The sequence below is a fragment of the Streptomyces sp. NPDC059010 genome, from assembly GCF_042740355.1.
Lineage (GTDB): Bacteria > Actinomycetota > Actinomycetes > Streptomycetales > Streptomycetaceae > Streptomyces.
The window spans coordinates 1-40,763 of the sequence record NZ_JBHYJA010000069.1; the positions used below are offsets into that span (position 1 = coordinate 1).

41 protein-coding genes and 2 pseudogenes are annotated in these 40,763 nt (G+C 71.4%); 21 read left to right on the forward strand and 22 right to left on the reverse strand.

Annotated features, from left to right (window positions below; genetic code table 11):
- Together ACFWYS_RS43390 and ACFWYS_RS43395 are read right to left on the reverse strand one after the other, a co-directional pair.
- The coding region (locus tag ACFWYS_RS43390; protein ID WP_384781980.1) for a maltotransferase domain-containing protein at positions 1 to 659 on the reverse strand (659 nt) is incomplete at its 3' end.
- An 80-nt stretch (positions 660 to 739) separates the two neighbouring features.
- Positions 740 to 1,042: a DUF5133 domain-containing protein gene (locus ACFWYS_RS43395; protein ID WP_384781982.1), complete on the reverse strand. Its 303-nt coding sequence runs from the start codon at positions 1,040 to 1,042 to the stop codon at positions 740 to 742.
- 299 nt (positions 1,043 to 1,341) lie between these two features.
- Between ACFWYS_RS43395 and ACFWYS_RS43400 the strand changes: the two genes are divergently transcribed.
- Positions 1,342 to 1,854 (forward strand): pep a2, encoded by a 513-nt coding sequence (locus ACFWYS_RS43400; protein ID WP_384781984.1) that lies wholly within the window; start codon positions 1,342 to 1,344, stop codon positions 1,852 to 1,854.
- Positions 1,855 to 1,877: 23 nt separating this feature from the next.
- Entirely contained in the window at positions 1,878 to 4,007 is a 2,130-nt protein-coding gene (gene glgX / locus ACFWYS_RS43405; RefSeq protein WP_384782051.1) for a glycogen debranching protein GlgX, read from the forward strand.
- A gap of 52 nt (positions 4,008 to 4,059) precedes the next feature.
- On the opposite strand, the gene ACFWYS_RS43410 is transcribed toward glgX, so the two are convergent.
- On the reverse strand, positions 4,060 to 4,860 hold the full coding sequence (locus ACFWYS_RS43410) for a VOC family protein (RefSeq protein ID WP_384781986.1): 801 nt from the start codon (positions 4,858 to 4,860) through the stop codon (positions 4,060 to 4,062).
- A 181-nt stretch (positions 4,861 to 5,041) separates the two neighbouring features.
- Here ACFWYS_RS43410 and ACFWYS_RS43415 point away from each other — a divergent pair, with 181 nt between their 5' ends.
- Complete coding sequence (locus ACFWYS_RS43415; RefSeq protein ID WP_384781987.1) at positions 5,042 to 5,380, forward strand: ANTAR domain-containing protein; 339 nt, start codon at positions 5,042 to 5,044, stop codon at positions 5,378 to 5,380.
- Positions 5,381 to 5,398: 18 nt separating this feature from the next.
- Here the strand turns inward: ACFWYS_RS43415 and ACFWYS_RS43420 are convergent, their stop codons facing one another.
- Positions 5,399 to 6,190 (reverse strand): SigB/SigF/SigG family RNA polymerase sigma factor, encoded by a 792-nt coding sequence (locus ACFWYS_RS43420; protein WP_384781989.1) that lies wholly within the window; start codon positions 6,188 to 6,190, stop codon positions 5,399 to 5,401.
- A 433-nt stretch (positions 6,191 to 6,623) separates the two neighbouring features.
- Between ACFWYS_RS43420 and ACFWYS_RS43425 the strand changes: the two genes are divergently transcribed.
- A complete protein-coding gene (locus ACFWYS_RS43425) occupies positions 6,624 to 7,142 on the forward strand; it encodes a hypothetical protein (protein ID WP_384781991.1) in 519 nt (172 codons plus the stop codon).
- A gap of 73 nt (positions 7,143 to 7,215) precedes the next feature.
- Here ACFWYS_RS43425 and hemC read toward each other — a convergent pair whose 3' ends face one another.
- Together hemC and ACFWYS_RS43435 are read right to left on the reverse strand one after the other, a co-directional pair.
- On the reverse strand, positions 7,216 to 8,151 hold the full coding sequence (gene hemC / locus ACFWYS_RS43430) for a hydroxymethylbilane synthase (RefSeq protein WP_384781993.1): 936 nt from the start codon (positions 8,149 to 8,151) through the stop codon (positions 7,216 to 7,218).
- Between the two features lie 17 nt (positions 8,152 to 8,168).
- Positions 8,169 to 9,458, reverse strand: a complete 1,290-nt coding sequence (locus ACFWYS_RS43435) for an MFS transporter (RefSeq protein WP_384781995.1) — start codon at positions 9,456 to 9,458, stop codon at positions 8,169 to 8,171.
- 105 nt (positions 9,459 to 9,563) lie between these two features.
- Here ACFWYS_RS43435 and ACFWYS_RS43440 point away from each other — a divergent pair, with 105 nt between their 5' ends.
- Complete coding sequence (locus tag ACFWYS_RS43440) at positions 9,564 to 10,571, forward strand: DUF5937 family protein (protein WP_384781997.1); 1,008 nt, start codon at positions 9,564 to 9,566, stop codon at positions 10,569 to 10,571.
- Here the strand turns inward: ACFWYS_RS43440 and ACFWYS_RS43445 are convergent, their stop codons facing one another.
- The 4 genes from ACFWYS_RS43445 to ACFWYS_RS43460 all read right to left on the reverse strand — a co-directional run bounded on the left by ACFWYS_RS43445 (position 10,572) and on the right by ACFWYS_RS43460 (position 14,609).
- Positions 10,572 to 11,348 carry an NPP1 family protein gene (locus ACFWYS_RS43445; protein ID WP_384781999.1) on the reverse strand — a complete coding sequence of 259 codons (777 nt, stop codon included), beginning with the start codon at positions 11,346 to 11,348 and terminating at the stop codon, positions 10,572 to 10,574.
- Positions 11,349 to 11,505: 157 nt separating this feature from the next.
- Positions 11,506 to 12,486 carry a non-homologous end-joining DNA ligase gene (ligD, locus tag ACFWYS_RS43450; RefSeq protein WP_384782001.1) on the reverse strand — a complete coding sequence of 327 codons (981 nt, stop codon included), beginning with the start codon at positions 12,484 to 12,486 and terminating at the stop codon, positions 11,506 to 11,508.
- A gap of 134 nt (positions 12,487 to 12,620) precedes the next feature.
- Complete coding sequence (locus ACFWYS_RS43455; RefSeq protein WP_384782003.1) at positions 12,621 to 13,307, reverse strand: response regulator; 687 nt, start codon at positions 13,305 to 13,307, stop codon at positions 12,621 to 12,623.
- A 147-nt stretch (positions 13,308 to 13,454) separates the two neighbouring features.
- Positions 13,455 to 14,609, reverse strand: coding sequence for a histidine kinase (locus tag ACFWYS_RS43460; protein ID WP_384782005.1), 1,155 nt, complete (start codon positions 14,607 to 14,609; stop codon positions 13,455 to 13,457).
- A gap of 189 nt (positions 14,610 to 14,798) precedes the next feature.
- Here ACFWYS_RS43460 and ACFWYS_RS43465 point away from each other — a divergent pair, with 189 nt between their 5' ends.
- The 3 genes from ACFWYS_RS43465 (at position 14,799) to ACFWYS_RS43475 (ending at position 16,967) form a co-directional block, all read left to right on the forward strand.
- Positions 14,799 to 15,449: a TetR/AcrR family transcriptional regulator gene (locus ACFWYS_RS43465; RefSeq protein ID WP_384782006.1), complete on the forward strand. Its 651-nt coding sequence runs from the start codon at positions 14,799 to 14,801 to the stop codon at positions 15,447 to 15,449.
- Positions 15,450 to 15,524: 75 nt separating this feature from the next.
- On the forward strand, positions 15,525 to 16,292 hold the full coding sequence (locus ACFWYS_RS43470) for a response regulator transcription factor (RefSeq protein ID WP_384782008.1): 768 nt from the start codon (positions 15,525 to 15,527) through the stop codon (positions 16,290 to 16,292).
- A 144-nt stretch (positions 16,293 to 16,436) separates the two neighbouring features.
- Positions 16,437 to 16,967: a MarR family winged helix-turn-helix transcriptional regulator gene (locus ACFWYS_RS43475; RefSeq protein WP_384782010.1), complete on the forward strand. Its 531-nt coding sequence runs from the start codon at positions 16,437 to 16,439 to the stop codon at positions 16,965 to 16,967.
- A gap of 18 nt (positions 16,968 to 16,985) precedes the next feature.
- Here ACFWYS_RS43475 and ACFWYS_RS43480 read toward each other — a convergent pair whose 3' ends face one another.
- Positions 16,986 to 18,185: an MFS transporter gene (locus ACFWYS_RS43480; RefSeq protein WP_384782012.1), complete on the reverse strand. Its 1,200-nt coding sequence runs from the start codon at positions 18,183 to 18,185 to the stop codon at positions 16,986 to 16,988.
- 54 nt (positions 18,186 to 18,239) lie between these two features.
- Between ACFWYS_RS43480 and ACFWYS_RS43485 the strand changes: the two genes are divergently transcribed.
- The 3 genes from ACFWYS_RS43485 (at position 18,240) to ACFWYS_RS43495 (ending at position 20,002) form a co-directional block, all read left to right on the forward strand.
- Complete coding sequence (locus ACFWYS_RS43485; protein ID WP_384782014.1) at positions 18,240 to 19,070, forward strand: AraC family transcriptional regulator; 831 nt, start codon at positions 18,240 to 18,242, stop codon at positions 19,068 to 19,070.
- A gap of 96 nt (positions 19,071 to 19,166) precedes the next feature.
- Positions 19,167 to 19,547: a DoxX family protein gene (locus ACFWYS_RS43490; protein ID WP_384782016.1), complete on the forward strand. Its 381-nt coding sequence runs from the start codon at positions 19,167 to 19,169 to the stop codon at positions 19,545 to 19,547.
- Complete coding sequence (locus tag ACFWYS_RS43495; protein WP_384782018.1) at positions 19,544 to 20,002, forward strand: peroxiredoxin; 459 nt, start codon at positions 19,544 to 19,546, stop codon at positions 20,000 to 20,002. Before ACFWYS_RS43490 ends, ACFWYS_RS43495 begins: the two co-directional genes overlap by 4 nt.
- Before the next feature lie 11 nt (positions 20,003 to 20,013).
- Here ACFWYS_RS43495 and ACFWYS_RS43500 read toward each other — a convergent pair whose 3' ends face one another.
- The gene (locus tag ACFWYS_RS43500) at positions 20,014 to 20,622 is read right to left on the reverse strand and encodes a TetR/AcrR family transcriptional regulator (RefSeq protein WP_384782020.1); all 609 of its coding nucleotides are present in this window, start codon (positions 20,620 to 20,622) and stop codon (positions 20,014 to 20,016) included.
- Between the two features lie 147 nt (positions 20,623 to 20,769).
- Here ACFWYS_RS43500 and ACFWYS_RS43505 point away from each other — a divergent pair, with 147 nt between their 5' ends.
- The 3 genes from ACFWYS_RS43505 (at position 20,770) to ACFWYS_RS43515 (ending at position 24,942) form a co-directional block, all read left to right on the forward strand.
- Positions 20,770 to 21,735, forward strand: a complete 966-nt coding sequence (locus ACFWYS_RS43505; RefSeq protein ID WP_384782022.1) for a helix-turn-helix domain-containing protein — start codon at positions 20,770 to 20,772, stop codon at positions 21,733 to 21,735.
- Between the two features lie 282 nt (positions 21,736 to 22,017).
- Positions 22,018 to 22,410 (forward strand): hypothetical protein, encoded by a 393-nt coding sequence (locus ACFWYS_RS43510; protein WP_384782024.1) that lies wholly within the window; start codon positions 22,018 to 22,020, stop codon positions 22,408 to 22,410.
- Positions 22,411 to 22,584: 174 nt separating this feature from the next.
- The gene (locus tag ACFWYS_RS43515; RefSeq protein ID WP_384782054.1) at positions 22,585 to 24,942 is read left to right on the forward strand and encodes a SpoIIE family protein phosphatase; all 2,358 of its coding nucleotides are present in this window, start codon (positions 22,585 to 22,587) and stop codon (positions 24,940 to 24,942) included.
- A 16-nt stretch (positions 24,943 to 24,958) separates the two neighbouring features.
- On the opposite strand, the gene ACFWYS_RS43520 is transcribed toward ACFWYS_RS43515, so the two are convergent.
- From ACFWYS_RS43520 to ACFWYS_RS43530, 3 genes are all read right to left on the reverse strand, one after another.
- A complete protein-coding gene (locus ACFWYS_RS43520) occupies positions 24,959 to 25,393 on the reverse strand; it encodes a cupin domain-containing protein (protein ID WP_384782026.1) in 435 nt (144 codons plus the stop codon).
- A 123-nt stretch (positions 25,394 to 25,516) separates the two neighbouring features.
- Complete coding sequence (locus tag ACFWYS_RS43525; protein WP_384782028.1) at positions 25,517 to 26,128, reverse strand: DNA polymerase ligase N-terminal domain-containing protein; 612 nt, start codon at positions 26,126 to 26,128, stop codon at positions 25,517 to 25,519.
- Positions 26,129 to 26,171: 43 nt separating this feature from the next.
- The gene (locus ACFWYS_RS43530; RefSeq protein ID WP_384782030.1) at positions 26,172 to 27,002 is read right to left on the reverse strand and encodes an aldo/keto reductase; all 831 of its coding nucleotides are present in this window, start codon (positions 27,000 to 27,002) and stop codon (positions 26,172 to 26,174) included.
- 96 nt (positions 27,003 to 27,098) lie between these two features.
- On the opposite strand from ACFWYS_RS43530, the gene ACFWYS_RS43535 reads away from it, so the two are divergent.
- The gene (locus ACFWYS_RS43535) at positions 27,099 to 28,163 is read left to right on the forward strand and encodes a LacI family DNA-binding transcriptional regulator (protein ID WP_384782056.1); all 1,065 of its coding nucleotides are present in this window, start codon (positions 27,099 to 27,101) and stop codon (positions 28,161 to 28,163) included.
- On the opposite strand, the gene ACFWYS_RS43540 is transcribed toward ACFWYS_RS43535, so the two are convergent.
- The 4 genes from ACFWYS_RS43540 to ACFWYS_RS43555 are packed head-to-tail and all read right to left on the reverse strand — an operon-like array spanning position 28,126 to position 32,761.
- On the reverse strand, positions 28,126 to 29,526 hold the full coding sequence (locus ACFWYS_RS43540; protein ID WP_384782032.1) for a glycoside hydrolase family 32 protein: 1,401 nt from the start codon (positions 29,524 to 29,526) through the stop codon (positions 28,126 to 28,128). The two genes, ACFWYS_RS43535 and ACFWYS_RS43540, sit on opposite strands and share 38 nt — an antisense overlap.
- Entirely contained in the window at positions 29,523 to 30,377 is an 855-nt protein-coding gene (locus ACFWYS_RS43545; protein WP_384782033.1) for a carbohydrate ABC transporter permease, read from the reverse strand. The genes ACFWYS_RS43540 and ACFWYS_RS43545 overlap by 4 nt, the downstream gene beginning before the upstream one ends.
- 15 nt (positions 30,378 to 30,392) lie before the next feature.
- A complete protein-coding gene (locus ACFWYS_RS43550; RefSeq protein WP_384782035.1) occupies positions 30,393 to 31,355 on the reverse strand; it encodes a carbohydrate ABC transporter permease in 963 nt (320 codons plus the stop codon).
- On the reverse strand, positions 31,352 to 32,761 hold the full coding sequence (locus ACFWYS_RS43555) for an extracellular solute-binding protein (protein ID WP_384782037.1): 1,410 nt from the start codon (positions 32,759 to 32,761) through the stop codon (positions 31,352 to 31,354). Before ACFWYS_RS43555 ends, ACFWYS_RS43550 begins: the two co-directional genes overlap by 4 nt.
- Before the next feature lie 188 nt (positions 32,762 to 32,949).
- On the opposite strand from ACFWYS_RS43555, the gene ACFWYS_RS43560 reads away from it, so the two are divergent.
- The 3 genes from ACFWYS_RS43560 to ACFWYS_RS43570 all read left to right on the forward strand — a co-directional run bounded on the left by ACFWYS_RS43560 (position 32,950) and on the right by ACFWYS_RS43570 (position 35,717).
- Positions 32,950 to 34,506: a glycoside hydrolase family 32 protein gene (locus ACFWYS_RS43560; protein WP_384782058.1), complete on the forward strand. Its 1,557-nt coding sequence runs from the start codon at positions 32,950 to 32,952 to the stop codon at positions 34,504 to 34,506.
- Between the two features lie 24 nt (positions 34,507 to 34,530).
- Positions 34,531 to 35,139: an AAA family ATPase gene (locus ACFWYS_RS43565; protein WP_384782039.1), complete on the forward strand. Its 609-nt coding sequence runs from the start codon at positions 34,531 to 34,533 to the stop codon at positions 35,137 to 35,139.
- A 260-nt stretch (positions 35,140 to 35,399) separates the two neighbouring features.
- Complete coding sequence (locus tag ACFWYS_RS43570) at positions 35,400 to 35,717, forward strand: hypothetical protein (RefSeq protein WP_384782041.1); 318 nt, start codon at positions 35,400 to 35,402, stop codon at positions 35,715 to 35,717.
- 107 nt (positions 35,718 to 35,824) lie between these two features.
- Here the strand turns inward: ACFWYS_RS43570 and ACFWYS_RS43575 are convergent, their stop codons facing one another.
- Together ACFWYS_RS43575 and ACFWYS_RS43580 are read right to left on the reverse strand one after the other, a co-directional pair.
- On the reverse strand, positions 35,825 to 36,325 hold the full coding sequence (locus tag ACFWYS_RS43575) for a hypothetical protein (RefSeq protein WP_384782043.1): 501 nt from the start codon (positions 36,323 to 36,325) through the stop codon (positions 35,825 to 35,827).
- A 117-nt stretch (positions 36,326 to 36,442) separates the two neighbouring features.
- On the reverse strand, positions 36,443 to 36,871 hold the full coding sequence (locus ACFWYS_RS43580; RefSeq protein ID WP_384782045.1) for a PASTA domain-containing protein: 429 nt from the start codon (positions 36,869 to 36,871) through the stop codon (positions 36,443 to 36,445).
- An 850-nt stretch (positions 36,872 to 37,721) separates the two neighbouring features.
- Between ACFWYS_RS43580 and ACFWYS_RS43585 the strand changes: the two genes are divergently transcribed.
- Positions 37,722 to 38,228 (forward strand): hypothetical protein, encoded by a 507-nt coding sequence (locus ACFWYS_RS43585; RefSeq protein ID WP_384782047.1) that lies wholly within the window; start codon positions 37,722 to 37,724, stop codon positions 38,226 to 38,228.
- A gap of 586 nt (positions 38,229 to 38,814) precedes the next feature.
- The gene (locus ACFWYS_RS43590; protein ID WP_384782049.1) at positions 38,815 to 39,303 is read left to right on the forward strand and encodes a GNAT family N-acetyltransferase; all 489 of its coding nucleotides are present in this window, start codon (positions 38,815 to 38,817) and stop codon (positions 39,301 to 39,303) included.
- A gap of 383 nt (positions 39,304 to 39,686) precedes the next feature.
- Here the strand turns inward: ACFWYS_RS43590 and ACFWYS_RS43595 are convergent.
- Positions 39,687 to 40,149 (reverse strand): annotated as a pseudogene (locus ACFWYS_RS43595) (transcriptional regulator); the annotation flags it as partial.
- Between the two features lie 53 nt (positions 40,150 to 40,202).
- On the opposite strand from ACFWYS_RS43595, the pseudogene ACFWYS_RS43600 reads away from it, so the two are divergent.
- Positions 40,203 to 40,581: pseudogene (locus ACFWYS_RS43600) on the forward strand (RNA helicase); the annotation flags it as partial.
- Between the last annotated feature and the right edge of the window lie 182 nt (positions 40,582 to 40,763).

Sequence of the window (40,763 nt, forward strand, 5' to 3'; positions counted from 1 at the left end):
CCCTCGGAGCGGGGGAAGAACTCGTACCAGGAGCCGTACAGGGCGCGTTCGCGTTCCACCAGCAGCGGCAGCGGGTCGGAGGCGGTGACCAGGTCCCGCAGCGGATACCGCCCCAGCACCGCGTCCACGTTCGCCGCGAACGCCGCCGCCAGCCGCGACTCGGGCGGCAGCGAGTCGTCCCGCAACGCGTTCGCGGCGGCCAGCACCGTCGCCCGCCCCGCGTCGTCGGGCACTCCGGCGGCCGCACGCTCGTACAGGTCGCCGCCCTCCTCCAGGACCAGCCCGACGTCGATCCCGGCCGGGATCTTGATCCGGGCGTGGTGCCGCCAGGTCGTGACCGGATCGCTCCAGGCCTCCACATGGAACGTCCAGCGGCCCACCGACGGCGGCGTCACCTTGGCGCCCCAGCGGTCGGTGCCCGGGGCCAGTTCGTGCATCGGCGTCCACGGGCCGGGACGGCCGTCCGGATCGGTCAGCACGACATTGGCGGCCACGGCGTCATGGCCCTCGCGGAACACGGTGGCGGAGACCTCGAAGGTCTCTCCCGCGACCGCCTTCGCCGGATGCCGGCCGCACTCCACGGCCGGCCGCACATCCCGTACCGGGATGCGGCCGATGGTCCCGGTGCCGGCACCGGCCCTGCTCTTGGTCCTGCCCATGGTTCACCTCCACCGTGCTCAAGGCCGGGCACCAGGCCCGGCCGGGAATCCAACTGCGCCGGAAGGCGCCGATCCGCGCGCTATCTCCCCGCGAGGAAACGCCACCGCCGTGATCTCGGCGGGCCACGCCGCGCCGCCGGGCGCGTACGGGGCCGCTCGTCCTGCTCCCGGAGGTAGGCCGCCAGGGTGATGCGCAGATAGCGCTCCGCCGCGTCCACGGCCTCGCGCGCGCAGCGCTTCCCCATCAGCACGCACAGCGTGTAGCCGGCGTCCTCGAACGTGGCGCGCACCGCATGGTCGGCCGGGGCCGCGAGCATGGCGCGCTCCCAGGCCCGGTACCGCCGCAGTTGCCGGGCGACTTCGGCTTTGGCCGGTAGCAGCATGGCGCCGTTCACCTTCCGGGCTGCTCGATGACGCGTCTCCCGACCGTCGGGCGGAACCCGTGCGCGCACACGCACGGGTTCCGTTACGGGCATCGAGGTCTTCACACATGGTGCATGGTCGACGACGCAGCGTCCTGTTGGAGCTTCAACTACCCCAGGTGCGCGCTCCTGTTGCACGAATGGCGTACCGCACTCACCCTGGAGTGACTCAGAAGCGACCAGCGCTCACGCTCCGTGCTCGGGGCCCGTCCCGCAGGGGCGAGGAGAGCGGGAGCTTTCGCGGTGAGGAGGTAACGACGGTGAAGACCGCAGTGCCCTGCTACTACCACCTCGATGTGGAAGTCAGCCCCGAACGGGTGGGTCAGGTCAGCCGAATTCTGGCCGCCCACCTCCGGTACTGGGACCTGGAGACCCTTGTCGAGCCCGTCCGCCACGGCACGGAGATGCTGCTGCGGGCCATCGACGAGCATGCGAGGGACAAGAACACCTCGATCGAGATGTGGTGGAACGGCCAGCACCTCATCACCGCCATCGGCGACAACGACCGCGCCCTGCGCCCGGACCACGAACTGCGCGCCTGTCTGCAGCACCTCGCGGCGATGAGCGACGGCTGGGGCTGCTGTGCCACCGAGACCGGCAGCAAGGTCATCTGGTTCTCCCAGCGCGCCCGCACCGGCGACCGCGCCCCGCTCATGCCGGCGGCCCCCGCCCCCAGCCTGCGCGAGGCACGCGGAGTGCCCCGAGAGGTGCCCGTCACGGCTCTGGCCGACGCCGTGGGCACCCGGGACGAAGTCCTGGAGGAGGCCCGGTGACCGCAAGACGGCGCCGCAAGGAAATGAGCAAAGGGGTGCCCGCCTGGAGCGGGCACCCCTATCCGCTGGGAGCCGCCTTCGACGGACAGGGCACGAACTTCGCCCTGTTCAGCGAGGTCGCCGACCGCGTCGAACTCGTCCTCGTCGACGACAAGGGCCGGCACACCCCGGTGCCGCTCACCGAGGTCGACGGCTTCGTCTGGCACGGCTATCTGCCCGGCATCGGCCCGGGCCAGCGCTACGGCTACCGGGTCCACGGCCCCTGGGACCCGGACCTGGGCCACCGGTGCAACCCGGCCAAGCTGCTGCTCGACCCGTACAGCCGGGCCGTGGACGGCCAGGTCGACAACCACGCCTCCCTGTTCGAGCGCACTCCGGGCGCCCCGTCCCCGGCGGACAGCGCCGGGCACACCATGCTCGGCGTGGTCACCGACCCGCACTTCGACTGGGGAGAGGACCGTCCGCCCAGACGGCCGTACGCCGACACCGTCATCTACGAGGCGCATGTCCGCGGCCTCACCCGCACCCACCCCGACGTCCCGCGGGACCTGCGCGGCACCTACGCCGGACTCGCGCACCCCGCGATCGTCGAGCATCTGACGTCCCTCGGGGTGACCGCCGTCGAGCTGATGCCCGTCCACCAGTACGTCCAGGACGGCGTACTGCTCGACCGCGGTCTGTCCAACTACTGGGGCTACAACACGATCGGCTTCTTCGCACCGCACAACGCCTACGCCGCCCACGGCACCCGCGGCGGACAGGTCGACGAGTTCAAGGCGATGGTGAAGGCGCTGCACGCGGCCGGCCTCGAAGTGATCCTCGACGTCGTCTACAACCACACCGCCGAGGGCAACGAGCGCGGCCCGACCCTGTCCTTCCGCGGCATCGACAACGCCTCGTACTACCGCCTCGTGGACGGCGACTGGGCGCACTACTACGACACCACCGGCACCGGCAACAGCCTGCTGATGCGCCATCCGTACGTACTCCAGCTGATCATGGACTCGCTGCGCTACTGGGTCACCGAGATGCACGTCGACGGCTTCCGCTTCGACCTCGCGGCCACCCTCGCCCGCCAGTTCCACGAGGTGGACCGCCTCTCGGCGTTCTTCGACCTGATCCAGCAGGACCCGGTGATCAGCCGCGTCAAGCTGATCGCCGAGCCGTGGGACGTGGGGGAGGGCGGCTACCAGGTGGGCAACTTCCCGCCGCTGTGGTCGGAGTGGAACGGCAAGTACCGGGACGCCGTACGGGACTTCTGGCGCGCCGAACCCGGCTCGCTCGGCGAGTTCGCCTCCCGGCTGACCGGCTCCGCCGACCTCTACGCCCACAGCCGGCGCCGCCCGCGCGCCAGCGTCAACTTCGTCACCGCGCACGACGGGTTCACCCTGCGCGACCTCGTCGCCTACAACGACAAGCACAACGACGCCAACGGCGAGGGCAACCGCGACGGCGAGAGCCACAACCGGTCCTGGAACTGCGGCGCCGAGGGCGAGAGCCGCGACCCGGCCGTCCTGCGACTGCGCGCCCGGCAGCAGCGCAACTTCCTGGTGACGCTGCTGCTGTCCCAGGGCATCCCCATGCTCTGCCACGGCGACGAACTCGGCCGCACCCAGCGGGGCAACAACAACGCCTACTGCCAGGACAACGACCTCTCCTGGATCGACTGGCGCCTCACCGAGGACCAGCGCGCCCTCGCGGACTTCACCCGCTATGTCATCGCCCTGCGCGCCGCCCACCCCGTCCTGCGCCGCCGCCGCTTCTTCCGCGGCGAAACCCCCACCCACCCCGACCAGCCCCTGCCCGACCTGGTGTGGCTGCAGCCGGACGGCGACGAAGTGACCGACGACGACTGGCACCGCCCCGACGCCCACTCCCTCGCGGTCTTCCTCAACGGCGACGCCATCGCCGAGCCGGACTGGTGCGGCCGGCCGGTCGTGGACGACTCGTTCCTGCTGCTGCTCAACGCCTACTGGGAGCCGGTGGAGTTCCAGCTGCCGGACGTCGCGTACGGCGAACGCTGGACGACCCTGATCGACACGGCCGAGACCCAGGGCCCGCCCGACGAGCAGGAGCACAAGGCGGCAGCCCGGGTACTGGTCGAGCGCCGCAGCCTGGTCCTCCTGTCGAGACCGTCGCGCGCAACGTCCTGAAGGGGCGCGGGGCTGTGATCGACATGCGGCTGCGCCGCGTGGGCGCGACCAGCTACCGGTCGGCGCGCAGCGTCACCGTGAACTGCGCCCCGTCCGGATCCCGCAGCACAGCCTCGTCGACGACCTTCGACAACACGCTCCCGCCATGCAGCTCAGCCGCCCGCGCACACCCCTCCACGTCCCTGACGGCGAAGTGCACCTGCCAGTGCGGCCGGATCGTCGGATCGGGTGCGGCCTCCAGTGCCCCCGACTCGATCCGCGCCACCACGTCCCCGCCGCTGCGCAGCACGACCTCCCCGCCCTCGTAGCGGACCTCGCAGCAGCCCGGCCGGTCCGTCGCCCAGTCCAGGACCTCGCCGTAGAACATGGCGGCGTCGAAGGCGTCGCGGGTGTGCAGCCGGATGAACGTCGGCGCGGCACGGCGCCAGGTCTCCCAGTTGGAGATCAGCTCCCCCTCCCAGACGCCGAACGTCGCCCCGTCCCGGTCGGCGAGCAGCGCCGCCCGCCCCGGCGGCAGGGACAGCGGCCCTACGGCGCTGGTGCCGCCGCGCTCCTGCACCCGGGCCACGGCGTCGTCCGCGCTGGGCACGGCGAAGTACGGCGTCCAGGCCACGGCCATCTGCCACATCGAGGCGACCGCGGCGATCCCGGCCACCGGCACGCTCTCCGCCAGCGCGACCCGGAACCGGTCGCCGAGCTTGGCCGGCCGCCAGCGCCAGCCGAGGACGGCCGAGTAGAACTCCTGCGTGGCCTCCAGATCGCGGCTGGTCAGGCTCACCCAGCAGGGTGCGCCGAACACGGAGTGGGTGGACACGACCTCGGCCGTGCCTCTGGGGGTCTTCACATCGTTCATGTCAGTCGCGTCCTGGTCTCGCCCGGCCGGCGGCCACCGGTCCTCTCCCAGTGTCCGGCCGGACGCCCTCCGGGGCCTGTCGAGTAGGCCTGTCGAGTACCCCGGCCGGGGCAGGGAAACAGGTGAGGAACGGCCCTCCGCTTCTCTGGCATGCGACCGGCAAAAAGACGAGTATGGGGGCGTGGCACCGATACCGAACGAGCCCGCCGACGAGAACGAGACCGAACGGATCCTCGAACTTGAGGAGGAAGTCGGCCAGCTCAAGGAGGCGGTCGTTTCGCACGCCATCGTGGACCAGGCCATCGGTATGGTGGTCGCCCTCGGCCGGGTGGCGCCGGACCAGGGGTGGGCGGTGCTGAGGGACGTCTCCCAGCACACGAACATCAAGCTCCGCCAGGTCGCGGAACTGATTCTCCTCTGGGGCCGGGACGGTGAAATGCCCCCCGAGATCCGCGTCGAACTCCAAGAGGCTCTTGAACGCTACGGTCCGACGCAGATTCCGGGGTCACCCCAGGAGTAGACGCACACACCTGGGATTTCAGCGGGCTTCGGCGAGCAGTTCCTCTCGCAGCTGGGCGAAGCAGCCGCTCAGCAGCCGGGACACATGCATCTGCGAGATGCCGAGCTGCGTGGCGATACGACTCTGGGTCATACCTCCGAAGAAGCGCAGGTAGAGAATGGTCCGCTCGCGCTCCGGCAGCCGCTGCAGGCAGGGCTGGACGGACACGCGGTCCACGACCACCTCGTACGCCGGATCCGGACCGCCGATCGCGTCCCCCAGCGCGTAGCCGTCGGTGCCGGGCATCTCCGCCTCCAGTGACAGCGCGGAGAAGCACTCCAGGGCCTCCATTCCGGTGCGCACCTCTCCCTCGCTCAGATGCGCGTGGTCGGCTATCTCGGGCACGGTGGGCGCACGCCCCGGCGTCAGCTGTGACAGCTCCTTGGTGGAGCTCCGCACCCGGTTGCGCAGGTCCTGGACCCGGCGCGGCACGTGCAGCGTCCACATATGGTCACGGAAATGCCGCTTGATCTCGCCGGTGATGGTGGGCACCGCGTACGCCTCGAAGGCGTGGCCGCGTGCCGGGTCGTAGTGGTCGACGGCCTTCACGAGCCCCAGGGCGGCCACCTGGTACAGGTCCTCAAGGGACTCGCCGCGGCCCTTGAACCGGACGGCGATCCGCTCGGCCATGGGCAGCCACGCCTGAACCAGTTCGTCTCTGAGGGTCTTGCGCTCCGGACCGTCGGGCAGTCCCACGAGTCGTTCGAACGCCTCGCCGGTGTCGGGGGCGTCGTCGTGCGGGTGCTGCTTCGTTCTGGTGGTGGCACTCATCCGTGCGCACCTCCTCGGCAGGTGCCGGCTGGACGGACACCATGGGAGGCGCGGACTCGGACCACGTGGAGGACATCCAGGGGCCTGAAAGGGCCGGCTCCCACGGACGTGCCTCCTGTCCGAAGCACATAGTGGTGAATTCCCCCAGAAATGGAATCTGAAACGTAATTCGTGAATGCGACTACGTGTTACTGCCGAACAACGCGGTGTCGCACTGACCCGGAACCCTTGAGAAGGCTCGCCGATCTTGGCCCGGAACGTGATGTGCGGCACGTGGGTGAACGCGCCCGTCGGGCCAGAAAGCGGATTCCTCCTGCCCACGGCTTGATCGGTGATCAAGAGGGCGAATGGGCTGGCCACAGCGCATTCTGCTCATTTGACAGTGCCCTGAGCGCAAAGATAGGAAGCAGCTCTCTGGGTCGAGAGGTGGATTGTGTACGAGCCGAACGTGGTCGGGGACTGGCACGAGTACGACGAGCATGCCGGTCTGCGTCTGCGCGTCCACTGCCTGGAAGCCGCCGAGCCGCCGCGCGGACGGGACGACGCCGCCGAGGGGCTGACGTACTTCAGGGTCCGCGTCACCGTCGAGAACCGCGGCGAGCGGCACCTCGGCATCCACCTGGAGGACGGCCAGATCGACGTGCGGATCGGCCGCGACGGCGAGGCCGCGTTCATCGACTGGCGCAACTCGCAGTTCATCGAGGGCTTCGACGTCTACCCGTTGCGCCGGGCCACCGCCGTGCTCTACGCCGCGGGCCCTCAGACGAGCCTGAGCCAGGTCGACGTGCAGATCCAGCTGCGCGTCGAGGAGGAGTGGGCGGACCGCCGGCTGTGGACCGGCGGACTCGGCCTCCAGGAGCCGGCCGGCGTCCACGCCGCCACCCTGCGGGACGGCATCGCGCTCCAGGTCAGCAACTTCCTGCGCGAGCAGGCCGAAGAAGGCACCGCCTGACAGGTGAGCGTCCCGGCCGGGGGCACCGCCCGACCGCGCGGCGCCCGCACGGCCGGGGAGATGGCACGGGCTCTCAGTGCGGGATGCCGTCGATGATCTCGCGGGCGCCCTCACGCAGCAGCGCGACGGCGACCGACGTACCGAGTGTCTCCGGGTCCAGCCGGCCCGCCCACTCGTGGGCGTTCAGCCGTGTCTTGCCGTCCGGCGTGAACACACAGGCCCGCAGGGACAGCTCGCCGCCCCGGTCCACGCGCGCGTACCCGGCGATCGGGCTGTTGCAGTGCCCCTGCAGGACATGCAGGAACATGCGCTCGGCCGTGGCCTCCCGATAGGTGTCCGGGTCGCCGAGGCCGCTCACCGCGTCGATGAGCTCGGCGTCGCCCTCCCGGCACTGCAGCGCGAGGATGCCCGCGCCGATCGGCGGCATCATCACGTCGGCGGGGAGGATCTCGCTGATCACGTCGGCGCGGCCGATGCGCTCCAGGCCGGACACCGCCAGCAGCAGCGCGTCCGCCTCGCCGTCCGCCAGCTTCTGCAGCCGCCGGTTGGCGTTGCCGCGGAACGGCACGCACTCCAGCTGCGGGTGGGTGGCGGCCAGTTGGGCGACCCGGCGCACCGAGGAGGTGCCGATCCGGGTCCCGGCGGGCAACTCGTCCAGGGTGAGCCCGCCCGGGTGGATGAGGGCGTCGCGGATGTCGTCCCGCTTCAGGAACGCGGCGAACGTCGTCCCCGCGGGCAGCGGCCGGTCGGCGGGGATGTCCTTGAGGCAGTGCACGGCGAGATCGGCCTCGCCCGCCAGCAGGGCGGCGTCGACCTCCTTGGTGAACGCCCCCTTGCCCTCGACCTTGGACAGGTCGCCCATCCACTTGTCACCGGTCGTCTTCACGGGTACGACCTCGGTGCGCACACCGGGATGCAGGGCCGCCAACTCGGCGCGGACACGCTCCACTTGGGCGAGGGCCATCGGCGAGTCGCGGGAGACGATGCGAATCAGTTCAGGGACGGACATGCGGACACGATAGACCGTCACGACCCCGCGTCCGCACGGTACCGCCCCTTTGCGGCCCGCCCGTTCGCCACTCGGCCCGCTGCCGCCCCACGGCCCTCGCCGTCCGCCCGGCCCCCGTCCCCGCCGTCCGCCACACTCCCGTCCCCGACGCCCGCGTGCCCCGGCAGACCCAGCACCGCGAGCGCCCCCACCGTCAGCAGCCCCCCGACCAGGAACGCGCCGCGCACCCCGACCACGGGCAGCAGCGCGCCCCCGAGCAGCGCACCGGCGGTGACACCCGCGTTGAAGGCGGCCGAGTTGGCCGCGAGGGCGGTCTCGGTGCGGCCCGGCGCCACCCGGAGCACCTGGCTCTGCGTCGCCATGAAGACGGGCGCGACCGAGGCACCCAACAGCATCATCAGCGCGACGCCCGCCAGCGGGACGTGCCCCGCCGCCCAGAGGCCGAGCAGGGCCACCGCCTGGGTCGCCACCGGCACGGCCAAGGTGGCCCGCGGGAACCGGTCGAGCAGTGGCCCGGCCACGGTGACCCCGGCCAGCGCCGCCCCGCCGAACGCGAACAGCACGGCGCTCACCGCGTCCTCGCCGAGCCCGCTCACCTCGTCGAGGAAGGCGACGACATAGGTGAACCCGGCGAAGACACCCGTCACCGACAGGGCGGTCACGCCCAGCACGATGCGGAACCGGCGCCGGTCGGGCGCCGCACCGTAGGCGGAGTGGCCGTCCTCCGGACGGGACGTGGGCAGCAGGGCGCCGACGGCCACGAGGCAGAGCAGCGCGAGCGCGCCGAGCAGGGCGAAGGGCGTCCGCCAGTCGGTGTGCGCGCCCAGCCAGGTCCCGGCCGGAACCCCGGCCACCGTGGCCAGGGAACCCCCGACGGACAGCAGCCCGATGATCCGCCCCCGGCGCTCGGGCGGGAACAGCCCCACCGCGACCGGCCCCATCACCGCCCAGAACAACGCCTGCGCCGCCGCCGTCACCACCCGCGCCGCCAGCAGCAGCCCGTACGACACCCCGCCCAGCGCCGACACCCAGCTGGCCACGACGAGCAGCCCCAGCAGCCCCGCGAGCAGATACCGGCGCGGCACGGAACGGCTGACATGGGCGAGCGGCAGCGACACGACAGCCACCGTCAGGCCGTACCCGGTGACCAGCGCGCCCACGGCCGCGAGCGACACCCGCAGATCCTCCGCCATCAGCGCGAGCAGACCGACCGGCAGGTTCTCGGTGGTGTTGAAGGTGAACGCCGCCAGCATCAGCGCCGCGACGACGGCGGCCCGCCGCCAGGGTTGTGGACGTACGCTGCTCATCGAACCGCCTTTCCGACCGGGGGAGTCGGGGCAAGCGTGCTGGTCGGCCGCCGACGCCTCCACTCATTCGGCCCTGGACGAATCGACGCTCACGACGGGGGACGTATGCCGCTGGCCCTGCCGCTCGGTACCGACGACCTCACGCGCTGCCGGTTCGCGATCTCGCCGCTGTGCCAGACCCACGAGGCGCTGCGCATGTTCCGCCGTCCGTCCCGGCACGGCTACCACCGAAGCTGGCTGCGCCGCATGCGGCGTACGGTCACCGGCCTCGACCTGGCACCGCTGTGGCTGTTCATGCCGCCCCCCGGCGGCTACACCCCGGACTTCCTCGGGGCGCCCCCGCAGGAGCCGTACCCCTGCTTCGAGGACGAGCTGGCCCGGATGCGCGCCACCGACCCCGCTCTGGCGCACGCGGAGATGACCCGCTCGCTGGCCTGCACGCCGGGTCTCGCCGAGTCATCGCAAGCGCGTGCCGCGTTGGCAGACCCCGCCGCCACGGTCCAGCGCCTCGCCGATCTCACCGAGCGGGCCTGGCACGCGCTGCTCGCCCCGGACTGGCCGCGCCACCGTGCCGTGCTGGAGGCGGACATCGCGCACCGGTCGCGGCAGGCGGCGGACGGCGGTCTCGACGCGCTGCTGACCGGCCTGCACCCGACCGTCGACTGGGCCGGCCACACCCTCACCCTGCGCCGGTACGTCGATGTGCCGGACGCCCAACGTCCCGACGGCAGGGGCGTGTTGCTCATGCCGAGCGCGTTCGTGTGGCCGGACCTGGTCAGCGGCTTCGCCCGGCCCTGGCAGCCGACGGTCATCTATCCCGCCCGGGGCATGGGCCGGCTGCACACCGACCCGGTGCCGCGCCCGCCGGAGGCGCTCGCCCGGCTGCTCGGCCACCAGCGCGCGGCCGTCCTCGCGGGCCTCGCGACCCCGTCCTCGACGACGGACCTCGCCCGCCGCCATGGCCTGGCAACCTCGACCGTGTCGGCCCACCTCTCCGTCCTGCGGGAGGCGGGCCTGCTGGTGTCCCGGCGTCAGGGCCACTACGTGCTGTACGGACGAACGGCCCTGGGCGACGCCCTCCTGGACCGGGACGTCGGCCCGGAGGCCGTGTGATCAGGCGTTCGGGTCGAACGCGATACCGGACGGCTTCGCCGACGCCAGGTGGTTGGTGAAGTTGCCGTCCTTCAGGCCGAAGTTGGCGCTGCCGAAGTTGTACGCGACCAGCTTGTCCCGCACGCCCGACGGGTAGCCGTTCCAGCCGACCAGCGGCGGGTACTGCCAGGTCCCCTTGTGGTTCTCCGGCGGCTCGTCACCCGAGTTGGCCAGCCGGAAGCAGTGCGTGCTGATGCCGTCCTTGTGGTAGACGATCTTCGCGTGGGTGCCGTCGAAGCGCACCGAGGACGCCGGGCTGATCGTGAACGAGCCGTGGTTGGACGTCGACACGTACTGCACCGCGTTGTTCTGCACCCACACCACGACGTGCTCCCAGTCGTGCCGGTGCCCGCCGATGCTGCTGCCCGCCACCGCCTGGTCCTTCTCGAAGTACAGGCCGTACATGTAGGCGCACCAGCCGTTGTTGCACTTGTAGCGCGAGTAGCCGTTGGTGTTGTCCAGGTCCGAGGCGTCACGGCAGTTGCCGTTGAGCGCACCGGTCGGGTTCAGGCCCCCGTTGACGGTGCCGTCGGGGCCGATGGCGGGCGTGGAGTAGCAGCCGTCCGTGTCGTAGTCGAAGGCCGGCTGGTACGTCTGCTCGGCTGCCTCGGCGTTGGCGGGCAGCGCCGCGGGCGGGGCGGCGAAGGCGGTGCTGGGGAAGGCTATGACGAGCGCGGCGGCACCGGCCGCACCGGTGATCCAGCGCTTGCGGTGCGAACGGGACGTCTCTGAAGACACTGCGTCTCCTCGGGGGAAAGCGGGCGCAGCCCAACGGTTGTGGGGGGAAAGGCAGTTCAGGATCCTGGCTTTTCACTTCCGTGCCAAGAGCCCCGGAAGTACCGGCGGTAACGATCAGCGCAACAGTGGGGGGGAAGCCTGTGTGTCAGACGCTGTGTCAGGCGCTCTCGTCCGGGAGGTCGGCTGCCGACTCCTCCGGCGTGAGGTCGGGCCGCAGCCGCAGCCAGGACGGCTGGCGCAACAGCCCGGAGCGGGTGCGCACGCTGTAGCGGACCTCGCCGACCAGCCGGGGCAGCACCCAGTGCGCGCCCGTCACCCGGGGGGCGGGATCGAAGGGGCAGATGTCGGTCTCGGACGCCCGCAGCAGCTCCGCCAGTTGCGTCCGCTCCGCCTCGCTCCAGCCGGTGCCCACATTGCCGACGTACCGCAGCCGACCGCCCGCGCGCTGTCCGACCAGCACCGAACCCGGGAGACCGGTGAGCCGTCCCTTGCCGGGCAGCCAGCCCCCGACGACGACGTCCTCGGTGCGCATGTTTCGGATCTTGATCCAGGCGCGGGAGCGCACCCCGGGCTCGTACACCGAGTCCAGCCGCTTGCACACCAGCCCCTCCAGACCGTGCTCCCGGGTGGCTCGGAGGGCCTCGGCGCCGTGTCCGACCAGCGCGGCCGGCGTCGACCAGAACGGCCCGTCCAGGCCGAGCTCCTCAAGGCGCCCGCGGCGCCGGGTGTAGGGCAGCGTGACGAGGGAGCGGCCCGCCAGATGCATCACGTCGAACAGCACCAGATGCACGGGCGTGCGCGCCGCCAGCCGCGCGGCCCGCTCGGGCGCGTGCGCCAGCCCCATCCGGGACTGCAGCAACTGGAAGTCGGCGCGCCCGTGTTCGTCCAGCGCCAGGATCTCCCCGTCCAGGACGGCGGCGGTGGCGCCCAGCGCGCCGCCCAGCGGCCGCAGTTCGGGGTAGGCGGGGGTGATGTCCTCACCGGAACGGGCGCGCAGCCGCAGGCTGCCGTCCCCCTCCAGGTAGACGACCGCGCGCTGGCCGTCCTGCTTGGTCTCGTACGCCCAGCGGGCGTCCTGCGCGGCGGGCGGCAGGGTGCCGGGCGTGGCGAGCATGGGAGGGATCAGCGGCAGGCTCACGGGTCAGTTGTCGACGGCCCCGCCCGCCGCCACGCACCCTCGCCGCCGTTTTCCCCTGAACGGCGGCCGTGGCGTGCGTCCCCGAACGGCACCCGCCCCTTGGGTTCCGGTTCCCCCGCACGGCGGCGGTGCGGTCAGCCGTCCCCGTTCGGCGGTACGGCCCGCACCAGGCCGGACTGGTAGGCCATCACCACGAGTTGGGCGCGGTCCCGGGCGCCCAGCTTCGTCATGGCCCGGTGCACATGGGTGCGCACGGTCAGCGGGCTGACGAAGAGCTTCTCCGCGATCTCCTCGTTGGAGTGGCCCTCGGCGACCCAGGCCATGACCTCGCGTTCGCGGGCGGTGAGCGCGGCGAGGTCCTCGGGCGCGGCCGACTGCGAGCTCTCGGCGGGAGAGGCCAGGAACCGGGTGATCAGCGTGCGGGTCGCGGTGGGGGAGAGCAGGGACTCGCCGGCGGCCACGGTCCGGATGCCGTCCAGCAGCACGTCCGCGGTGACGTCCTTGCCGAGGAAGCCGCTCGCCCCGGCCCGCAGCGCCTGGGCGACGTACTCGTCGATCTCGAACGTGGTGAGGATCAGCACCCGCACCGCCGTGAGGTCCGGATCGGCGCAGATCGCGGAGGTGGCGGCCAGCCCGTCGGTGCCGGGCATGCGGATGTCCATCAGGACCAGGTCGGGGCGGTGCGCCCGGGCGAGGTCGACGGCCTCGGCGCCGTCGGTGGCCTCGCCGACCACCTCCATGTCCGGGCAGGAGTCGATCAGGATCCGGAACGTGGCCCGCAGCAGGGCCTGGTCGTCGGCGAGCAGTACGCGGATGGTCATGTGCGGGGTTCTTCCGGTTCCGGAGCGGTCGGGTACAGCCTCCAGGGAACAGCCAGGCATGTCGTCGTGCGTCCGCCGACATTCCCCGCTACTCGGTTCGCAGTACGCGCATCGGGCGAGGTCATCCCCTGGGGGGAGCCGGGGGTCTCACCACACGCACGGCAGCTCCGCCTCGATCACCGTCGGCCCGCCCACCGGGCTCGACATCCGCACCGTCCCGTCGAGCGCCGCGACCCGCCGCCCCATCCCCAGCAGGCCCGAACCCTCCGACTCCTCCGCCCCGCCGTGCCCCGCGTCGGCCACCTCGACCCGCAGTCCGCGCCGCATACGGGCGATCCGGACGGTGGCTTCGGAGGCGCCGCTGTGCTTGGCGACGTTGGTGAGCGCCTCGGCCACCACGAAGTAGGCGGCCGTCTCCACCGCCGCCGGAGCCCTCGGCCCGTCGTCCTCCAGCCCCGCCACGTCCACGGTCACCCGCAGCCCGCTCCCGGCGGCCAGCGCCCGCACGGCGCCCACCAGGCCGCGGTCGGTGAGGATCGGCGGATGGATGCCGCGCACCACCTGCCGCAGCTCCGACAGCGCCTGCTCGGCCTGCTCCTGGGCGTCGTCCAGCAGCCCCCGCGCGGCGTCCGGATCACGGTCGTAGGCGCGTTTGGCGAGCCCGATCCGCATGGACAGCGACACCAGCCGGGCCTGCGCGCCGTCGTGCAGGTCGCGTTCGATACGGCGCAGTTCGGCGCCGTGCGCGGCGATCGCGTCGGCCCGTGTCGCGCTCAGCTGCTCGACCCGCGCGGCGAGCAGCGCCTTCGGGGACGGCCTGAGCAGCGCGGTCGACCAGCCGGCCTCCAGGTCCGCCAGACGCACGATCCACGGCAGGACGACGGCCCGCCGGCGCAGCAGCCCGCACCCGACACCGTCGACGACGAGACCGACCGGCCACAGCGGCAGAGCGACGACGAGCATGGCGCCGTACACGTAGTAGGCGGCCATCCAGCGCAGATCGGTGAGGGTGCCGGGATCACGCACCGCCGTGCGCAGCCGCTCGGTCAGCGGCCCCTCGATGGCCCGGTACGCCTCGGGGATCTCCCGCCCCGTCCAGGCGGTGGTCAGCCGGCGCTTGGCCCCGGCGATCCGCCGCAGGAGCAGCACCGTCTCGGGCAGCAGCCAGGCGCCGATCACCACGACCGTCCCGACGGCGGTGATCAGCAGCACGGTGATGAAGAGATACATCCCGAAGGCCATCGCGGCGGCCACGAGCAGATGGCCCGTCGCACGCCCGGCCTGCCGCACCGTGGTCCGCATGCCTGTCACGTTAGGCGCCCCGGGCTGGGCGCGCGGGGGTGCGGACACCCGGGGCGCAGGTGTAGCCCGCTCCACCATGCTCACCTTTTCTTTCAATCAGGTGACTTAGATTGTAGGTGTGAGAAGCAGCGTCGGCTCGAAGGGACTGGCCGTCGCGGTGATCGGTGAAGTCCCGGTGCGGTGGTGATCATGGCAGGCAGGACTCTGCGGGCGGAGCAGGTCAGCGCGACCCGGGAGCTGCTCCTGACCGCGGCCGAGCGGCTCTTCGCCGAGCACGGCGTGTACGCGGTGTCCAACCGCCAGGTCAGCGAGGCCGCCGGACAGGGCAACAACACCGCGGTCGGCTACCACTTCGGCACCAAGGCCGACCTGGTCCGCGCCATCGTCCGGCGGCACGCCACGCGCATCGAGGAGATTCGCGCCCGCCTGGTCGCCGGCCTGGCGGACCCCGACGACGTGCGCGGCTGGGTGGACTGCCTGGTCCGCCCGGCTCTGGAACACCTCGCCGCACTCGGCAGCCCCACCTGGTACGCGCGGTTCTGTGCCCAGGTCGTGTCCGACCCGGCCCTGCACCGGATCATGGTCGAGGAGGCCCTCACCTCCCCCTCCCTCCAGGAGATCATCGAGGGCCTGAACCGGTGCCTGCCCGACCTTCCGGCCGAGGTCCGCGCCGAACGCGGCGAGATGGTCCGCCATCTCATCGTCCATGTGGCCGCCGAGCGCGAACGCGCCCTCGCCGAGCACGCCCCCACCCCACGGTCCACCTGGGACGACGCCGCGACAGGCCTCGCCGACGCCGTCGTCGGCATGTGGCTGGCACCCGTCACCCCGGGCCGCTGACGCCCCCCGCACAAGGAGTACGACCGTGAAACCGACCCCCGGTCAAGGCCGCGGCGGCGCCGGACGGGGCGCGTTATGAGCCCCCGGCACCCGGCCCCGCCCCCGGACGGCGCCACCCGTGACAGCCCCGCCCCCGAACGCGGCGCCCTCGCCCGCGGCGCCGGCCAGCACCTCCTGATCGTCGCCGGCGAACCCGACCTCGCCGAACTCCTCTCGACCACCCTGGAGTTGGCCGGCTACCGGATCAGCCTCAGCGACACGGGCGCCGACGCGCTGGCGCGGGTCGTGGACCAGCACTTCGACCTGGTCGTCCTCGACACCACCCTGCCGGACATGGCCGACTTCGGCCCCGAGCGCCGCCCCGCGCTCCCGCACCGCCCGCCCGTCCTCCTCCTCACCGAGTACGAGGCCCTGCACCGGCTCGTCCCCGAACTCGGCCTGGGGGAGCGGGACTACGTCACCAAGCCGTTCCGGGTGGCCGAGGTCCTCGCCAGGATCCAGGTGCTGCTCCGCGGCACCCGCCCCGGCCCGCCCCGGGGCAACCCCCTCCAGTACGGCGACCTCGCGCTGGACGACACCGTGTGCCGGGCCACGCGCGGGACGCGGGCGCTGGGCCTCACGCCCGCGGAGTACCGGCTGCTGCGCCATCTCCTGGTCAACGCGCACCGGGTGCTGTCCAAGGAGCAGATCGGCCGCTACGTCTGGGGCGACCACCGCGACGACAACGCGATCGAGCAACTCGTCTCCCGGCTGCGCCGCAAGGTCGACCGCGACGCCCCGACGCTGATCCACACACGCCGGGGCTTCGGCTACTGGCTGGGCCGCGCCGACGCCGACCCCTGACCCCCAGCACGGCAAACCAGGGCGCCACCGGGGTCTGCTCGGCGGCGCCCTTCGCCATGCGGACCCTCCGGGTGGCGGGAGGCGGTGAGGATCGGCACCCCGGCGAATTAGTTGAGTTACGCAATGAGATGGTAAAGTTGCAGCATGTCCACACCACCGCTCCCCGAACTGCCCGAGACGCCCGCGTCCCCGGAAGTGGTCGAGATAGAGCGTGCGCTCACCCGGATCACCTACCTGAGTACGCGGGCCCGGCAGCACGAGCGGCTGATGGCCCTGGCCGGGGTGCCGCTGGACCGGGCCGCCGTGGCGCTGCTGCGCCAGGTCGCCGACTCGGAGTCGCTGCGGCCCGGGGAACTGGCCAACCGGCTCGGTGTGGAGGCCTCGCACGTCACACGCACGGTGCAGCAGCTGCAGAAGGCGGGGTACGTCACCCGTGTCCCCGACCCGCAGGACCGCCGCGCCCAGCGCATCGAACTCACCGAGGCCGGCCGGCAGGCCATCGCCCGGGTCCGCGACGCCGGCGCCCGCGGTATGCAGCTCGCCCTGGCCGACTGGACTCCCGAGGAACTGGGGCAGCTGGCCGCCCTCTTCCACCGCATGGTCGACGACTTCCTCGCCCACGCCATCGACGAGGACACCGAACCGCAGCCGACGGCACCCGCCCCGACCGCGTGACGGATCCCCGCGCCCGACTCACGCCGACGCCGCGCGGGGCCGTCGCCCGGACGAGCCGGAAGCCGGGGCCGCCCGCCCGGGCACTTCCGGCTCCCGCAGCCCGCACAGCAGCAGCCGGCCCAGCGCCGGCAGCACGATCAGAGTGGCGAGCGCCGTCCGCAGCGAGGCGGCGTCCGCCAGCGCACCGATGACCGGGGCGGCCAGCCCGCCCACGCTCACGGTCAGCCCCAGCGTCACACCGCTCGCGGTCCCCACCCGCCGGGGCAGATAGTCCTGACCGAGGGTGACGTGCAGCGAGAACGGCACATACAGACCGGCCGACGTCAGGGCGACGAACAGATACACCGCCTGCCCGGGCACGAGGACCACGCCGGCCACCGCGAGCACCGTCAGCACATACGCATGGCGTACGACGGCCAGCCGCCCGTACCGGTCGGCGAGCCGCCCCCCGGCCACGGTGCCCACCGCGCCGCCCGCGTAGAGCACGCACAGCGCGACCGTGCCCGCCACGTCCGCGCCGCCGGTCCGCTGCCGGACGTACAGCGAGACGAACGCGCTCAGACCGACGAACACGATCGACCGGCAGACGATGGCACCGGACAGCCGCAGAAACGACGCCCAGTCGTCGGAGCCGACGCTCACGCCCCGGCCACCGCCTCCGTCGCGCCGGCCGGCCGAGCGCACCGCCGCCGCGCACAGGGCCGCCCCCACCACGGCAGGCACGACCAGCAGGGGAGACGCCCCCAGACCTCCGGTCGCGACCACCACCGCCACCAGCGGCGGCGCCAGGGCGAAACCGACGTTGCCGCCGAGCGAGAACCAGCCCATCGCCGTATGACTGCCGTGCGCGGCGTCGCGGGCCGCGCGGGCGGCCTCCGGATGGTAGGCGGCGACACCGATCCCGGACACGGCCACCACCGCCAGCGTGAGCGCGTAGGAATCCGTCACGCCGCTCAGCGCGACCCCGATGCCGCCCGTCAGCGCGCTGAGCGGCAGCAGCCAGGGCATCGCCCAGCGGTCGGTGAGCGCTCCGAACAGCGGCTGGACCACCGACGACAACAGGGATGCGGCGAGTACGACACCCGAGGCGGCGGCGTAGCTGTACGCGCGCTCGGCGACGAAGTAGGGGACGAGCGCGGCGACGGCGCCTTGGTACACGTCGACACAGGCATGACCCAGGGACAACAGCGTGATGGCTCGATGGCGTTTCTCGGACACCCTGCGATCGTCACGGCCCTCGCGTCTGGCCCGCTTCCGATAATCTGCCGAAGTGTGTCGAACATCCGCCACACCGCCATCCGTCACACCGCCATCCGCCACACCGCCATCCGTCACACCCCGACCGCACCGACCCGCGCCAAGGCCCTGGCCGCCGGGGAACGCATCGACGCACACCGGCACGACGACCACCAGATCGTCTACGCCGGCTCCGGCGTCCTCGCCGTCACCACCGACGCCGGCACCTGGTTCGCACCCGGCAACCGCGCCATCTGGGTCCCCGCCGGCACCGTCCACGCCCATCGCGCCCACGGCCACCTCGACCTGCACCTGGTCGGCCTGCCCGCCGGCGACAACCCTCCCCCAGACTCCGTCCGGGGGTACCCCCATCTCGCTTCGCTCGGTCTCGACGCCCCCACCGTCCTCGCCGTCAGCCCGCTGCTGCGCGAGCTGATCCTCGCCTACACCCGCGATCCCAGCGACGACAGCCCCGAGCGTGACCGGCTGCTCGCCGTCCTGCGCGACCAGCTGCGCGCCTCGCCCCAGCAGCCGCTGCGGCTGCCGACGCCCACGGATCCACGCCTGGCCGCGGTCTGCGCGCTCGTCCACGCCGACCCCGCGGACCCGCGCACCCTCGCCGTGCTCGGCACCGCGACCGGGGTGGGGGAGCGCACGCTCAGCAGGCTGTTCCGCAGCGAGTTCGGGATGACCTTCCCGCAGTGGCGCACCCAGTCCCGCCTTTACCACGCGCTGCGCCTGCTCGCCGAGGACACACCCGTCACGACCGTCGCCCATCGCTGCGGCTGGGCTTCCGCCAGCGCCTTCATCGACGTCTTCCGCCGCTCGTTCGGCTACACGCCCGGAACCCACAACCGCCGCCCCTAGCCGGGCCCGTGGCGGAACCCGTGGCGGCCGGGGCGGGTGACAGCCCGTGATCTACCCTCCGGTAGCATCCGGCGGCAGGCCATCCAAGGAGGATCCGTGCCCCGGTCCCAACGCTCACCCCTGATGCTCGCCGGCCTGCTGGCCACCGCGGGCGTCGCCCACTTCGCGGCCCCACACCGCTTCGACGAGACCGTGCCGCGCACCCTGCCGGGGACGCCCCGGAGCTGGACGTACGCCAGCGGTGCCGCCGAACTCGCGCTGGCGGCCGGACTGGCGCTGCCCCGCACCCGCAAGGCCGCCGCGCTGGCCACCGCGGCCTTCTTCGTCGGGGTCTTCCCCGCGAACGTCAAGATGGCCGTCGACTGGCGGCACCGCCCCACCCCGCAGAAGGCCGCCGCCATCGGCCGGCTGCCGCTGCAGATCCCGCTCGTGCTGTGGGCCCGCGGGGTCGCGAAGAACGCGGAGGGCCGGGCATGAGCGCACAGCTGAAGGTCGGTGACAAGGTCGAGGACTTCGCGCTGCCGGACGAGACCGGCACCGTCCGCAGCCTCACCGAACTGCTCACCGAGGGACCGGTGGTGCTCTTCTTCTACCCCGCCGCCCTCACTCCGGGCTGCACGGCGGAGGCCTGCCACTTCCGGGATCTCGCCGCCGAGTTCGCGGCGGTCGGTGCCCGGCCCGTGGGCATCAGCGGCGACGCGGTCGAACGCCAGCAGGAGTTCGCCGACCGCCACACCCTCGGCATGCCGCTGCTCTCCGACGCCGACGGCACGGTCCGGGAGCGGTTCGGCGTGACCCGCGGCTTCTCACTGGCCCCCACCAAGCGGGTCACCTTCGTCATAGGCCAGGACCGCACCGTCCTGGAGGTCGTCCGCAGCGAACTGCGGATGAACACCCACGCCGACCGGGCCCTCGCCGCGCTGAGCAAGTGAGCAGACCCGGGTCAGGCCGCTGAATCGAGCACGGCCCGGGCCGCCCGGCGGGCGTGCAGTGCGGCGTCGGTGTCCCCGGCGAGCGTGGCGATGGCCATGGCGCCGTCGAACAGCACCGCCAACTGCGCGCCCACCGCGGCCGCGTCCGCCACATCCGCCTTCGCCGCGAGCCCGGTCAGCAGCTCGCGCAGGGCGCGTTTGTGTCTCTGCACGGCGGTGACGACGATCGGTGCCGCGGCCCCCATCTCCCCGAACGCACCGGCGAACACACAGCCGTGGAAGCCCGGTTGGCGAAACCAGTCGTCGAGGAAGTCGAAGGGGCCGAGGACCTTCGCCAAGGGGTCCTCGATCGTGTCGACGCGCTGTTCGATCGCCGCGCGCGCCACCTGATCACGCCGTTCGAGACAGGCCGCCAGCAGCATGTCCTTGGACGGGAACATCCGGTAGAGCCGCCTCAGCGGCAGCCCCGCCTCGTCCCGGATCCGCTGCATCGTCACCGCGTGGACACCATGGGCGTAGAACAGCTCGTCCGCGACTGCCACCACGGCGGCGCGCAACTCGTCGGGCGCGAAAGGCTCGTCGGCCCGGCCGACCTCCGAGTCCGCAAGCGGCTCAGGCATCTGCGCGCCCCCCCGTGTCGCCTTGAGAATCGCCATTCTCACCACTACAGTCCCAGCATAGAACAGTCATGTTTCCGGCCCATCGGACTGCCCGGAACATGCGTACATCCAACACACCAACGCCGTGGCGGACTATCGGGGGAAGCCGTGCTGCGTATTCATTTCAGTGCCGGTGACCTGGCTCGCACCAGGGTCGCCGAGGAACCGGACCCCTTATGGGAAACCGTTCTGAGCCTGCATCAACTCCACGAGAACCGACGCGAACCACTCCTCGACGCCTGGCGGCGGCGCAAGCGCACCTGCGACTCCGGCGCGCTGCGGATGCTGGCGCCGCTGATGCCGTCGCGCGGCTATTTCCCGGACTTCCTCACACCCGCCGCCGCGTCGGGCGGCCTTGAGTGCGGGATCGACGCCGTACTGGCCACGCCGCGTCGCCAACTGCGCACCGAGCTCGGGCTGTTGTCGATCAGCACTCCACTGCCCGGCTGGACCCGGCAACTGGCCGACGGCGAAGCGAGCGCCGTGCACCGCCTGGGCCGGGCCCTGCGCGTCTACCACGCCTCCGTCCTCGCGCCCGGCTGGCCGGACATCGCCGCCCGGGTCGAGAGCGACCGGCGACACCGGACCGGGGCCCAGTGCCGGCTCGGCACCGAGGAGATGCTGCGCACCTTCGCGCCCGTACTGCGCTGGGAGCCGCCGGTCCTGACCGCCGACTACCCCGTCGTACGGGACATCCACCTTCAGGGGCGCGGACTGCTCCTCGTGCCCTCCTACTTCTGCCGCCGGACGCCGGTCGCCCTCATGGACGAGACCCTGTGGCCGGTCCTCGTCTATCCCGCCCGATCACCGAGCCCCGAGGAGCCGGCCGCCCCGGCATCCAGGCTGGCACCGCTGCTCGGCCACACCCGCGCGGCAGTCCTGCAGGCACTCCAAGAGCCGTGCACCACCACCGAGTTGGCGCGCTGCGCCGGCGTCTCCCTGTCCTCGGCGAGCGAGCACGCCGCCGTGCTGCGCCGCGCCGGACTCGTCGCCAGCACCAGGGAACGCCACCGTATGCACCACAGCCTCACCCCACTCGGCAGCCGTCTGCTCACCGGAGCGCCGGCGGGCTGAAGCGGAACGAGCGCGCCGTGTTTCGGACCCGTCCGAACCAGGGCGCGGCCGCGACCTCCCCCCGGACACCCTTTGGGCCGTAGGGCGATGCGCACCGCACGTCCTCAGGGGCGACCCAGGGGGAATCACGGGATGAGTACGGAGAAAAGGGGCGCGCCCCGGGCGCGGGACCCGCGATCACCGCGGGACCGGCGATCACCCCGGGAGCCGCGATCACGCCGGGAACCGCGGGAACCGCGTGCGAGTGGCAAACGCGGGGCGCTGGTCGCGGTGTGTGCCGCTGTGGCCCTGGGAGCCGCGGGGTGCGGCACGGCGAGCGGCACGGTGAGCGGTGGCCCCGGCCGGGCACAGCTCGCCGAGCTCAGCGACGCACAGCAGATCACGGTGGCCCGCGCCCAGGAACAGCTCACCAAGCAGTGCATGGCCGACCGGGGCTTCTGGTACCGGGTGGCGGTACAGCCGACCGGCGATGAGCTCCACGTCCCCGGCTATGTGCTCGACGATCCGCGGTGGGCGCGCGAGCACGGCTACGGCGGGCGGATCCAGCGCGCCCAGGAGAGGGCGCGGACGGCCGACCCCGATGTCGCCTACTACCGGACGCTCTCGCCCGAGCGGCGGCTGCGCTGGAGCGACGCGCTCTTCGGCGGGCAGTGCTGCGGCGCGTTCATGGACTGACCCGGCCGACCCGCCCCCGCACGGCCCGGCAGCATCCCGCTGCCGGGCCGTGCCGCGCGCAGCACGGTCGGTGTCCCATTCGTAACCTTCGGTGGTGTGCGTCCGACCTGGGGCGCGTCGGCGAGCCGGACGTCGCGGTTGATGCGGTGCGCCACAGGACTCATGCTGGACGACATGGAGCGCGTCTCCGCTGCCGCGATCATCGATGTCCGGGGTGTCGTGACGGGGTGGAGCGAGGGTGCCCGCAGACTGACGGGACTGACGGCCGAGGAGGCCGTGGGACGGCCGGTGCGGGACCTGCTCGCCGAGCAGCCGTCGCCCGACGCCGTGACGGCGCTGACCGGCACCGCCGTGCTGCGCCACCGGGACGGCTCGCCCGTCGCCCTGAACGTGACGGCGTGCGCCGTGCTGGGCGAGGACGGCGGTCCCGGCGGATACGTGATCACCGCCGTACCGTCCGACGCCCACGAGCCCGCACCCGACGGCCGCGAGCCCACGCTGGCGGAGCGGGCCTTCCAGCAGGCGTCCATGTCCATGTCCGTCTTCGACACCGAGCAGCGCTACCTGCGGCTCAACGAGGCGGCCTGCAAGGTCATGGGCGTGGCGGAGGAGGTGCTGCTCGGCCGCAGCTTCAAGGAGACCGTGGAGGACGAGGTGCACAGCCGGGGCTTCCTGTGGCACATGCGACAGGTCGCCGAGACCGGTATGCCGCTGCGCTACGAGAGCTACACCGGCGCCCCGGCCCTGAACCGGGAGCACGCCTGGACCACCGACATGTGGCCGGTGCGGGACTCCTCCGGCCGGCTGATCGGGACGGCCCTCGCCGCGTTCGACAGCTCCGAGCAGTACTGGGCGCGGGAGCGGCTGGCCCTGCTGAACGAGGCCGCCGCCACCATAGGCACCACCCTGGACGTGGTGCGCACCGCCGAGGAAGTCATCGGTGTCATGGTGCCCCGGTTCGCCGACTTCGCCAGTGTGGACCTCTTCGACTGGGTCCTGGGTGCCGAGGAACCACCGGCGCTGGCCGGCACGGACATCGCCCTGCGCCGGGTCGCCCACGGCTCCGGCACCGAGGGCACCCCGGAGGCCGCCGTGCACCTGGGTGAGGTGGACTACTACCCGCCGTTCTCGCCGCCGGCCCGGGCGATCCTGGAAGGCAGGGTGATCCAGAACCAGGCGGGCGAGCCGGCGTTCATGCAGTGGATCGCGGAACGCAACGCCCGGAGCCCGGCCGGCCGGCGCCACCGCGTGGGCGCGCACTCGATGATGGCGGTGCCGCTGCGCGCCCGCGGCACCACGCTCGGTGTTGCGGTGGCCGTACGCATCAGGCAGTCGGACGACTACGGCGCCGACGACGCCGTGTTCGCCGAGGAACTCGCCAGCCGGGCCGCGGTCTGCGTCGACAACGCCCGCCGCTTCGCCCGGGAACGCACCACCGCGCTGTCCCTGCAGCACAACCTGCTGCCCCGCGGCCTGTCCGGCCAGGCGGCCGTCGACGTGGCCCACCGCTACCGGCCCTCCGGTTCGCAGGCCGGCATCGGCGGCGACTGGTTCGACGTGATCCCGCTGTCCGGCAGCCGGGTCGCCCTGGTCGTCGGCGACGTCGTCGGACACGGCATCCCGTCGTCGGCCACCATGGGCCGCCTCTGCACGGCCGTGCGCACCCTCGCCGACGTGGACCTGCCGCCCGACGAACTCCTCACCCACCTCGACGACCTGGTCACCCATCTCGCCGGGGACGACTCCGAGGAGGTCGCCGAGCTGGGTGCCACCTGTCTCTACTCCGTCTACGACCCCGTGTCCCGTCACCTCACCCTGGCCGCCGCGGGCCATCCGCCGCCCGCCCTCGTCCTGCCCGACGGCACCACGCAGGTCCTGGAGATGAACACGGGCCCGCCGCTCGGTGTCGGCGGGCTGCCCTTCGAGGCGATGGAGGTGGAGCTGCCGGAGGGATCCCTGGTCGCCCTGTACACGGACGGTCTGATCGAGGACCGCGACCGCGACATCGACCACGCCACCGCTGAACTGTGCCGGGCCCTGACGGCGCCCGCCGAGTCCCTCGACGCCCTGTGCGACACCGTGCTCAAGGCCGTCCTGCCGGAGGACCCCAGCGACGACGTGGCCCTGCTGCTGGCCCGCACCCGGGCCCTCGGCGCGGACCGCATCGCGACCTGGGACGTACAGCCCGACCCCGAGCAGGTGGCGAGCACCCGACAGGCCGCCACCGACCAGCTGACCGCCTGGGGACTGGACGAGGCCGCCTTCGTCACCGAACTCGTCGTCAGCGAACTCGTCACCAACGCCATCCGGTACGGCGCCCCGCCCATCCAGCTCCGACTGATCCGCGACCGCACCCTCATATGCGAGGTCTCCGACGGCAGTTCCACCTCCCCGCATCTGCGCCGGGCGCACGCCTACGACGAGGGCGGCCGCGGACTGCTGCTGGTCGCCCAGCTCACCCGGCGCTGGGGCAGCCGGCAGACCGGCAGCGGCAAGACGATCTGGGCCGAACAGCCGCTGCCGCCGACGTGATCACCCCACACGGTGTTCACTGGAACGGGCAGCCCGGGTTCGGTGCGTCCTCGGAGAACGGCGCGCCGTGCGGCAGTACGTAGAGCACATCGAGGACGACCGGCGTGGCGCCCTCGTTCCGGCCTATGTGGACGTTGCCGGGCCCGGCCGGTTCGTTGATGAAGCTGCCCTTCGGGTAGACGCCGTCGGAGGCGCAGGCGGAGTTGTAGTGGCTGAGCGTGCCCTGCTGCGTGAAGGCGTACAGCGGGCCGTCGTGGTAGTGCCAGCCGGTGGCCTGACCGGGCGGGATCGTGACCTCCCGGAGTATGTAGTCGGTGTCGCCGACGGTCTTCTGACTGATGATCCGGCCGGTGACGCCCGGCCCGGGCGGGGTCGCCTGGGCGGGCCCGGCGACGAGGACGGTGGCGGCGGCCACGGCGCCGGTGACGGCGATGCGGAGCGCGGAGCGCATGACGAATTGCCTCCTGTGGCGAGAGCGGTATCGCCGTGAACATAGAGGCAGGGAAGGGTAGTTGAGGGCGGAACCACAACATCCGCCGAAATCACGATGGGCAGGACACCCTGTTGTCGCGCCTCACTCCGCGTCGCCGTCGGCGGCGACTTGGGCGAGCGTACGACCGGTCCGCGCCGAACGGGCCCGGCGTGGGTCAGGAGTGCCGTGCCCGCCCGCTCGCCGCTTGCCCGCCTTCACCAGCAGCCATGCCTCACGGTCACCGTCGCGCCCGGCGCGGATCCGGGTGAGCGCATACTCGCCGCGCAGCTTCGACCCGCGCAGCCGGAACGTGGCGTGCCCGCGTTCGAGGGACTCACCGAAGTCGACGGGCCGCCCCTTGCGGTCATGGCTCAGCGGCTCGTAGGTGCCGCCGTCCCAGACGATCACGGTGCCGCCCCCGTACTCGCCCCGCGCGATCACGCCCTCGAACTCCTCGTACTCCAGCGGATGGTCCTCGGTGGGCACCGCGAGCCGTTTGTCGTGCGGATCGTCGGACGGCCCTTTCGGCACCGACCAGGACTTGAGTACGTCGTCCACCTGGAGCCGGAAGTCGAAGTGCAGGGTGCTCGCGTCATGGATCTGCACCACGAACCGCGGCTCGTCACCGGCGGCCCGCGACCGCCCCTGCGGCTCACGGGTCCGCCCGAAGTCACGCTTGCCGCGGTACTCCCGCAGCCGGTCCTTCCCACCCACGCGAGCCTCCTTCCCGAGCGCCCCGGGTACCCCGCGACGGCGCTCAGAACTCCTCGTACAGCTCGGGATCCCCGTGGATGCGCCGATGGACCCGGTCGGCGACGACGGCCATCTGGGTGTCGTCCAGGGAGAAGCCGAAGATGTCGAAGTTGTCGAGCTGCCGCCGCCGGTTCGCCGACTTCGGGATGGGCAGCGCGCCCAGCTGGATGTGCCAGCGCAGGACGACCTGGGCGGCCGTCACCCCGAGGGGGTCGGCGACGCCCTTCAGGGCCGGGTCGTCCAGGAGGTCGCTGCCGCGGCCCAGCGGCGCCCAGCTCTCGGTGACGATGCCCTTGCCGGCGTGGAAGGCGCGCAGCTCGTCCTGCGGGAACAGCGGGTGCAGCTCGATCTGGTTGACCACCGGCAGCACACCGGTCTCCCGCTCCAGCCGCTCGATGTGCCCGGGCGCGAAGTTGCAGACCCCGATCGACCGGATGAGGCCGTCCTCGCGCAGCTTGATCATGGCCCGCCAGGAGTCGACGTACTGGTCGACCCGGGGGTTCGGCCAGTGGATCAGATACAGGTCGACGTACTCGACACCCAGACGGCGCCGGGACTCCTCGAACGAGACGAGCGTCTGCTCATAGCCGTGGTGCCGGCCCGGGAGCTTCGTCGCCACGACCACCTCCTCGCGCGGCACACCGCTGCGGACGACGCCCCGGCCGACCCCCGTCTCGTTGCAGTAGTTCATCGCCGAGTCGACGAGCCGGTAGCCCAGCTGAAGGGCGTCGCGAACCGCCTGTTCCGCCTGGTCGTCGGGCATGGGCCAGGTGCCCAGACCGAGGGCGGGGAGCGTCGTACCGTCGTTGAGCGTGTGCGCCGGAATGCTGATCACTGTCGCTCCTTTCCTCGACCGTGCCGTCCTTCCAGCGTCACGGATAGGGTGAGGATCGATCAACCGGACGGGTGGGGGATGAGGGCGGCGGACGGCATGGGCGGCACCGGGGAGAAGCGGGCCACGGGATCGGGACGTCCCACGTCACGGGATGTCGCCCGGCTCGCGGGCGTGTCGCACACCGCGGTCTCCTTCGTCTTCAACGGCCGCGCCGAGGGCAACCTCTCGCCCGCCACCCAGGAACGCATCCGCCGCGCCGCCGCCGAGCTCGGCTACCGCCCCGACCCCGTCGCCCGCGGCCTGCGCCGCCGCCGTACGGCCGTGATCGGCCTGGTCACCGACGAGATCGCCTCCTCGCCGTTCGCCGGGCGGCTGCTGCGCGGCGCCATGGAGACCGCCTGGGACAGCGAGCACCTCGTCCTGACCATCGACTCCGGCGGCGACCCGGCCAAGGAGGACGCGGCCGTCGCCGAGCTCCTCGACCGGCGCGTGGACGGCATCATCTACGCGGCCATGTCGCTGCGCCGCGTCCGCGTCCCCGAGGGCCTGCACCGCACCCACTCGGTCCTCGCCAACTGCCTCCCCGAGGACGACTCCCTGCCCGCCGTCATCCCCGCCGAGCGCGCGGGCGGCCGTACGGCGGCCCGGCTGCTGCTGGACGAGGGGCACCGCAGGGTCGCCATGGTCGGCGGGCAGGACGACATCGCCTCCGTCGACCGGCTGCGCGGCTTCCGGGACGCGCTGCGCGCCGAGGGGATCACCGTCCCCAAGGAGTGGGTCGTCAGGAGCGGCGGCGAGATCAACGGCGGCTACGAGGGCGCGCTGCGCGTCCTCGACGGCGTCCCCGCCGCCGAGCGCCCCACCGGGGTCTTCTGCTACAACGACCGGGTCGCGGCGGGCGTCCTGCACGCCGCGACCCGGCTCGGCATCACCGTCCCCGGTGACCTGTCGGTGGTCGGCTACGACGACCAGGAGCACATGGCCGCGTTCCTCACCCCGCCCCTGACCAGCGTCGCGCTGCCGCACCGGGCAATGGGCGACGCGGCTGCCCGGCTGCTCCTCGACACCATCGACACGGGCCGGACGCCGCCCGCGACGGTACGGCGCCTGGCCTGCCCGGTGATCAGTCGTGCGTCGGTGGGACCAGCTCCCAGCCCATGACGGCCGCGGCGGAACCGGTGACCGCCAGCTCGGGCACATCGTCCGGCCGCCGGTAGACCCGCTCGGTGACCGTCGCCCGGTCGCCGACGAACAGCTCCAGCAGCGAGCCGTCGACGAGGATCCGCACCTCACCGGCCGGCGCCCGTACGACGACCGGCGCCGCCCCCTCGGGCCCGGTCCGGGGCCAGTCACCCCGGTCGAGCGTCACCGTGCCCTCGTCCGGGTCCAGCACCACCGTCAGCTCCGCACCCGAGGCGGACCGCAGCAGACTCACTCTCGTGCGGCCGGACGCGGTGACCGTCAGGTCGTACGCCTCCGGCAGCACGGCCCGACGGCCCGCCTCCGTGACGAACGGCTCGGCCGCCCGCAGCAGTTCGAGCTCCGGAGCCGGTACGACCCGCAGGGCGCCGTCGGCATGGACGTCCACCACCCGCGGCGCGGTCAGGACCCCCGCCCACCCGGCGCGATCGACCTCGCTCTGCTCCCGTGCCTCCCAGGACCACCCCCACAGCAGCGCCCGGTCCGGTTCCTGGAGCACGGCCGGCGCGTAGAAGTCCCGCCCGTGGTCCAGCCGCCCGCCGGTGCGGGCCTCGAAACGCAACCCGTGGTCGCCGTACGGCTGCAGACGCCCCGTCAGGTAGCCGGTGGAGCAAGGGTCCCCGTCCCACAGCGACACCACCAGCACCCACTCCCCGCCGGGTGTCGCGTACAGCTGAGGGCACTCCCAGCCGACGGCCTTGTCCCCGAACACGTCCACCGCGACCGGGTCGTTGCCGTCGAGCAGCACCCCGGCGAACCGCCAGTCGGCCAGGTCGTCGCAGTCGTACAGCAGCACCGACGCGGTCCCGTCGGCGTGCCCCGCACCGACCAGCGCCCAGCGCCGCCCCCCACTGCTGAACACGAACGGGTCGCGGAACATCACCACGTCCAGACCGGCGGGCGGGCCGGTCACCACCGGCGCGGGCAGCGGCCGCCAGTCGGTGAGCGTCTCGTCCTCCGGCATCAGCGCCCGGGCCAGGCAGATCGAGCCGAGACCGGTGTGCTCCCGGTCGACGCCCGTGTACACGGCCGTCGGCACACCGTCGTCGTCGACCACGCACCCCGACCAGCAGCCCGCCTCGTCTGGGCCGCCGGGTGTCGGGGTCAGGGCGATCGGATGATGCTCCCAGACGACGAGATCGGCGCTGGAGACATGCCCCCAGTGGACGTTGGTGTGCACCGGCGCGTCGGGATTGTGCTGGTAGAAGAGGTGATGGCGGCCCCGCCAACGGAACGGGCCGTTCGGGTCGTTGATCCAGTTGGCGGGCGGACGGACCCGGAAGCGCGGGGCGTTCGGGTCCGTCGACTGAGCGGCGAGGCTCAACGGTTGACTCCTGCGGACGTGATGCCCTCACGCAGAGGGCGCTGACCGACGACGAACACGGCGACGGCGGGGATCATGGACAGGACGACACCGGCGAGCACCACCGAGATGGAGCCGGTGCCGAGGTTGCCCTGGAGGGACACCAGGCCCAGGGGGAGGGTGTAGTTCTGCCCGGAAGTCTCCAGGATCAGCGGCCGGAAGAACTCGTTCCAGTGGTAGTTGAAGGCCAGCACGCCGACGATGGCCAGCCCGGGCGCGGCGAGCGGCGCGTACACCGACCGGAAGGTCCGCCAGGGCCCGCAGCCGTCCAGCATCGCCGCCTCGCCCAGGTCCTTGGGCATGCCCAGGAAGTACTGCCGCATCAGGAAGGTCCCGAAGGCGGTCGGGAAGGCCGGGATGATCAGACCGAGCAGGGTGTCGGTCAGGCCCATCGACTTCAGCACCAGGAACACCGGCACGATGGTGACCTGCAACGGCACCATCATGGTCGCCAGGACCAGCCCGAACAGCGGCTTCTTGAACCGGAATTCGAGGCGCGCGAAGGCGTACCCGGCCAGACCGGCCGTGATCATCTGGCCCACCGCGATCAGCGCCGTCACCAGCGTCGAGTTGAGGGCCAGCAGCCAGACGTCGAGCTGGTCGAAGACCCCGCGGTACGCCTCCGTGGACGGGTGCGTCGGGATGATGCTCGGCGGCAGGTCGAAGGCCTCGGCCGGGGTGCGCAGCGAGGTGGAGACGGTCCAGATGACCGGGCCCAGCGTCAGCAGCGCGCATACGGCGAGCGCGGCGATCCGGGCCCACGGCGCGAGCGAGTGCCGGGTACGGCTCAGGGACAGGGTTGCTTGGCTCATGGGAGGCTCACCGGCTCACTGGTAGTGGACGAAACGCCGGCTGAGCCGGAACTGGAGGGCGGTGACCGCCATGATCAGCACGAACAGCAGCACACCCACCGCCGATGCCTCGCCGAAGCGGAGCTGCTCGAACGCGCTCTCGTAGATGACCATCACCACGGTCCGGGTGGCGTCACCGGGCCCGCCGTTGGTGAGGACGTACGGCTGCTCGAAGACCTGGAGCGCGTTGATGATGCCGACCACCGACGCCACCAGCAGCGTGGGCGACAGCAGCGGCAGGGTGACGCTGAGGTGCTTGCGCAGACCGGTCGCGCCGTCGAGCGAGGCGGCCTCGTGGATCTCCTTGGGGATGTTGTTCAGACCCCCCACGAACAGCAGGAACGAGAACCCGAACTGCTGCCAGACATAGACCAGGATCACGGTCGCCATCGCCGCGTTCTCGGACGTCAGCCACGGCACCGGAGCGATCCCGACCAGCCCCAGCAGCCAGTTCACGACCCCGAAGTCCTGGTTGAACAGGTACTTCATCACCACCGAGATCGACGCGGCGGACAGCACCAGCGGGAAGAAGAACGCCGACCGGAACACCGAGCGCAGCCACACCGGCATCCGCTCGTTCACCGCCAGGGCGAGGGTGAGCGCGACCAGCAGTTGCAGCGCCACCGCGAACACCATGAACACCAGCGTGTTGCGGAAGGACACCAGCACCGTCGAATCGGTGAAGACCTCACGGTAGTTGGCGCCGCCGGCGAACGCCGGGTCGTCGATGACGTTCCAGTGGAACAGGCTGAGCACCACCGACCCGGCGATCGGGACGACCGTGAAGACGACGATCCCGACGATCGTGGGCGCCAGGAACAGCGTGGCCAGCAGCCGGGTGCCGCGGTCGCGGGTGGAGGGCCGGGGCGCGGCAGCCGCCGGAGCGGGGGGCTGCTTCGGCCGTACGGCCGGTATCCGGGTGTTCGTCGTGTCGGTCATACGTCACGCTCCATGGCCTTCTCCAGGTCGCTCTGCATCCGGCGCAGCGCGGGGGCCACCGAGCGCCGCGAGGCCAGGGCGGTACCGGTGTGCTTGAGCAGCACCTGCTCGACCTCGGCGACCTGCGGCGGCGCCGGGATCGGCCCGGTGTCGGGGAACTTGTCGAGGGTGTCGTAGAAGACCCGCCAGTGGTCCGGGCCGATCTCCCGGTAGCGGTCGGCGGTCAGCATCGAGCGGCGCGCGGGAGTGGTCTGGTTGGTCTCGAACAGCCGCGTCAGGGTGTCCTTGCGAGCCGCGTACTTGATGAACTCCCAGGCCTCCTCCTGCCGCTCGGAGGTACGCAGCAGCGCGTAGCCGGCGGCGCCGAACTGCATGCGCTGGGTACGCCAGCGCGGGAAGTACTGCACGTCGAAGGAGCCCGGCTCCATGCCCGCCAGATGCAGGCCGCCCGCCCAGAAGCCGCCGGCCGGTGTGACGCCGACCCGGCCGGTGGAGAACACACCGATGAGGTTCTGGCCGTTGCCGCCCTCGGGCCGGGTGCACAGGCCTTCCTGGACGAGGGAGGCGAGATAGTCGTACGCCTCCTCCACGCGCTCGTGCGTGGCCTGCGGGGTCGTCCAGCGGAAGCCGCCCCCGCGGCCCTCCCGCACGGCGGCCGGATAGAAGGAGTCCCACAGCCAGGAACCGCCCGGCGCCTTGGACTCGGTGAGCAGATTGGTGTCGTTGGCGAACAGCCACGGCACGACGCCGCCCCACAGCCGGTTGGTCCAGAAGTACGGGGTGAACTGGGAGCCGCTGGACTTCTTCATGTCGCGCAGCAGCGCGGTGAAGTCGTCACGGGTCCAGTCGGCAGCCGGGAAACCGGCTCCCGCCCGCTTCAGCACCTGGTTGTTGAGGTAGATGTCGGCCGCGTTGAACTCGACCGGCAGCTGGTAGAGGGACCCCTCGTACATCATCGACTCCACCAGCGAGGGATGGACGTCGGCGAAGTACTCGCGCAGCTCCTCGGCGTCCCGCTTCACCCAGTCGTCCAGCGGGACCCCGAGGCGCTGCGCGAACAGCTGGACGCCTTCGGTGGCGACGTACACCAGATCGGGCGCCGTGCCCGCCGCGATCTGGGTGAGGATCTTCGCGAAGAAGTCCGACCAGTCGACGGCCTGCACCGCGTTGATCCGCAGCTTGATGTCGGGATGGACCTCCTTGAAGCCCTCGGTGAGCGTGCGGATCGCCTCCGGCCCGTAGGCCGGGCCGAGCGTGGCGACGACGAGGGAGCCGTCGTCCCGGCCGGGTATGTCGGCTCCGGTGAGCCGGTCCCAGCTCGCGGCGGTACCGGCCAGCGCGGCGGCTCCCGCGCCGTAGGCGCCGTACCGCATCAAGGTGCGGCGGGTGAGGTTCGGGTCGGTCATGCAGCGGGCCTAACTCGTGTTAGTCGAGTAGTGATGCCCCAGATGATGAGAAGCCCGTCACGGCCCTGTCAATAGGCGTGAACGACTTGACCTTTAACGAGTTAGGTCCCAGAGTGCTGCTCCACACGAGCCGCAGTCCCGACGACGCCGTCGGGGAAGGGAGCCGCACCATGCGTGGCGCATCTGGCATGCCCGGAATATCCAGGAGGTCGCTGTTCCTGGCCTCGGCCGCGGGTGCGGCCGGTGCGTTACTGCCGACCGGTCCGAGACCCGCGGCGGCGGCCGCGCAGACGGCCACCGCGTGCGCGGGCAGCTATCGCGCCGAGTACCACTTCACCGTCCCCGACCAGTGGATGAACGACCCGCAGCGGCCGGTGTGGATCGACGGCGAGTACCACTACTACTACCTCTACAATCCCGACTACTCGACGGGCGGCACGGCCGCCGGCACGGCCTGGCGCCTGGCCACCAGCACCGACCTGGTCTCCTTCACCGACCGCGGGATCGCCGTGCCGAAGGACACCACGCCCAACGGCGACGTCTGGTCCGGCTCGGCGGTGATCGACACCGGCAACACGGCGGGGTTCGGCGCGGGCGCGGTGATCGTCCTCGCCACCATGGCGCCCGGCGACGGCGCCCAGGCGCAGTACCTGTACTCCTCGACCGACGGCGGCCGTACGTTCACCCCGCATGGCACCGGCCCGGTCCTTGCGAACCCCGGCGTACGGGACTTCCGCGACCCGAAGGTGATCCGCGACGAGGAGCGCGGGCGCTGGGTGATGGCGCTCGCCGAGAACGACAAGGTCGGGATGTACCACTCCGACGACCTGAAGTCCTGGACGTACGTCGGCGGTTTCATCAAGGGCGGCATCGGCGTCCTTGAGTGCCCGGACCTGTTCCGCATCCGGGCGGCGGACGGCACCTGGAAATGGGTGCTGGGCGTGAGCGCCAACGGGAAGGGATCCGGGCTGCCGAGCACCTACGCCTACTGGACGGGGTCCTTCGACGGCACCACGTTCACACCCGACCTGAACGATCCGCAGTGGCTCGACCACGGCTGGGACTGGTACGCGGCCGTCACCTTCGAGAAGCGGGATGCGGACGGCACGCTCGACCCGGCGGCGCGGTACGCGATCGGCTGGATGAACCACTGGGACTACGCCGGCACCACGCCCACCATGGAGTGCGACGGCTTCAACGGCACCGACTCGATCGTCCGCGAGGTCACGCTGAAGCGGGCGGCGAACGGCTCCTACTACCTCGCCTCCCAGCCGGTCGCCGGTCTCGACGCCCATGTCTCGCGCACGGTCGACCTCGGCGACCTGGAGGTCGACGGGAACCTCCTGCTCGGCTACACGGGCACCGCCTACGAGGTGTCCACCGAAATCACCTGGGACCAACTGACCGGCGCGGGGCTCCAGTTGCGGCGCTCCTCCGACGGCGGACGCCACATCGACGCCGGGATCTACGGCGACTACGCCTTCGTCAACCGCGGATACACCGTGAGCCCCGACAGCAGCGGCCGGTGGCAGGAGAGCAGGAGCCCCTTCGACGCGTCCGCGGGCACCGTACGGCTGCGCATCCTGATCGACCGTACGTCCATCGAGATGTTCGTGGACGACGGCCGGTACGTGCACTCGACCGAGGTCTTCCCGGACCCGGCCGACACCGGGCTCGCGCTGTTCACCATCGGCGGCAAGGCGGTGTTCCGGAACACGGTGATACGGGAGTTCGCCGTGGGCTGAGCAGGCGTGAGTAGGGTCGAGGGCATGCAGGACCTGCGCGTGGTGCTCATCGGGGGAACCTCCCACACCGGCAAGTCGACCGTGGCCAGGGCCGTCGCCGAGCGGCTCGGATTCGAGTGCCGCTCGACGGACAAGCTGGCCCGGCATCCGGGGCGGCCCTGGCGGACGCCGGAGTGGGAACCGCCGCCGCATGTCGCCGAGCACTACGCCACCCTCTCCGTGGACGAGCTCATCCGGTCGGTGCTCGACCACTACGCACGCCTGTGGCCGCGCATCGAGGAGCTGATCACCGAGCGGGCGACCGGCGACGGTCCCGGGCTGGTCCTGGAGGGCTCCGCGCTGTGGCCCGCCCGTGTCGCGGGGCTGACCGCCGTCCCGCACACCCGGGCGGTGTGGCTCACGGCGGACGAGGCGGTGCTGCGCGAGCGCATGCGGGCGTCGGCCCGCTACGAGGAACTGGCGGACGGGGAGCGGTACTTGGTGGACAGGTTTCTCACCCGTGCCGAGCGGTTCCAGTCGCTGGTGGCGCAGGCCGTGGACGCGTACGGGCTGGTTCGTATGGACACGGGTGGTCGCCCGGTGGGGGAGTTGGTGGAGGCGGTCCTGACGCATGTGGGTGTGCCGGTGCGGTGACCCCAACTGGGCTGTCAGTGCTGGGGGTTAGAGTCCGGCGCACGACTGATGATCGAATGCTGCGTCACTTCTCCGGCCACACCCATGACCGTAGCCACGAGACCCTTCCTGCCATGAAGGTGGACGGTGTTCTCGTCTCGGTCGGCGTCGACGCCGACGGCAGCCTGCGGACCTGCGACCTCACCGGCGGCGCATGCGCCGAGCGTCCCCTGGAGCTCGACGCCGCCTGACCGGAAGACGCCTGGTACCACGAGAACGGCGTGTGGGACGAGGACGCCCCCGACGTCGACGACAGGCCACAGTTCGAAGCGGACGATGTCGTCTCCGCCCTGACGGTGGCGCATCTGGATGGGCGTCCTGTGGTCGTGACCGGCGGCGGCCGGTTCGATCTGTCGATTCCCGAGGAGGAGGAAACCATCGGAGGGGCTGTGCGGGTCTGGGATCTGCGCCAGCTTCCCGAAGATCTCCGGGTTGGTCAGCGGCGCGATCACGTTCCGGTACAGGGAGTCGCAGGTGCGCCCGACCATGACGAGCTCGCCGCCGGTCGGCGCGTTCGCGATGAAGATCAGCCAGCGTAGGAGGCTCGCGATGGTCTTCCCCGAACGTACCGAGCCCCCCCCACGCGTTGATCCGGGCGTCAGCCTGTACGACGGAGATGATCTGCCTGCGGGACAGCGGCAACGCATCAAGGAGACCCACCCTCCGCCTCCTCGTCGGCACCGCCCTCCTCGCTCACGGCCTGGTCGTACGCGGCCTTCAGTCCGACCATGAGCTGATCGAGCATCGAGCGGGCGTCCTCGGCGCCGGCGTCGTCCGCGGGCGGGACGAGCTTGAGGGACTTCTCCAGGGCGATCGCGGCTGCGGTCATGAGGGACTTCTTGTCGGCGGCCGGCGGCTCGGCGGCCTCGCGGGAACGGAAGGTGTTGTCCTTGCCCCCGAAGTTGAAGACAACTGCGGGCTCCCACATCTGCTGCGTGAGCTTGAGCGCGTCGAGGTGGAGGTGCAGGGCGGTATCGGCGCGGAGGGCGGCGAGTTGGGCGACCCGCGCGGCGGTGGCCTCCTCGGTCATCGACGTGTCGAAGACGAGCTCTAGCTCGGCGGCGATGACGCTGACGGTGCGCTGTGCGCGGCCGATCTCGCGGGCGATGGCGTTGCGGCCCATGCCGAGCGCGTGGAGCTCGCGCACGCGCCGATAGTCGTCCTCGTCGACTCGCGTTTGTCCTTGTTGACGGCCACGAGGTCATCTCCGGACATGCGAAGGCCCGGCCACCGGGGAAGGGCAGCCGGGCCAGTCAAGAGCGGTTCAGCAGGTCTCGTCGTCCTTGACCGCGTACAGGGTCACGGCCGTGTCCGTGGGGTGCGTGCCGGCTGTGGGCTTCTGGCTGCACACGGTCCAGTTGCGGTCGAAGACCTGCAAGCGGTTCTGGCCGCTGGCGTCCTGGTCGTCGAGGACGTAGAAGCCTGCGGCCTGCGCCGCGTCCTGGGCGGCCTGGAGGTCCTGGCCGACGAGGTTCGGGAGCGTTGCCTTCTCCGGCTCGGCGGCGCCGGCGTCGTCCGTGGGCGCTTCCGTGGGCTCGTCCGTCTCGGCCTCGGTGTCCTGCTTCGTCTGGCTGCTGGTGTCCTCGGCGGTGGTGTCCGGCTTGCTGGAGCTGGTGTCGCTTGTGCCCTCACATGCCGTGAGCGTCAGCAGCGTTGCGGCGGCGAGGCCGGCCGCGATGGTACGGATGCGCATAGTGTCCCCCCAGGGTTGCTCGATGAGCTGGAGCAGCATCATGCGTCGCGTGGGGGAGGGGTGAAGGCCGAGTGATGCTCTCGTGACACGAACGGGTGCCAGGTATGACAATGGCCCGCACGGTGGCGGGCCTTCAGGGCGGCTATGCCCGGGCACGCCGGACGTGAGGCCAGGATGCGACATGACCGCGTCGAGCGCACGGGTGATCATCCGAGCCGTATGGCTCGATCTCGACGGCTTGAGCGTCGAAGTGGCGTCATTTGTGACGGTCGGTTACGAAATTCATCCTTTGTGACGGACCGTTACGAGATCCGTCGTCATGACGGCCGGTTTGTGTGTCGACCCCGGTATTGCTAGATGCGTATGTTTTTTGACGTCAGGGGGCTCCCAGAACTCGCCATTTGGCCTTGGAACCGAGGACGAGAACGGAGCCCCCAGACGCAACCCCAACCAGGTGGAACGATGGAAGGAGCGCTATGCAGGATAGGCGGCTGAGCCGCAGCCTGCCCAGATGGACTCTGGCCAAAGCTCGGCAGGTCATCAGGGAGGCGACGCGCTACCGGCGGGCACTCGTGATACGCGCACTGCACGGAGCCGCGTATGGAGCCAGCACGACGGTTGCCGGTCTGATGGTTATGTGGATTCACTCGCGCTTCTGAGTGGGACCAGGGCGGTGGGCCTCTGTACTGCGACGCAGTCGGGCCCACCGTTCCATGATCGAGTGGCCGCTCAGGGGGCTACTTGGCGGTGCGGAACCAGCGCACGAGGGTGCGGTGGGGGCGCTCCTCGTCGGCCACCGTCTCGAAGGCGCGGGCGTTGTTGTTGTCGTTGTTGCTGGTCAACACCAGTGTTGGTCGGCGTCATCGGGCTTTCGGGGACGCTCGTCGGGGCTGGTGTGGCCTTCGCTGGCGTCGTCTACCAGCAGGGGCGCCAGGCCGGCCTGCTGCGCGCTGAGAGGCGGGAGGCGCTAGCTCATCAGGCCGTCGACACGATGATGGCTGAACTGGAGAAGGTGAGGGCTCTTGCCTGGTCGGTCCCGCATGGGCAGGAGGATCCGCCCGACTTTGGGGAGGCTCTCGGGCGGAGCATGGATGTCGTGCAGCTCGCCGCCCTCCGGCTTCCGGATCGGGAGCTGAGGGAGGCGATCGAGGCGGCATGCGTTCTTGGATTCGGCGATGAAGAGTCTTTCCGTGCACAGGTGGATCTACAGGTGCGGCGGATCGTCATGGGGGCCATGGTCTGGGACGTGCAGAAATGCCTCGGGGCCTACCTGCGGCAGGAGGCTCGCCCGGACACAACCTTCCTGTTCCAGGCTCGCGACTACTACTACTCGATGATCCAGGCGAGACGTCCTTAGATAGTCCGAAGCCTCAAGCGCTACGTGGCCAGGGAGGTCTTCCACCTGGTCAGACCTGTGCAGTCGCAACCCCCGTCATGGGGCAGTGTGAGAGCGGCGTGCGACGAGAAGCCCCGCGGGCGCGGCCTGGCGGGGTTTCCGCACATGTGGGTTGCAACGCCGGCGCCGTTGCACTCGGTTGTTCTCTTGGGAGCCACCCGAAGCACAAGGACACGGCGACGGCACGCGTTACGGCCTATGCGCAACGCACGACCAGGGACTTGATGCGATCAACCAGAACACATCCGCTTGCTGACGCAAAGTCCGACGTCTCCTGATGCGGCTCACGAGGCCAGCCTGAAGTCGTCCTGCACAGGCTGACCCTCGCTGCGGCAGGCCCAGGGAAAGCAGCGGTTGACCACCCCGTTCTCCGGCTCCTCCGCAACGGTTCGGGCGTCCCAGTTGCTGTCGGCGGGCGGTCGATGCGGCGGCAGTGACTTGGTCGATCGGGGCCTGGGCAGGCGGTTCCCGGGAGCGGTGCAGGAAATCCTGCCCGAGCAGCCGACCCGCCGCGCGGCGGCACGCACCGGTGCGAAATACTCTCCCGATGAGTTCACGCACTTCCCCGATCAGTCAGCCGATCACGATACGGAGGGCCGTCGCGCGGGATGCCAAACGGCTCACGCGGCTCGTGCGTGGCTCAGGCGCCTACGCGGGTAAGTACGCAGCTGCAGTCGCGGGCTACCGGGTCGGGCCTGATTACATCGAGGCCCACCGCGCCTTTGTGGCCGTCGGCGCCGACGAGCAGGGAGGCCGGGTCCTCGGGTTCTACTCGCTCGTCCTCGCTCCACCGGAGCTCGACCTGCTGTTCGTCGCCGACGAAGCGCAAGGACGGGGTATTGGACGGCTGCTCGTCGCGCACATGCAGTCCGAGGCCCGTGCCGCCGGGCTCGACCGTGTCAAGGTCGTGTCGCATCTTCCCGCCGAGGGCTTCTACCACCGCGCAGGTGCAGTGCGGACCGGGACCGCGTTTGCGAACCCGCCCGCCGTGCCGTGGGACCGTCCCGAATTCGAGTTTCGCATTCCTTCGGGATGACGCGGTGTGCCGGTTGGCGAGGCACCGGCTTCGCTGCGTGGTGGCCGGCTTGCAGGAGCCGCCGTACGCCGCGCTCTGCGTGTGTGTGGTCTCCTCTGCCCTGGCGTCGTTATCGCCTGCGCCAGCGGTCTGCCACCCAAGGCCCGGACGTCCCAGGCCAGGGCCTGGGCGGGACCTTCATAGAGATCTGCCAGGTGGTGAGCGAGAGAGCCGGGGTGAAGCGGGTCGCCCGTGACACCGACCGCGGACCACAGGGTCAGAAGCTTCTGGCGGGCAGAAGCGATGTCACCGGCTCGGCCTTCGGTGCCGGCTTGGCTTATGGCTTCCATGGTCGGGTCGGGGCTGGTGGGTGCGGTGGTCACGGGTGTTCCTCGGCGTCTTTCTCAGGTGGAGCGGCCGGGCTTGATGGGCATGGCCAGGGTGGTGAAATCGCCGCGGTCGGCGGAGCGGATCGTGACGGGCTGGTCGTTTCCGCTCAGGTCGAGCATCACGTCGGGGCCGGATCGCGGTGCTCACGGCGGGATAGAGCGTGGTCAGCTCGAAGCAGATCTGGAGGGTCTGCATCCGTCGCGGTAGCCGGGAGCGGGATGTCGGGGTGCTCGTCATCTGCTGACACGACGTCACTTCCTGGGCGGCAACGTGCAGCGAGATGCGCTCGCCGGGGTGCTCTTCCAGGGCCCGCAGGAGCAGTTCCTAGACCGTCACACGGGTGGTGACCTCGCCCAGTGACGCGAGCATCAGCCGGTAGTCGGGGAACTCCTCGGACAGCAAACGGCAATGCTGGTCCTCCCGGTCGGCCACGCGGAGCCAGATCCCGTCCAGTACCGCCTCAACACCAGCGCGGGGCATGGCAATCTCACGGAGCTGGCGCAGCACGGTTGCCCGCGCCACCTGGTGCCACCGATGCCAAGGACTATGTGCACCGAGCGGGCCGCACAGCCCGCGCCGGTGAGTCCGGCAGCGTGGTCACGCTCGTGCTGGCGGGCCAGCGCCGTGACGAGCCGCATGATGGCCGTGGCCGGCATCGAGCCGACCGTCACCAAGGTGCGCTCGGGCGAGGCGGAGCTGAGCCGGATCACCGGCGCCAAGACTCCCTCCGGGATCCCGCTCGACGGCGAGCCCGCCGTCCCCCGACCCAAGAACACCAACGCTCCCTTCCGCGGCCTCGGCACCAGCAAGGGCACCTCCCGCGGCGCCGGCGGCATGTCCCGAAAGGCGGGCGAGGCCCGCAAGCTCGCCGAGGCCCGCAGGGCCGCCCTCGTGCGTCGCAACGGCTGAGAGCCGTTGCCCTGGCAGCCTGGCCACGGGATCGACAACCGTTCCTAAACAGTGTCCAGGAGTGACATCTGATGCCAGCTCCCGGAACTGCGCGTATCCCGAACGGTGTTGGATACGCTGGGTTCCCGCATTCGCCGTTCCCCGATCCGGCGACGTGCATCGTGTGCACGCTCCGTGACGGG

What these genes read in the sequence shown, in the direction of transcription:
- ACFWYS_RS43395 (WP_384781982.1), bottom strand. Translation starts at nt 1,042, where the DNA reads ATGCTGCTACCGGCCAAAGCCGAAGTCGCCCGGCAACTGCGGCGGTAC.
- glgX (WP_384782051.1), top strand. Translation starts at nt 1,878, where the DNA reads ATGAGCAAAGGGGTGCCCGCCTGGAGCGGGCACCCCTATCCGCTGGGA.
- ACFWYS_RS43410 (WP_384781986.1), bottom strand. Translation starts at nt 4,860, where the DNA reads ATGAACGATGTGAAGACCCCCAGAGGCACGGCCGAGGTCGTGTCCACC.
- ACFWYS_RS43420 (WP_384781989.1), bottom strand. Translation starts at nt 6,190, where the DNA reads ATGAGTGCCACCACCAGAACGAAGCAGCACCCGCACGACGACGCCCCC.
- hemC (WP_384781993.1), bottom strand. Translation starts at nt 8,151, where the DNA reads ATGTCCGTCCCTGAACTGATTCGCATCGTCTCCCGCGACTCGCCGATG.
- ACFWYS_RS43435 (WP_384781995.1), bottom strand. Translation starts at nt 9,458, where the DNA reads ATGAGCAGCGTACGTCCACAACCCTGGCGGCGGGCCGCCGTCGTCGCG.
- ACFWYS_RS43440 (WP_384781997.1), top strand. Translation starts at nt 9,564, where the DNA reads ATGCCGCTGGCCCTGCCGCTCGGTACCGACGACCTCACGCGCTGCCGG.
- ACFWYS_RS43455 (WP_384782003.1), bottom strand. Translation starts at nt 13,307, where the DNA reads ATGACCATCCGCGTACTGCTCGCCGACGACCAGGCCCTGCTGCGGGCC.
- ACFWYS_RS43460 (WP_384782005.1), bottom strand. Translation starts at nt 14,609, where the DNA reads ATGCGGACCACGGTGCGGCAGGCCGGGCGTGCGACGGGCCATCTGCTC.
- ACFWYS_RS43465 (WP_384782006.1), top strand. Translation starts at nt 14,799, where the DNA reads ATGGCAGGCAGGACTCTGCGGGCGGAGCAGGTCAGCGCGACCCGGGAG.
- ACFWYS_RS43470 (WP_384782008.1), top strand. Translation starts at nt 15,525, where the DNA reads ATGAGCCCCCGGCACCCGGCCCCGCCCCCGGACGGCGCCACCCGTGAC.
- ACFWYS_RS43475 (WP_384782010.1), top strand. Translation starts at nt 16,437, where the DNA reads ATGTCCACACCACCGCTCCCCGAACTGCCCGAGACGCCCGCGTCCCCG.
- ACFWYS_RS43495 (WP_384782018.1), top strand. Translation starts at nt 19,544, where the DNA reads ATGAGCGCACAGCTGAAGGTCGGTGACAAGGTCGAGGACTTCGCGCTG.
- ACFWYS_RS43500 (WP_384782020.1), bottom strand. Translation starts at nt 20,622, where the DNA reads ATGCCTGAGCCGCTTGCGGACTCGGAGGTCGGCCGGGCCGACGAGCCT.
- ACFWYS_RS43515 (WP_384782054.1), top strand. Translation starts at nt 22,585, where the DNA reads ATGGAGCGCGTCTCCGCTGCCGCGATCATCGATGTCCGGGGTGTCGTG.
- ACFWYS_RS43520 (WP_384782026.1), bottom strand. Translation starts at nt 25,393, where the DNA reads ATGCGCTCCGCGCTCCGCATCGCCGTCACCGGCGCCGTGGCCGCCGCC.
- ACFWYS_RS43535 (WP_384782056.1), top strand. Translation starts at nt 27,099, where the DNA reads ATGGGCGGCACCGGGGAGAAGCGGGCCACGGGATCGGGACGTCCCACG.
- ACFWYS_RS43545 (WP_384782033.1), bottom strand. Translation starts at nt 30,377, where the DNA reads ATGAGCCAAGCAACCCTGTCCCTGAGCCGTACCCGGCACTCGCTCGCG.
- ACFWYS_RS43550 (WP_384782035.1), bottom strand. Translation starts at nt 31,355, where the DNA reads ATGACCGACACGACGAACACCCGGATACCGGCCGTACGGCCGAAGCAG.
- ACFWYS_RS43555 (WP_384782037.1), bottom strand. Translation starts at nt 32,761, where the DNA reads ATGACCGACCCGAACCTCACCCGCCGCACCTTGATGCGGTACGGCGCC.
- ACFWYS_RS43560 (WP_384782058.1), top strand. Translation starts at nt 32,950, where the DNA reads ATGCCCGGAATATCCAGGAGGTCGCTGTTCCTGGCCTCGGCCGCGGGT.
- ACFWYS_RS43565 (WP_384782039.1), top strand. Translation starts at nt 34,531, where the DNA reads ATGCAGGACCTGCGCGTGGTGCTCATCGGGGGAACCTCCCACACCGGC.
- ACFWYS_RS43580 (WP_384782045.1), bottom strand. Translation starts at nt 36,871, where the DNA reads ATGCGCATCCGTACCATCGCGGCCGGCCTCGCCGCCGCAACGCTGCTG.
- ACFWYS_RS43590 (WP_384782049.1), top strand. Translation starts at nt 38,815, where the DNA reads ATGAGTTCACGCACTTCCCCGATCAGTCAGCCGATCACGATACGGAGG.